The sequence below is a fragment of the Pseudomyxococcus flavus genome (assembly GCF_050038885.1).
Classification (GTDB): Bacteria; Myxococcota; Myxococcia; order Myxococcales; family Myxococcaceae; genus Myxococcus; species Myxococcus flavus.
Window position 1 is genome coordinate 7,751,926 of sequence record NZ_CP143624.1, and the last position, 56,611, is coordinate 7,808,536.

Below are 56,611 nucleotides of genomic sequence, written 5' to 3' on the forward strand. Positions count from 1 at the left end.
ACCGGTGGAGCCGATGGCGGCGTACACCGCCGCGCGCTCGTCGGGCGTCTTCTTGTCGAAGCCCGGCTCCCGGAGCAGGCGCATCAGGTCCACGTAGGCCTTGTCGCGGTCGAACTCCGGCAGCAGCTTCGCCGCCAGCATGCGCACCTGGGAGATGGGGTCCGTGAGCGCGTCCACGATGATGCGCCGGGCCTCGCCCGTGCGGCCCCGGCCGATGATGCCGAGCACCTCCAGCTTCACCACCAGGTTGGGGCTCTTCAGCACCTGGCCGAACATCTTCACCCGCTCCGGGTGGTTGCTCTTCTCCAGGATGTAGACCATGTCGCGCACTGTCTGCGGCCGGTCTGACATCAGCCGCGCGACGAAGGGCTCCGGCAGCTCCCGCGCGAAGCCCGCCAGCGCGTCACACAGCAGGATGCGGTTGTCGGCGACCTCGATGGTCTCCAGCACCGTGAGCAGCGGGATGATGGCGTCGCGGTCCAGCGCCTGGAGGTAGCGCGCCACGTCGGCGGGGTTCTTGGGGCGGGTGGACTTGAGCGACTCGCCCACGCGCATCAGGCGCTGTTCCTCGCCCATCTTGTGGAGGAAGTTGTCCAGCATGTGCGCCAGGTCGCCGTTGCCCTCGCGCTGCGACAGCGCGCGCAGCTTGAGGACGATCTGGTTGATGGTGCCGAAGTCGTCCTGGATGAGGAGCATGTCCAGGAGCTGCACGAAGATCTCCTCGAGCAGCGTCGCGTCGTCCACGCCGCCTTCCACCACCTGGAACACGGCGCTCACCAGCTTGGGGAACAGCCGCGCGTTCTCCTCCTCCATCACCTCGCGCTGGAGCTTCGCCTTCAGCTCGTCCGAGGCGTGCCGGCCGCCCACGACGAGGCCACGAATCTGCTCCACGCCGTCCAGCTTGGCGTCCAGGTCCTCCGCGGACACGCGCGCGAAGCGCAGGTAGTCATCCGAGTTCGTCTGCAGACGCGAGTAGAGGTAGCCCACCACCTTGTCCACCTCGACCTGGACTTCCTCCTCGCTGGCGTTCTCCATGGAGAAGCCTTCCACCACCACGTACTCGACGTGCTCCATGCTCGCGCGCCACAGCTGCGCCAGCACGTCCTCGGCGCCGCGCTCGGGCTCGGAGAGGGCGATGAGCGTGAAGGTGGTCAGCTCCTCCACCGTCAGGCCCGGGCGGAAGATGAGCTGCCGGATGCCGTCGCGGAAGAACTTGTAGGGAAGCGGGGTGTCCTCGGAGAACAGCGGCTCGCCGAGGAGGACGAAGTTCTGCTGCTCCACCTTCATCGAGAGCGGGCCGAACTTCTCGGTGTAGACGGCGACCGACTCGAGCGCCTTCCCCAGGAACTCCGGGAAGCGCGACTCGTTGTGGCGATACATGCCGATTTGCTTGATGCCCTTGAGCAGGTGGAAGGCGAAGTTCTTCGCCAGTTCGACCTTCTCGCGCGCCTCGGGCGAGAGCTGCGGCTCCGCGGTGGAGTCCTGAATGGCTTTAGCGGGGGGGGCCATGCTGTCACCCAAGCCTAACCTGATTTCGCGCGGCCACCCAGGAGGCGGTCCGAGGAAGTCTCATGGCTTGGGTGACGGCCCGGTGACGGGGGCCTGAGAATGGCGGGAAATTCCGGTTGTGTTACCGCATGCGTCATCCACCGGAGGGGGCGATGTCCATGGCGCGGTTGATGACGTGCTTGCTGCTGCTGTTGTCGCTGTCGGGGTGTTTCCGGATGAGCCTGCGCTCGGGTGCGCCTCGTGGCGGCGCCCCGGCGGAGCAGTCGGGGGTGAGCCTCGTTGCGGGGCTGACGACGTCCAACGTGGTGACACCCGAGTGTCAGCACGGCCTGTCGCGCGTGGACGTCTACTGGCCCTGGTGGGGCCCCGTCGCCTTCGTGGCGACCCTGGGCATCGTCGCACCGCTTCGCACCGAGTACGTGTGTGCCGAGGGGGTGCAGGCGGCACCGCTCCCGGACGAGGTGCCCGAGTCACATCCGGCGCTCTGAGGTTCGGACCCAGTGGGTGCGCGCCGCCTCCCCTCCCTGGAAATGATTGAGGCGGCGAGGATGGGCCTCGCCGCCTCGGGGTGTCTCAGGTGTGTTTCACCGGTGCCCCACGCCGGGGCCGGGGCTCACGCCTCCTTCTGCGGCGGCGGGGACATGGCGGCGCTCTGACCCTTGAGGGCGGAGCGCAGCAGGAACAGCGTCAGGCCGGCGAAGAAGAGCAGACCCCAGAGGTTGGACCACAGCGGGTGCGCGTGCTCGCTCTCTCCCACGGTATTCAGGAAGGCGCCCAGGCCCCCCTGGTTGCCCAGCAGGGCAGGGAGGTTGAGCGCGCGGGTGCCGGCGCCGTCCGTGGCGATCTCCAGGAAGGCGATGAGCACGCCCGCGATGGAGCCACCGGCGATGAAGCCGGACGAGAGCAGGGTGCCGGGCGAGAAGTCGGACTCGGCGCCGCGGACGCGGTCCACGATGTAGCGCACGATGCCGCCCACGAAGAGCGGCGCGCTGCTGCTGATGGGCAGGTAGACACCCACCGCGAAGGGCAGGGACGACACGCCGCACAGCTCCAGCATCAGGGCGATGAACACGCCCAGCAGCACCAGGTCCCACGGCAGCTTCTGGGTGAGGATGCCGTCGATGATGAGCGCGAAGAGCTGCGCCTTCGGCGCCGCGTAGCGGGTCAGCGGCTGGCCCTCATAGGCACTGACGCGCCCGCCGATGCCCGGGTCCACCACGTACTGGATGGCGCCCGCCTCGTCGACCAGGTACAGGCCGGCGGGCACCGGGGTGTCCGCGCCGCGCACGTAGCCTTCCTTGTAGGTGCGCTGCGGGCCCTCCGAGACGGCGCCCAGGTCGGCGATCTTCGCGGGCGCGCCCGTGGGCAGGTTGAGCGTCACCGCGCCCAGCTCCTGTGGGGACACGTCCCGCCAGCTGCGCAGCTCCAGCGCGCCGCCCTGCGTGTTCAGCTCGTAGCCCTGCGCCCACACGGCCTTGCGCAGCGCCGCCTCGTCCAGACCGCGCGAGGCCAGCGCCTCGGCGGAGACGGTCCAGGGGAAGGTGTGCTGGACGCGCGTCTCGCTGGTGAGCTCGGTCACCGCCACGCCGGGGTGGGGCTCGGGGATGGTGGCGGTGGCGCCGCGGTTGAGCGTCACCAGGACGAGGCCAATGAACATCGCGCTGGTGAGCACGCCGACGAAGAGCGCCACCTGCTGGCGCCGGGGCGTGCCGCCCACCAGGAAGGCCGTCTTGAGGTCCTGCGCGGTGGTGCCGCCATTGGACGCGGCGATGCCGACGATGGCCGCCGTGGTGAGGGCCATGAAGCGGTCCTGGGACGACGTCCAGCCGGCGAGCAGGTACACGAGGCAGGTGATGAGCAGCGTGGCCACGACCATGCCGGAGATGGGGTTGGACGAGCTGCCAATCTCACCGGTGATGCGCGCGCTCACCGTCACGAAGAAGAAGCCGAAGATGACGATGAGGACGGCGGAGATGAAGTTCACCTCCAGCGGCGGCGCCAGCCAGATGGCCAGCACCAGGGCCGCGCTGCCGCCCAGCACCACTGTGATGGGCAGGTCCTGCTCGGTGCGGAGCAGCTGCGGCATGGCGCCCTGGCCGCGCGACGCCCGGAGCGTCTCCAGGCTGCGCTTGAAGGCACCGACGATGGTGGGCAGCGAGCGGATGAGACTGATGAGGCCGCCCGTCGCCACCGCGCCCGCGCCGATGTAGAGCACGTAGGCGTTGCGAATCTCGTCCGGTGACATGTCCCGGATGAGCTGGCCGTTGTGCATCAGCAGGGGCGTGTCCATCCCACCGCCGAAGAAGGAGATGGCGGGGATGAGGATGAGGTAGCTGAGCACGCCGCCCGCGAAGGTGATGGCCGCCACGCGGGGGCCGATGATGTAGCCCACGCCCAGCAGCTCCGGGCTCACCTCGGTGGAGACGGTGGCGCTCTTGAGGCCCTTCAGCGGGGTGCTGAGCACCTCGCGGAACAGCTTCATGCCGGAGTAGGCGAGCTTGTAGATGCCGCCCACCAGGAAGCCGGTGATGACGGTGCGGGCGTTGGTGCCGCCCTGCTCGCCGACGATGAGCACGTCCGCGCTGGCGGTGCCTTCGGGGTAGGGGAGCTTCCCGTGCTCCTGGACGATGAGGCCCTGGCGCAGCGGAATCATCATCAGGACGCCGAGCACGCCGCCCAGCGCCGCCGTGAGGAAGGCGTGCGTGAGGCTGATGTCGTAGCCCAGCAGGAGCAGCGCGGGCAGCGCGGCCGCTACACCGAAGGCGAGCGACTCACCGGCCGAGCCCGTCGTCTGGACGATGGTGTTCTCCAGGATGCTGGAGTTGCCCAGGGCCCGGAAGATGGCGATGGAGAGCACCGCCACCGGGATGGACGCCGACACCGTGAGGCCCACCTTGATGGCCAGGTACACGGACGAGGCGGCGAAGACGATGCCCAGCAGCGAGCCGAGCACCAGCGCCCGCATCGTCATCTCCGCCGGAGACTTGTCGGGGGGAACGTAGGGGGTATGGGCGACCTGCGAGTGGGTCTGCGCGACCGGGACGCGATCCTCGGAGATCGGCGGCGAACCGTGGGCCAAGCGGGGGCTCCTTCAAAGGGAAACCCGCCCCTTCTAGCAGGGCCCCGGCTGGCCGTGAAACAACGCCCTCAAATGACAAGCGCCTCCGCCGGTAGGGAAGAGGCGCTCGACAGGAAGGCCAGCCCCGGATTGCCAGGGCAGGCGGCTGGCCTGGGGGCGGCTTACTGCTGGACGGCGGCGGCCTCGGGGTCCACCTCCGCCATCAGCGCGGCCAGCTCGGACTTCAGCTTGTCCTTGGCGCGAATCTCCAGCTGCCGGGCGCGCTCGCGCGAGAAGCCGAAGTGCTCGCCCAGCTCCTTGAGCGTCATGGGGCGCTCGTTCATGACGCGCTGCTCGATGATGAAGCGCTCACGAGGGTCCAGGCGCATCAGCGCGGTGCGGACGCGGGCGTTGATGAGGCCCGCCTCCTCCTTGTCCGCGAACTCGTCGTCCTGCGACGCGGCGGCGCTCACCACGAAGTCCACGTGGCTGTTGCCGCCGTCCTCGCCCATGGGCGCGTCCAGCGACAGGTCCCGGCCGCCCATGCGCTGCTCCATCTCCCGGACCTCGCCCGGCTTCACGTGGAGCCGGCGGGCGATGTCATCCACGTTCACCGCCACGTCGCCGCTGCCAAACTTCTCCAGCTCGCGGCGCGTGCGGGCCAGGCTGAAGAACAGCTTCCGCTGCGCCTGCGTGGTCCCCAGCTTCACCAGCGACCAGCTCTTCAGGATGTAGTTCTGGATGTACGCGCGAATCCACCAGACGGCGTAGGAGATGAGGCGGATGCCCTTGTCCGGGTCGAACTTCTGCACCGCCTTCATCAGGCCGATGTTCCCCTCCTGGATGAGGTCGGACATCTTGATGCCGTAGGAGCGGTACTCGTAGGCGACCTTCACCACGAAGCGCAGGTTCGCCGTCACCATGCGGTGCCCGGCTGCCAGGTCACCCTTCAAGTAGCGGCGCGCCAGCTCCTGCTCCTCCTCCACCTTGAGGAGGGCGTAGTGGTTGATCTCCGAGAGGTACATCGCCAGGGAGCCGGAGTTGGACGACTGCTCGGTGGAAGCCTGCATGGATGGTTTCTCCGACGGTGGGCCTCGCGGGGAGGCCGAAGAATGGATGGTTTCGTCTGACGACGTGACGAGGGGAGCAAGAGCAACGGAAGTGCCAATCTGCCCCACAGGACCATTCCCAATGTCTGCGAGGGGTTGGCGCGCTCCCGCCGCGTGCACAGGGCCGAAAGTCTGTAACCGTTACGTTGAACCGGTATGAATCGCCCAATGCGCTAGCTGTAGGAGATTCAGAACTGTTGGCATTCGTGCCTCCTGCCTGTGCGTCAGCGCGAGCCCGCTCGGAGAGCGGGGCAGCGAAAGGCCGCGTACCCGATGAATGAGCATGGCGGCCCTCGGAGCGGCGCACGTCCAACGACGTGGCCGACCCGCCGGAAAAGGCGTAACGCCGCTTCGGCTGGATGACATACGCCGGCCGCTGGACGGCACGCCGGGCAGGCGGACCGTCAGGCGTCAGGGGGCATGTCTGGGCTTCAGGACGCGCGTGCCTGGGGCGGTCGCGTGCCCTCGCTGGCGAGACGCTGGGCCTCCCTGGCGACAGCGCTCCTCAACGTCGACAGATGCTGCTGGGCCTCGCCCTGCTGCAAGGGGCGGCCTCCGAAGCGGGCTTCCAGGTACCGACGGGTGAGCGGCGCCAGGGCCGGGGTCAGCGGGTGCCCCTCGCGCGCCAGGCGGGCGTCCAGATCCTCGAGGGTCTCGCCTTCGGCGCGGGTGACGCGAGCGGACGCGAGCAGGGCCTCCACGGCGTCGGCGAAGCGCGTGGCCTCCAGGGGGCGCTCTCTCGACAGGAACTGCGCCAGCATGCGCCAGGCGGCATACGCCGCCGCGGCGGCCAGGACCGCGGCGCCCCAGGCCCGGGGCGGAGGCCCGCGGCGGGGCGCTTCAGCCTGCTCCGGCGCCGGCCGCGAGCTGCTCATGAGGGCCCGGGCGACCATCAGCTGGTCGCGGAAGTTGTAGTCGAGGACGACGTCGCGCCATTGCGACTCCACGACCTCGTAGAAGTTGATGAGCTGCTCCAGCAGCCGGGGCGACTGGCTCGCGCGGTGGGCCGGCGGCGTCGCGTCCACGGTGACGAAGCCGCGCCCCGGGACGAGCACGTGCGTCCAGGCGTGCGCGTCACCGGCGCGGACCACGTAGCCGCCCGTGACGCGCTCGCCTCCGAAAAAGCCGGTGGCCAGCCGCGCGCGCATGCCCTGGGTGCGCAGCATCAGCGTGAGCGCGGTGGCGAAGTGCTCGCAGTGGCCCTGCTTGCGCTGGAAGAGGAAGTCGGCGACGGGGTCCGGCACCTCGCCGCCCAGCTCCAGCGTGTAGCTGTACTCGCGCTGCAGCCACGCGGACAGCTTCTGCGCGGCGGCCAGCGGGTCGCGCTCGCCATTCAGCACGCGCGCGGCCGTCTGCGCCACGCGGACGTCGAGCCCCTCCGGCAGCGACAGCAGGGCGTCCTGTTCCTCGGGAGGAAGGTCCCGGAGGTCATCGCCGCTGGCGGCTGTCGGCAGGCTGTACGCCTCGTAGGAGTAGGAGATGCCCGGGTTCTGGAAGCGCACCTCGCCACCGCCCAGCTCGAAGATGGGCGTGCGCCGGGGGCCCAGCTGGGTGTTGGCCACCGCGTTGCCCAGCCGGGAGGGCGTCTCCAGCGCCACCAGCGTGCGGGCGCCGTAGGCCGGCATCAGCTCCATCTGCTGGTGCACCAGGTTGTCCTGCCCAGGCCGCAGCGTCGTCATGAACTCGGGCTTGCGGCTGGCCTTGCGCGCGTTGGTCCACTCCTGGCCGTCGAAGACGTCATAGGTGCGGCCCACCCAGTACGCGTCGAGCGCTTCCTTCTCCGGGTCCGGAGACAGGGTGGCCCGCAGCACGATGCGCGGGTTGTCCTTGATGGTGCCCGCGCCGCCCAGCCGCACGGTGTCGGAGAAGCCGGCGGTCGCCACGCCCAGGCCGGGCGCGGCGCTGGGGCCGATCATGTTCCAGTTGAGGCGGGGGAAGAAGATGAAGAACGCCACCGCGCCCACCACGGCGAAGCCCACGCCCTTGGCCAGGGGGCCCATCACCGAGCGCACCGGCACCGGCTCGCCTTCGGGGACGGCGGACTCCACCACGCCCAGCGCCAGGGAGATGCTGGCCAGCACGCCGAACACGACGAGGAACAGGCCGTAGACGAGCTCACCGGAGAGGGCGGCGCCACCCGCCACCATCAGCAGACCGGACAGGAGGACCTGCCCGTCGGTGGCCGCGTCCGGCGTGGAGAGCAGGCGCTGCGCGGAGATGAGGCCCGCGAAGGTACACGCCGCCACCACCAGGTTGAGCGAGCCCGCGAGCACGTTGGTACCCAGCGTCAGCGCCACCGCCAGCAGCAGCACCGCGGTGAGCTTGACCCGGTTGGAGAACGGGCGCTTGCCCGCCAGCGCGAGCACCAGGGCCACGGCATAGAGGCCCAGGGCCCAGGCGGGAAGCTGGCCGGACACCGCCATGGAGGCGAAGGCGAAGCCAGCCCCCAGGTCCCGCAGCACCAGGCGCAGCCGCGTGCCCTTCCTCATGCCGCCTCCTCGTGACCGCGCGGGCGCTCATGGCCCAGCCACGCGAGCGCCCGGAGCAGGCGCCGCTCCTGCGCCGTGCCCGCCGCGGGACGGATGCGCTCCTCGGGCGTGTCCAGTCCCACCTCGTGGCCTTCCTCGATGAGCCGGTGGGCCAGCGCGGCCACGTCCTCGCAGCGGCGCTCCAGCGCCTGCGCGTCGAGCCCGTCCGCGATGGTCAGCACGAAGGTGCGCCGCTCCTCGCGCTCCCGCTCGACCCGCAGCAGCTTCCCGGCCGAGGCGCTCTTGCGCCAGTGGATGCGCCGCGCGTCCTCGCCCGGGGCCAGCTCGCGCAGGCCGGCGACGTCACCGTTGCCGTCGTTGCGGCGGGGGTTGCCCGCGTCGCCCACGGGGCCCTGCTCCGGGGCGCCCGGGTCCTGGCAGGCGTAGGTCCGCCGCGGGTAGATGAGCAGCGTGCTCTCCAGGGGAAAGGTCCGCGTCTTGGCGAACAGCCCCAGCGGCCAGGTGGTGGTGACGCGCACGCCCGTGAGCCGCACCGGCCCGCGCTGGGGCGCCGTGAGGTCCGCGCGCACCACGTGGTCCACGCCCTCGGGCAGGTAGCCCACGCCGCCCGCGCCGGTGAGGGGCGCGTCCGCTTCGGACAGGGTGAGCGCGAAGGCATGGCCCTGGCTGCGGGAGATGGCCCAGCGGAAGGTGAAGGGCTCCTGGGCGAAGGCCGCGTCGGCGCCCACGCGCCGTACGGTCAGGTGCCGCAGGCAGCGCTCGGACAGCACGCCCGACACCACCACCATGCTCAGCAGCAGGCCGAGCAGCAGGTAGAGGAGGTTGTTGCCGGTGTTGAGGGCCCCCAGGCCCACGCCGAACGTCACCACCAGGTAGGTGCGGCCGATGCGCGTCACCTTGAGGGTGCGCGGGGGGCGGAGCCGCGAGCGAACCCGGGCCCACCAGGGCGTGCGCCGGGGCATCACCGGGGCGCCGGAACCTTTCGGGCAATCTCTTCCAGCAGGTGGGCCGCCTCGTCTCGCGCCGACACACCCTGCACGGCGCTGCGGAGCAGGACGCGGTGGGACCAGCAGGGGACGAGCACCGCGCGCACGTCGCCGGGCGTGACGAAGTCCCGCGCGTCCCAGAGCGCGTTGGCGCGGGCGGCGGCGCCCAGCGCCAGCACCGCGCGGGTGGAGGCGCCGCGGTCCAGGTCACCATGGGCGCGCGTGGCCGTGGCCAGCCGCACGATGTAGTCCGCCACCGAGGCGTCCAGCCGCAGCGCCGCGGCGAAGGCGCGCAGCGAGGCCAGCTCCTCGGGGCCGGACACCGTCTCCACCGCGTCGAGCGGCGGCGTGCCGTCGCGGCTGACCAGCAGCCCCGCCTCGACCTCGGGCGTCGGGTGGCCCAGCGACATGCGCACCATGAAGCGGTCGAGCTGCGAGTCCGGGAGCGGGTACGTCCCGGAGAAGTCCACCGGGTTCTGCGTGGCCACCACCGTGAAGGGGGCGGGCAGGGCGTGGGTGGCGCCGTCCAGCGAGACTTGGCCCTGGGCCATGGCCTCCAGCAGCGCGGACTGGGTGCGCGGCGGCGCGCGGTTCAGCTCGTCCGCCAGCACGAGCTGCCGGAAGAGGGGACCGGGGCGGAACTGGAAGGTGGCCGTCTGCGCGTGGAAGACCTGGGCGCCCAGGACGTCGGCGGGCATCAGGTCCGCGGTGAACTGGACGCGCGCGAAGCTCAGGCCGCAGGCCTTGGCCAGGGCCTCGGCGAGCGTCGTCTTGCCCACGCCGGGGACGTCCTCGAGCAGCACGTGGCCGCCGGCCACGATGGACGTCACGACGAGCTGGAGCTGGGATTGTTTTCCCTGAACCGCGCGGCCCAGTTCAGTGGCGATGCGTTCCATCGCCGAGCGCGCGTTGACGGGGGAGGGCACCGGGGAGAGGGCGCGGGCTGGCTGGTTCATCTGCCGCCACTGTAGCCCACTCCCTCGGTTGCCAACATGCTTCGCATCCGGGCTTTCGCCTCGGACGCTCCCTCCAGGGGCGGCGGAGCGCCTAGGCCTGGAAGATGTCCTCGGGCGTGTAGTACGCGGGGCGCGTAGACGTCCCTGTCCCCACACCGAAGTACCGGAACATCCGCTCGTGGTGGGTGGCCAGGCCGCGGAGCTGCACGGGGCGCTCCACCAGCCCGCGCGTGAGGACGCCCACGGCGCTGTCCTTGAACTCTCGCAGGTGGGTGAAGTCCAGGACGACCTCGCGTCCGGTCAGCGCGCTGAGGGAGGTCCGCACCTCTTCCGCCGTCTTGCCGTCCAGCGTGCCTTCCAGCCGCAGCGTCACCGAACCTGCGGACTCTTCACGGTGGATCTGTAGCCCCGCCATTGCTGTGTTCTCCAAGTTGGCGAGGAGCCTGTGCCGGACCGGCGTCGCTCCGGTCCCTCCACGGACGACCCGTGGGGTGCTCCCGCCCGGCGCACAGTGCACATGCTTCGCTGGTTTGGTTACCCCCCTGAGGCAACTTTCTCGCGAATGTCAGGCAACGGTCGCAGGGCCTGTTGCACAGCGCTCAGCTCTTCTGGCCGCCGCCCTTCTGCGCTTCACGCAGCGTGAGCTGCTTCTGCTGCTCGGCCTTCAGCTTGCGGAATTCCTTCACCACCTTGGCGGGGTAGCCGGCCATGAACTTCGTCCGGGACTCCTTCTTGGCCAGGATGCGCCGGGCCAGGCCGGGGCCGGCGTTGTAGGCGACCAGGGCCTTCTCCACCGTGCCGAAGCGCCTGATGAGGTCCGCCAGGTACGCGGTCCCCAGCTCCACGTTGGTCTCCGAGTCGAAGAGGTTGCTGCTGCGGCCCAGGCGGATGCCGGCCTTGTCCGCCAGCCAGGTGCCCGTGTCCGGCATCACCTGCATCAGGCCCATGGCCCCCACGTGGGACACCGCGTAGTTGTTGAACGAGCTCTCGCAGCGGATGACGGCCACCACCAGCAGCGGGTCCAGGTTGTTGCGCGCCGCCTCGCGGACGATGGCCACCGCCAGGCGCCGCTGCTGCCGGGGGGGAAGGCCGGACGCCTTCACCATCTCCGTGATGCCCAGGGCCTCGGCCTCGGCGTAGTGCGTCTCGTCCTCGTAGAGCTCCAGCCGGGCCAGGGTGGCCTTCAGCTCCGCGTCGCGCTCCGCCAGCAGGGCGCGCAGCTCCGTCACCTCCGGCCCCTCACCCTGGGCGCCTTCGGGCACCTGCACCGGAAATGCGAGCGCCGCCGTCCCCGTCAACCAGCCCGCTGCCATCGCCACCGCCCAACCCCTCATCCCACCCCTCCCGGCGCCGCCATGCTGCTCGCGCCCTTGGAACCCGTGCGGCCGATGCGGATGCACCGACCTGCCGACGGAGCAGCGCCTAAGCAGCTCGCGTGCCAGGACTCGCACGCGGCGTGCCCCTCCTTATGAGCGCCGCCGAATTTGCCCTTCCTGGGGCCCCGGTTTCCCCGGGCGGCCTGAAAAAATGCCCGGGTGGAGACGTGGCGTTCCCAACGGGAGGCTGTGAAAAGCACCGGGTTGCTCGTCCGGGTGCCTGTTCCTAGCTTTGGCCGCGCCAGGCTGTGGTGCGTGGAGGTGCGGCGTGTACTGGACGATGGGAATCATCCTGTTGGTGTTGTGGGGGCTGGGGCTGACCACCGGCTCCACCGAGGGATACTGGGTCCACCTGCTGCTGTTGTTCGCCATGGTGGCGCTCCTGTTGGCGGTGGTGTCCCGCGGCCGCCGGGCGGCCTCCGCGTGAAGCGCGAGGCGCCGGACATGACCCGGGTGGAGCTGCCCCGGGACGCCGCCGGCTTCACGCGGCGCGAGTGCCCCGAGTGCCAGCGGGCCTTCAAGACGCGGCCCGGCCCGCTGGACGCGCGCGCCGTGCTGCACAAGCTTCAGGGCTTCTTCCCGTTCGAGAACGCGCACGAGTGCGTGGAGGGCGTTCCCGTCTGGGGCTGCCCGTACTGCGGCTACCGCGCGGAGGCGGACGCCTTCCTCACCCCCGCGCAGCAGACGCACCTGGAGTCGGTGGCGCGCGGCTGGGCCAACCATGTCCGCTATGAGCAGCTCGCCCACGTGGCGCGCACGCTGTCCGTCAACCCGAGCCCCACCTTCGTCGCGGTGGAGCCCGAGGCGCTGCCGGGCCCCATGGCGCCGGAGCCGGACGAGCTGCTGCGCGTCCTGCCCATGCTGTGCTGTGGGGAAGAGGTGAAGGTGCTCTGGGACTGGGAGCAGACGCTCCACTGCTTCTCCTGCGGCGCGCGGCATGACCCGATGAGCGGTCGCCAGCAGGTGGAGCTCCGCTTCATTCCGGAGTGACGCCCGGAGTGGACGCGGGCCGGCGCTGACGGCAGGCTGGAGGGGACATGACGCGTGTTTCCCCTCGGGCCGTGCTCGCGAGCCTGCTGCTGGCCGCGAGCGCCGCCTCCGCGCACGACGCCGACATCATCTATGTCGAGGCACAACGCGCCGCGCCGGAGTCCTCCGAGCTGCGCGAGGTGATGACGCTGACGCCGGAGACGCTGGCCCGCCTCCTGTCCATGGACGGGACGGGGGTGTCCCTGAACACACGGGACGCGCTGGCCGGCCGGCTCGACGCCATTGCCGCCGGTGTATGGGACGCGGCGCCGCTCACCGCGGGGGGCCAGCCGTGCACGCGGACCGCCCACACCGCGCTGCCGAGGCAGTCCTTCGTGGAGCTGACCGCCACCTTCACCTGCCCACCGGGGCCGCTGCGTCAGCGCTTCGCCGTCCTGGCGCGGCTGCCGCCCGAGTACCGGGTGATCCTGGGAAGCGTGCGGGAAGGGGAGCTCCCCGGCGCGATGTTCGCGGACGCCGCGCGGCCGGAGGTGGCGATGCCGGAAGGTGGCCAGCGCACCTCGCTGCTCGGGCGCTTCGCGGGGTGGGTGGGCCTGGGCATGCGCCACATCTTCGAGGGCGTGGACCACCTGGCCTTCCTGCTGGCCGTGCTGCTGGTGGGGGGCGGCCTCAAGCGGGTGTTGCTGCTGGTGACGTCCTTCACGGTGGCGCACTCGCTGACGCTGGGGGCCGCCGCCCTGGGCTGGGTGGTGCTCGACGGGGCCTGGAGCCGCTGGGTGGAGGCCGCCATCGCCGCCTCCATCATCTATGTCGCGGTGGAGAACCTGGTGCGGCGCGAGCACCGGCACCGGGTGCTCGTCACCTTCCTGTTCGGGTTGATCCACGGCTTCGGCTTCGCGGGCGTGCTGGCCGGCTATGGCCTGGGAGAGTCCGTGGCCACGGCGCTCCTGGGCTTCAACGTCGGCGTGGAGCTGGGGCAGGCGGTGGTGGTGGCGGTGCTGCTGCCCGTCCTCCGCATGGTCCAAAGGCGTCCGGCTTTGCACACGAGGGCCGTGAGGGCATTGTCCATCGGAATCCTCGCGGCTGGTGGGTTCTGGATGTTCGAGCGCGCTCTCGGTTGAATCCCACGCGGGGCGTCCCTACGTTGGCGGCTTGAAGGTAGGGAACAGGGGGACGTCGATGGGTGCGAGGCATACCCGGCTGGCCGCGGCGCTGGCTGCCGCGTGGGAGGCGGAGGTCGTCTCCGCCCGGCGGATGACAGCGCTGGCGGAGCGAATCGCGGATGCGCGGGTCAGGGCGCGGTTGATGGTCCTGGCCGCATTCTGCCGGGCCCATGCGTCGCGGCTGCTCGCACGGCTGGCCGCGCTGGGCCGCGGGCCGCTCCCGGTTCCACCCGAGGACATCGAGCTGGACCCGGATACGCTGCTGGAGCTGCGCCGCGAGGGCGCCTTCGCCCGGGCGTCCGCCGCCCGCTACGAGACGACGGCCGAGCTGGCCCGTCAGCAGGCGGACCTGTCCTCCGCGTGGGTCTGTGAGCTCAACCGCACCGAGGAGCAGGACCGCTCCCGGGAGCTGCTGGCCCTGGCGGAGGGCGCGCTGGGCCCCGTGGTGCACGGCGACACGCCGGCCAGCGCCGCGCCCGGCGATTCCTGAGGGAATGACACGGGTGGCTCGCTCTGTCGGTGACAGTGCCGGCGTGTTGGGCGTAGAAATCCGTCCATGCCGAAGGAGAGCTACAACGACCTCATCTTCCAGCTGGGCGACCTGGCGCGAGACAGACTCCCTGGCAAGCCCAACTGCCCCCGTTCCATGGACCGCGTCTACCGCGCCGAAGAGGCGGTGGTGGCTCGCCGGGACGAACTGGCGGCGCTCGAGCAGGAGATGAACGACGAGGACGCTGCGTATTCGGACTATCTCGCCGAGCTGGAAGCGGAGCGCGCCCGGCAGGGAGCCATCGTCAAGAAGTGGAAGAAGGCGGTGGACGCCATCGACGGCAAGGTGAAGGACCTGCGCAAGACGCTCGCGTCGCGCAAGGCGGACCTGCGCTACGCCGAGGACGGCCTGGGCAAGCTGGAGCAGAAGATCAGCGACATGGAGCTGACGGGCGAGTCACCCGCCAAGCTCGAGGTGGCCCGGACCAACCTCAAGAAGAACCGGCTCCAGCAGATGCGGCTCGGCCGCGAGCTCGAGGACCTGGAGGCCCGCCTGGCCACCGCGCTCACCCCCGAGCCCGGCCAGCCCGGCGCGGCGGGCATCCTGGCGCACAAGCGCATGCTGGAGATGGAGGACGAGGCGGAGGAGCGCAAGCTGGACCACGAGCACCGCATGGCGGAGCTCGACCAGGCGATCGCCGCCAAGGAGCAGCAGGTCCAGGCCGCGGAGGATTATCTGGATCAAGCACTGTTCCTTCTCGGCGAAGACGTGTATGCACAGCGCATCAACGATGCGCAGCTCGCACCGTTCTACCCGCGCTTGGATCGCGCGCAGTGAGAGGACCCCCCGCCCGTAGTGCTTGACGGCGGGGACCTGTCTGCTACATTGCGCCGCTTCCTGGGGACCGCGGGGACGCGTGAAGTCCAGGTCATTGAACTTATTGGGTTTTTCCGCGCCACCAGCGCGCTGGCAGTGAGGACGACGTGAAGGGTCTGATTGGCAAGAAGATCGGCATGACCCAGGTGTTCAACGATGAGGGCAACCTCGTCCCGGTCACGGTGATCGACGTGGGCACGTGCCAGGTCGTTGGCAAGCGCACCCCGGAGAAGGACAAGTACTCCGCGGTGACCATTGGCTTTGGTGAGATCCGCGAGAAGATTCTCAACCAGGCCGAGCGCGGCTTCTTCAAGAAGGCCAACGCGCCTTACCGCCGCCACCTGAAGGAGTTCCGCGTCACGCCGGAGGAGGCCGCCTCCTTCAACGTGGGCGACGCCGTCAAGGCGGACATGTTCAGCAAGGGCGAGCTGGTGGACGTCACCGGCGTCACCAAGGGCCGCGGGTTCTCCGGCGTCATGCGCCGCTGGAACTTCAAGGGCTCGCAGACCAAGACGCACGGTACGCACGAGTACCAGCGTCACCCGGGCGCCATCGGTCAGCGTAAGACGCCGGGCCGCGTGTACCCGAACAAGAAGATGCCCGGTCACTACGGCGTGGAGCAGGTCACCACCCAGAACCTGACCGTCGTCGACGTGGACGTGGAGAAGGGCCTGGTGCTCGTGAAGGGCGCCGTCGCCGGCCACAAGGACAGCGTCGTCTACATCCGCCCCAGCATCAAGGTGGCCATGCGCGCGCAGCACAAGGCCGCGCGCGGCGCGTAGTCTGCTTCTGAGCGTCTGACGCTCGAGACGCCCCGCTTCCGGGCCCGGTCTTCCGGGCATCGGGCGGGGCGTTTGCTTTTGCGGGGCAGGGCGCGTGGGGTTTCCGCGGGTGGGCAGGTGCTTGCCCCGCGTGACGACCCGGCTGCCCGCTGCATCTCATCCCGTGCCATGGCATGCCCCGGAAACGTTGACCGGTGGGCGTCCGGTGGGGACGACCGTGAAAAGAATTCCGACTCCAGGCCATCTCGGCTTGTCGGTCGTGGAAGGCGTGCGCACATCCAGGCCCCACAGAGGAGCCTGAGCGTCGGGTGACGCGGGCTCCGTGGCTCGGGGAGTCCAGGCACTCCCGCTCATGGCGGCCCACCCCACGGGCCGGGCAGGATTATGATCGCACGCACGCTCTGCGTCTTTGCTTCGTTGGCAGTGTCGCTGGCGGCGCCAGTCGCCTCGGCGCAGGACGAGGAGAACGTCCTCGACAACGTCGTGGTCCGCAACCGGCTGTACGAGCCGGGCGGGCAGTTGGAGGTGTCCCTCGGTGTGGGGCTGCCGCTGCAGTCCCGGCTGACGGCGCACTACGTCTTCAACGTCGGCGTGGCCTACAACCTCTTCGACACCTTCGCCGTGGAGGCGCGCGCAGGCTACGCGGCCAGCCGGCACACGGGCCTGGCGCGCTCCATCTCCGAGAGCTTCCTCAATCGCGAGGACAAGCGCGTCACCGACGAGCTGGCGGACCTCTGGGAGATGAACCTCCACGGGGTGGCCGGTGTCCGCTGGGCGCCTGTCTACGGCAAGCTCAGCCTGCTGTCGGATCTGCCCGCCCACTTCCAGGCCTATGTCTGGGCGGGCGGCGGCCTGGGCTCGTTCCAGCGCAACTCCGTCATCCAGTGCACGCAGGTGGTGAACCGCGAGCTGGGCATCTGTGACAACCGCACGTCGGTGGATGATCGCGGCTCGGCCACCCAGGACTACTGGGTGAGGGAGACGCGGGTGGCGCCGGTGGTGTCCGCGGCGGTGGGCTTCCGCTTCTTCATCCTGGACAAGCACGGCCTGCGCCTGGAGCTGCGCGACTGGGTCTTCCAGGACAAGTACCGCGTCAACCTGGTGCGCGACGCATGGGAGGCGGGGGAGGCGACGGGGGAGCCCGCGCGCAGCCCCGGCCTCACGCACCTGGTGCAGTTCGACCTTGGCTACACCTTCTCCTTCTAGGTCCACCTGACTATGCGACCGTTCCTGTCCCTCGCGCTCCTTGTCGCCACGGCCACGCAGGCCGCGCCGCGCGTCCCGGCCCCGGCCTTCGCGCTGGCCCAGGTGCAGCAGGTGCCCGCGCCCGGTGCGGAGACGTCCGTGCCGCCCGAGCCCACCCCACAGCCCCAGTCGCTTCCCGAGGCCCCCAGCGGGCCCGCGTCCCGGCCGGAGCCCCTGGTGCCCGAGTCCCCGAGCACCGACGCCGCGCCCGGTCGCGGTGCGCCGGAGCCGCCCCCGGCGGCGGAAGGCACACCGGGTGATGGACCCGCGACGCTGGACGAAGCCGAGGCGGACGCCGAGCCCGCGCCCGACACCGAGCCCCCGGCGAGCGGTGTCGCAGGCCAGGAAGCGCCGCCCGCGCCCGATGACGCGCCGGTGCTCGCGTCCGACCTGTTGGGCTCGGAGGCGCCACGCACCACAAACGCCCGGCAGCAGCGGCTGGTGAACGGCGCGCCGCTCTACAACCCGAACGTCTCGGTGCACATCGTCCAGAAGAAGCGCTTCGCGGACGAGGGCCGGCACGAGCTGACGCTGTACCCGGCGACGGTGCAGGTGAACGGCAAGTACACCAACCACGCGGGCACGGCGGCGCACTACACCTACCACCTGCAGGAGAACTTCGCGCTCCAGGTGATGGGCCAGTACAACTGGTACTCGAACGAGAGCGACTTCAACCTGGAGCTCATCGACAAGGTGCGTGAGCAGGCGCAGGCGGCCTCGTCGCTGCTGCTCGTCTGGGGCGCGCACGCGGGCGTCGAGGTCACGCCGCTCTACGGCAAGTTCGCCTTCCTCAACAACTCGCTCGCGCAGTTCAGCATCGTGCTCAGCGGCGGCGCGGGCATCGGCTCCACGCGCCACCTCATCCGCCCGGCGGTGACGAACGACGTGAACGGCGAGACGTTCAACGTGCCGGCGCGCTTCGGCGACACGGGCACCAAGTTCCTGGGCTCGGTGGGTGGCGGCTTCCGCCTCCAGTTCGGTGAGTCGTATGCGCTGCGCGTGGAGGTCCGCGACCTCATCTACACCGCGCGCGTGGACCGGGTGGACGGCTGCAACCTGGGAGACTTCGAGGCGCTGGAGGCGGCCCGCACCACGAACCAGGACTTCTCCACCCTGAACCTGAGCGGCAGCTGCCGCTACGAGAAGTTCGACGGCGTGGACCCCAAGACGAAGAAGAACTACCGCGAGGACATCATCCTGGCCCGTGACCTGGTGGCCGAGCCGTCGTCGAGCGTCCTCAACAACGTCAGCTTCTACGCCGGCTTCTCTGTCCTCTTCTGACGCGCAGGAAGGCCCGAACCGCCATGAAACGACTGCTCAGCCTCTTCGTCGCCCTGGCGCCGCTCGCGGTGCTCGCCCAGTCTGATTCGGGGAGCTACAACCGCGCGCTGGCCGCCTTCAACGCGGGCGACATGGACACCGCCGCGCCGCTCTTCTTCGAGCTCTCCGAGCGCGCCTCCGACCCGGAGGTGAAGGGCAAGGCGGAGTACTTCCTCGGCCAGGCCCTGGCGAAGAAGGGCCTGCCCGTCGCCGCCTTCATCGCCTACGCGGACATCGTCAACGCCGGGCCCTCACACCCCTCGTACCTCAAGGCGGTGGAGGGGCTGGTGGACATGCAGCAGCAGCTGGACGAGCACAACCTCATCCCCAGCATCCTCAACCAGGCCTACACGGACGGAGTGAGTGACCGCTGGGTGACGCTGCCCAAGGAGGTGCTCGCGCGCATCAACTACCTGGTGGGCACGGTGAGCCAGCGCAAGAGCCGCTTCGAGGAGGCCCGCTCGCTGCTGGAGGCGGTGCCCCAGGACAGCCGCGTCTACGCGAAGGCCCGCTACCTGCTCGGCGTCGTGCTGTCGGACCCGCGCTTCCCGGGACGGCCGGGGGAGTCGGACGCGCTCGACAAGGAGGCGCTGGGTGCGTTCAACGCGGTGCTGGCCGCGAAGGAGGGCCAGCTCGACCTGAAGTCCACGCAGCACCTGGCGTTCATCGCCCTGGGCCGCCTGCACTACCGGCGCGGCGAGTACGCGGAGGCCTCCGCGGCGTACGAGCGGGTGCCTCGCTACTCGCGCTACTGGGACCAGGCCCTCTTCGAGAATGGCTTCGCGCGCTTCCAGAATGAGGACTTTGGCGGCGCGCTCGGCAGCCTCCAGGCGCTGCACGCGCCGCAGTTCGCCGGGGCCTTCCAGCCCGAGTCCTGGATCCTGAAGGCCACCGTCTACTACTACTCGTGTCTCTACGACGAGGTGAAGACGACCCTGGCGGCCTTCGACGAGCTCTATGGCCCCATGGAGAAGCAGCTCGAGCCCTTCGCCGGCGAGGACCTGCCGCTGGTGCAGGCCTACAACCTGGTGGCGGCGGAGAACCGCCGGCTGCCGCGGCCCGTGTACCTGTGGCTGCGCAACAACGAGCGCATCCGCGAGGTGATGCGGATGCTGGAGCGCGTGGACACGGAGAAGCGGGAGCTGTTTGCTGGCCGCTGGCGTGGCACGCCGCTGGCCGCGCAGACCACCGCGTCACTGGAGGACGTGCGCGGCACCTTGCTGCAGGTGGGGGGCACCCTGGCACAGAGCCGCATCCGTGAAGCATCGGACAACCTGCGGACCTTCTCGGACCAGGCGGAAATCATCCGCGTGCAGACGGCATTGGATGAGAAGGATTTGCTGCAGGCGGGAGTGGATCAGAAAGCGTTGCTGACGCGGCAGTCGCTGTATCGCCCGAAGATGCCGGGCGCGGCCTGGAACTACTGGAAGTTCCAGGGTGAGTTCTGGCGCGATGAGATTGGTTATTACCAATACACGCTGAAGCGTGGCTGTCCGGCGAAGACGGCGGAACAACAGCCGTGAGCACACGGGCGGCACTGTCGCCCGGCGTCGCACCTTCGAGGGGCCGCTTCCGCGTGATGTATCGCGGATGCGGCCCCTTCGTCTTGGCCACTTCTCAATCCAGAAGTGCGCATCTACTTTTCGTCGTCCCTCGTCAGCGTGGGTGTTGGATTGCCCGCATGCCGGGTCGGCTTCACGGCAGGAGCTCGCATGAAGGTGGTGCTTCGTTTCGGTGCGCTGGCGGTGGGCGCGGTGCTCATCACTGGCGGGGTGGGAGAGGCGGCGGAAACGCGGGCTCGCGGGGCGGGGAAGAAGCCCGCCTCGGCGTCCGCGTCGAAGACCTCCGGGGCCAAGGCCGCGGGCAAGAAGAAGTCCGCGAAGGCCCGGGCCGCGCGCAAGGCGGAGGAGAAGGCGCCCCCGCCTGGCGTCGCGCCCGAGGACGTGCGCCAGGGCCCCGCGCGGGTACAGCCCGCCACGGCGAAGTTCGCGGAGACGCCGCGCATCCCCGACGCGAAGCGGGATGCGCTGGCGGACAAGAAGCGCGACGAGGCCATCGAGGCCTTCAAGCGGCTCATCCCCAAGCTGCGCGACGGCAACCCGCAGAAGGCGGAGATGATGTACCGGCTGTCGGAGCTCTACTGGGAGAAGTCCAAGTACCTCTACCAGCTGGAGATGGCGCGCTTCCTGGCCGCGGAGAAGCAATACGACGCGGCCATCGCGCGGGGCGAGAAGGTGGATGCCCCGAAGCAGGACCACCGCGACAGTGAGCGCTACCGCTCCGAGACGATGGCCATCTACGAGGAGCTCCTCCGCGCCTACCCGGAGTACCCGCAGCGCGACGAGGTCCTCTTCTCCATGGGCTACAACTACTACGAGCTGGGACGCCGCGAGGAGGCGGTGGCCCGCTACGAGGAGCTGATTCGCGACTTCCCCAAGTCGCAGTTCGTGCCGGACGCGTACATCCAGCTCGGCAACCACTACTTCGAGAACAACAAGCTCATCCCCGCCAAGCAGAACTACGAGAAGGCGCGGGACTCGGGCGTGCCCAAGATCTACGCCTACGCCGTCTACAAGCTGTCCTGGTGTGACTACAACACTGGCGACTACGAGCAGGGCCTGAAGAAGCTGCACGAGGTGGTGGACTACGCCTCCAAGAGCCCCGAGCTGGGCGACCTGCGGACCGAGGCGCTCAATGACCTGACCGTCTTCTACGTCCAGCTCGACCAGCCCAGACAGGCCATCGCCTACTTCAAGGAGAAGGCGCCGGCGCAGCGCGTGGGCCGGCTGCTGGCCAAGACGGCCGCGGGCCTGGTGGACGCGGGCCACTTCGACAGCGCCATCCTCACCTACCGCACGCTCGTGGACGATGAACCCATGGGCGCCAACGCGCCGGAGTACCAGCAGGCCATCGTCCGCGCGCTCGAAGGGCTCCGCCAGCGTCAGCAGGTCCGCAAGGAGATGAAGCGGATGGTGGACCTCTACAGCCCGGGCGGCGACTGGTGGCGGGCGAACGAGGGCAAGACGACCGTCCTGCGCAACGCCTTCAACGTCACCGAAGAGGCCATGCGCGTGATGGTGACCGAGTACCACCAGGAGGCGCAGAAGACGCGCCAGGTGGAGACCTACCGGCTCGCGCGCGACATCTACAAGCAGTACGTGAATGCGTTCGCCTCCAACGCGAACCCGGACTTCGTGGCGGACTCGGCCTTCAACCTCCGCTTCTTCTACGCGGAAATCCTCTGGGCGCTGGAGGAGTGGGAGGCCGCGGCGGCGGAGTACGACGCCGTGGTGGCGTTCAAGATTCCGGACCGCGACACGGCGCGCGAGGTCTCCAACGAGTCCTACCGCAAGAGCGCCGCGTACAACGCCATCCTCGCCTACGACAAGCTGGTGAAGATCGAGCGCGGCCAGCTCGCCAAGAGCGACCTGCGCGACGGCCAGAAGGTCGACGAGAAGAAGGACAAGGGCGACGTCGCCAAGCAGAAGATCGTCAAGCGCGACGCGAAGGACCGCCAGGAGGAGTCGCTCACCCGGTTCGAGGACCGGCTGGTCGCCGCGTGTGACACCTACGTGAAGCTCTACCCGAACTCGCCGGATGAGATCGACCTGCGCTACCAGGCGGCCGTCATCCTCTACGACCGCAGCCACTTCGTGGACGCGGCCCGGCGCTTCGGGGAGATCATCGAGAAGTTCCCCGAGGAGCGACGCTCGCGTGACGCGGCCGACCTCACCATGTACGTGCTGGAGAGCCGCGAGGAGTGGCTCGAGCTCAACACGCTGTCGCGCAAGTTCCTGCAGAACAAGAAGCTGTCCAAGCCAGGAACGGACTTCGCCGCGCGAGTGGCCCGCGTCGTCGAAGGCAGCCAGTACAAGTGGGTGGACGAAATCGTCTACAAGAAGGAGAAGAACCCGAAGAAGGCCGCCGAGGAGTTCCTCCGCTTCGTCTCCGAGTTCCCCAAGTCGGAGAACGCGGACCGCGCGCTCACCTATGCGATGATCATCGCGCAGGAGGCGGACGAAATCGACAAGGGCCTGGCGGCCGGCGAGCGCTTCCTCAAGGAGTACCCGCGCAGCCCCTTCGAGCTGAAGGCGCGCTACTCGCTGGCGGGCCTCTACGAGAAGGTCGCGGAGTACAAGAAGGCCGCCGTGATGGCGGAGTCCTTCATCGCCGCCTACGACGCCGCCGTGAAGGCGCAGGACGCCGAGAAGAAGCGGACCGCGTCCAAGAAGGCCACGGCCAGGGCGGAGTCGGCACCGGGCGCGGAGGATGCGGAGTCCCGGCGTGAGCGGCTGGCCGCCGAGCGCAAGGCGCTGGTGGACGAGGCCGGCGCCTGGGTGGCGGATGCGCAGTTCAACGCGGGAGTCTGGTGGGAAGGCGCGGGCGAGCCGCAGAAGGCCGTGGCCGCGTACAACGCCTACGTGTCCCGCTTCAAGGACCGAAAGGACGTGCCACAGGTGGCCTTCGCCGCGGCGCTCGTCTGGGAGAAGGAGAAGCGCTGGAGCGAGGCGGCCCGGGCCTTTGGCAAGTTCGCGGAGACCTACGGGCGTGACTCGCGCTCCAGCTCCGCGCAGGTGTACCTGGCGCGCTACCACGAGCTGCTCGCGTACGAGCAGCTGAAGAACACGCGCGAGCAGGAGCGCGTGCAAGCCGAGCTGGTGCGCGCCTGGAACCGCCTGCCGGAGAGCGCGCGCAAGGACACGGCGGTGCTCAATGCCTACGGCCACGCGCGCTTCCTGGCGCTGGAGCCCGCGTGGAAGCGCTACACCGGCATCCGCTTCTCGCGGGTGAGCACCATCCGCCGGGACCTGGCCGCGAAGCAGAAGGAGATCCAGCGGCTGGAGAAGGAGTACCTCGCGGTGCTCTCCACCGGCTCGGGTGACTGGGGCATCGCGGCCCTCACGCGCGTGGGCCTGGCCTACGCGGACTTCGCTCGCAACATCATGGACTCGCCGGACCCGTCCGGGCTCGACGAGGAGCAGCTCGCCATGTACCGCAGCGAGCTGGAGAACCTGGCGCTCCCGCTGGAGGACAAGGCGGCCGAGGCCCTGGAGAAGGCCCTGGAGAAGGCCTACGAGCTGGGCGTCTACAGCTCCTGGACCCTGACCGCGCAGGACCAGGTGAACCGCCTGCGTCCGGGCGCCTACGCGCAGGTCCGGCCGGTCAGCTACCGCGGCAGCGACACGCTCGTCCGCTCGGACCTGGTGCGCGTGCTCGAGGGCGCCACGGCCACGACGCCGGTGCCGCCGTCGGAGAAGCCGGAAGCACCCGGGGAACCGGCGGGACAGCCGCAGCCGTCGGATGACGCGGCGCAGGAGCACACCGCCGCGCGTGGGGAGGTGCTGCGATGAAGCCGTTTCGCATCGATTCGATTCAGGTGGGGTCGGGGAAGGCGCAGATGAACTGGTTCCGTTCGCTCCTCGTCGGCTCGCTGGCCTTCACGGCGGCGTGCGCGTCGGGGCCGCAGAAGAAGCCGGCCGCCATGCCGGAGGTGCCGCCGTCCGCGGCTCAGCAGGTCGCGCCCGTGCAGAAGCCCGTCGCGCCTCCCGAGGACAAGCCTGGCAGCGCGGAGGAGTCCTTCGCGGCCGCGCTCCGGGCTTACGAGGCCGGAGATCTGGACGCCGCGCGCAAGGGCTTCGAGGCGGTGGTGGACGTGGTGCCGCAGAGCCTCAACGCGCAGTTCAACCTGGGCGTCATCGCGGAACGGCAGGGCCGGCCGGACGACGCTCGCGTGGCCTACGAGAAGGTGCTGCTGCTGGACCCAGCGCACGTGCCCGCGGTCGTCAACCTGGGCGTCATGTACCGGGAGCAGGGCCGGGTGGACGAGGCCATCGCGCTGTTCGAGCGCGCGCTGAAGACGCCGGGGCGCGAGTACGACGCGTCGCTGCTCAACAGCCTGTCCATCACCTACCGCGTGGCGGGAAAGCTGGATGAGTCCGAGGCCGCCGCCCGCCGTGTCCTGGTTCGCAACAAGGACAACCCGGGGGCGTACAAGAACCTGGCGCACGTGGCCTACGCGCGAGAGAAGTACCGCCTGGCGGAGCTGCTGGCCGGCACAGCGCGCAAGCACGCGCAGAACGACCCGTCCATCTACAACCTGCTGGGCATGGTCTACCTGAAGCTGGAAGACCGCGCGCGGGCGCTGGTCCAGTTCCAGAAGGCGGTGTCCCTGGATGCGAAGTTCACGCCGGGCTACCTCAACCTGGGCGCGCTGGCGCTGAGCTACCGGGACTACGCGGGCGCGGAGCGCTCCTTCGGCAAGGCCGTGGAGCTGGAGCCGGGCTCTCCGGAGGCGACGCTGTACCTCGCCTGGGCGTTGGATGGGCAGAAGGGGCGTGACCCGAAGAAGGGCCTCGCCGCGGGTGAGGCGTTCGAGAAGGTGCTGGCCACGCGGGCGGACCTCCCCGAGGCCGTCTGCGGCGCGGGCTGGGCGTATGCGTCGGACCGCTCCGGCTGGGAGAAGGCGATTGCGTTCCTCGACCGCTGCAAGGCGTTCGAGACGACGTCGGATACCGACAAGCAGATGATCACCGCCAAGGTCCAGGGCCTGCAGAACATGCTCAAGGCGCCCGCGCCTGCTCCCGCCACGGCGGAAGGTGAGGGGGCAGCGCCGGACGAGGCCATCGGTGGCGGTGGTGCTCAGCCTACGGAGGGGGGCGAAGGCACGCCGCCCGCGCAGGGCACGGACGTGGCTCCCGCCGGAGATGCGACGGGTGGCGCCGGCATGCCGCCGGCGGAAGGCACCGGCATGGCGCCCGAAGCAGACGCCACGGGCGGTGCTGGCAGACAGCCCGAGGCAGGCTCAGACGTGGCGCCTGAAGGCGGTGCCACGGGTGGTGCTGGCCGACAGCCCACGCAGGGCTCTGGCACGGCGCCCGAAGGAGACGCCACGGGCGGTGCTGGCAGGCAGCCCGCGGAAGGCTCGGACGTGGCGCCCGGGAGCGATGCGAAGGGTAGTGATGGCACGCAGCCGGCTGAGGGCTCGGACGTGACGCATGAAGGAGACGCCACGGGCGGCGCTGGCACGCAGCCGGCGGAAGGTCCCAACGTGGGAGGTGGCGTCACCGGTGGTGCAGGCGCGCAGCAGGGAGACGCCACCGGCGGCTCTGGCGCTCAGGGCAAGGGCGAATAATCCGCGGGCAATTCCGTGAGGGCACGGTGTTCAGCCCAAGCCAGGGGACTCGGGCGTGCCGAACGGTGATGCCGGGAAGCAATGCCATCGCTCGATGCAAGGCGTCGTCTCTCCGCAGTACCAACGCGGCCCGGAGTGCGCGTGGCGTCCTGGTCAACAGAAGTGCAGATGCGTCAGGACGTCATGAACGCAACGCGAGACAACGCAGCCTGTGACGTGGCTGCGTTCTCGACGAGCTCCCCTGCATCCACCACACCCAGCGGTGTGAAGAATCGATCAGCCACTGTGCCCCTTCTCGGCGCGGTGGGCATGGGCTCGGTTGAAGTGTTGCCTGTCGCCTCACCCCGGTAGGCAGGCTGGAGTTCTGGCAGCAGGGGACGGAACTTTTTTCTCCTCTCCAGCCTGCTGCACCCGGATGAGCAGGCGAGCTCCTCTGGAATCAGGGACTTGAAGTTGGATCGCGCTGTGCAAAGGACCGGCGGGAACCTGTTGGTGGGCCCGCTGTCTCACCCGATGAAGCGATTGGGAGGCTGGGTATGAGGCGACTGGTATCGGCGATGTGGCTGGGCCTGTGGGTGGCACCAGCGGTGGCGGTGGCGCAGGAGTCGAAGGACACGGTGAAGATCATCCAGGAAGAGGACCGCACCGTCTTCCGCAAGAAGACAGTCATCGACTTCACGGATGTCGCGGTGGAAGGCGAGCTCACGAAGCCGGAGGGCTCCTACGTGCTCCACCGGAAGAAGACGGACTTCCAAAGCCTCATCAAGGTCCGGGACAACTTCGATCCAGAGTTGCAGAAGTCAGTCGACAACCTCTAGCGGCAGCGGGCGGCGGCAGTCGTTCTCAGGGCGGAAGGGAAGAGGGAAAATCCTCATGGCGGCGGCGAAGAACAACGGCTTGACGCTTCGGATCACCGGGCCGGATGGCTCCACGGCGGAAGCCGTGTCGGAGGCCGAGAGCGTCATTGTGGGGTCGGGCGCTCAGGCGGCGGTGAAGATTCAGGACCCGAGGGTCTCGAACCTTCATGTGATGCTCAAGGTGGACAAGGATGGCTCGGTCACGGCCATCGACCTGGGCAGTGAAGGCGGCACGGAGGTGCGAGGGCAACGGCTGGTCCTCCCCACCGCGCTCAATCCCGGGGACGTGTTGAAGGTAGGTGGCAGCCAGGTGGAGGTGCTCTTCGGCCCCACCGCGACCGAACGGCCGCAGCCCGCGGGGGCGCGTGTGACGGGTCCGGCGTTCCAGGGCCACCTGCCGCCGGCGGCGCCCACGGGCGCGGCCCCGCGAGCGGACGTGCCGAACCTGGTTCCGGCGCCGCCGTCCATCCGGGCACCCTCGCGCCCCGTGTCCGCGGCGCTGGGCAACCGCGTCGAGCGTGTCGCGTCTCCCGGGGCGATTCCGATGGAGCCTCCCGCGGCGCCCCGGCCGATTCCGCCGGGCCTCCAGACCCGGACGACGCCGTCCACGGCTCGCACGCCCGTGTCCGCGGCGAACACCGCCGCGGCGACGCGCCGCACGGTGGCGCCGCACCTCCAGGAGCCCCTGCCTCCGGAGGCGATGCCCACGCCCGAGGCGCGCGTCCTCCAGGTCGCGCTGCTGTGGGGCGACACCATGCTGGAGGTCCAGCACTTCAAGGACGGCGTGCCCGTCACCATTGGCGAGGCGAAGAAGAACTTCTTCAACGTCTTCGCGCCGTCGGTGGGCAAGAGCCACGTGCTGGCCGTCAGCCGCAAGGAGGCGCTGGAGGTGCGCGTCCCGGCGGGGGCGCGCGCCTTCGTCACCAACCAGGGCAACGTGCGGACCAAGGACGCGCTGCGGGCCGCGGGCGCGCTCTCCGGCCAGGCCAGTGAGGACGCCGAGCAGCGCTTCACCCTGGGCCTGCATGACCGGGTCGAGGTGTCGCTGGGCACGGTCTCCTTCGTGGCGCGCTACGTGAAACCGTCCCCGGTCATCACGGCCGCGTCGCTGAAGGACTCCGACTTCACGTTCTTCAAGATTACGTCCATCTGCATGCTGGCGGGCCTGGCGGTGGTGCTGGCCATGGTGCTGACGCCGCGCCAGGAGCTGCCGCAGAGCGCGGACATCTTCGAGTCCCAGCAGCGCGTGGCGAAGTTCCTCATCACCCCGGAGAAGAAGCTGGAGGCGAAGAAGCTCCAGCTCTCCGCGCCGGAAGAGGGCGCGAAGGCGAAGGACGAGGAAGGCAAGTTCGGCAAGGAGGACGCGAAGCAGCAGGAGGCTGCGCCCTCCAAGCCCGGCACGCCGGTGGTGGACAAGAGCAAGAAGGAGAAGGACCGGCAGGCGGTGGGCAAGGCCGGTCTGCTCGGCGCGTTCAAGGGGCTGAAGGGCGGGGCCTCGGACGTGTTCGGTCCCGGCGGTTTCGGCACGGGCCTCAACAACGCGCTGGGTGGCCTGAAGGGCGGCGCGGCCATGGGTGACGCGCAGGGCGTGGGCGGCCTGGGCACGCGTGGCACGGGCAAGGGTGGTGGCGGTACCGCGCTGGGCATCGGCGGCCTGGGCACGCAGGGCACGGGGCGCGGCACGGGCGGCTCGGGTGGCATCGACCTGGGCGGCCGTGGCAAGTCCATCACCAAGGTCATCCCCGGCAAGACGACGGTGGTCGGCGGTCTCGACAAGGATGTCATCGCCAAGGTCATCCGGCGCCACCAGGGGGAGATCAAGTACTGCTACGAGTCCGAGCTGAACAAGGACCCGAGCCTCGCCGGCAAGGTGGCGGTGGCCTTCGTCATCGACCCCACGGGCGCGGTGTCCGACGCGAGTGTCTCCGAGACGACGCTGAACAACGCCGCGGCGGAGCGCTGCATGCTGTCCCGGATCCGCCGCTGGAAGTTCCCGGAGCCCAAGGGCGGCGGCGTGGTGTCGGTGACGTACCCCTGGCTCTTCTCGCCCGCGGGCGCGGGCGGGTGAGCCCCGGTAGCGGTCCCTGAAGCACCCGAGTGGCGTGGACGGAACGGTCCACGCCACTTTCGTTTTCCCCCCCACTGCCGGTTCCGCGGGGGCGTCATTAACGTCTGCGCCGCTCCCGCGTTGAGCCGGGAGGGCATGCCTGTCGGGAGGACCCGTGAAGAAGTCTCCGTTGATTGCCGCGCTCGCGCTGCTGTCGTCTCCGGTTCTTGCGGCCACGCCCCCGGAGGGGGTGGAGTTCCAGCCGCGCCGCGGCTTCTTCACCGAGACGGATATCGGCGTGTTCTTCACCCTGGGCGGGGAGAACGTCTATTCCAATGCCCAGACGTACCTTCAGCTCGGCGTGGGGTACGACCTCACGGAGAAGCTGTCGCTGGGCGCGCACTTCGGGCTCGGCTCGTCCGCGCAGAACTGCTTCGCGGGCTACCTGCCCGGCACGGAGACGTGCGCGCTGTCGGACAACTTCACCATGGCCTTCTTCAATGCGTCGGTGGCCTACCACGTGCGCGTCATGGACCGCCTCTTCCTCACGCCGAAGGTGGTGGCTGGCTATACGCGGCTGGATCCGGCGCCCGTGGACCCCGACGAGGGTGACCCGGGCCGCGCCATCAGCGCGCCCAACGCGGGCCTGGGCTTCGGCGTGGAGTACGCCACGGGCATGGACCACTTCTCCGTCGGCGCGGACCTGGTGGGCCGCTACATCATCGGGCCCAACATCACCTCCTTCGCCATCTTCCCGAAGGTGAAGTACACGTTCTGACGGTGGAAACACGAAGGGCCCGCCCCCGACGTAGTGGGAACGGGCCCTCGTGGATCCCAGCGGCGCCGGACGCGCCGCGAAGGGCTACTGGCCTTCGGCTGCGCGCTCCTCGCGCTTGCGGTCACGCTCGGCGCGGTAGCGCTCGCCCACCGCCAGCGCCTTCTTGCGCATGCGGATGGACTTGGGCGTCACCTCGACCAGCTCGTCGTCGGCGATCCACTCGAGCGCCTTCTCCAGGCTCATCTCCCGCGGCGGGGTGAGGATGACGTTCTCGTCGCGGCCGGCGGCGCGGATGTTGGTGAGCTTCTTCTCACGGCAGCAGTTCACGTTCAGCTCGGACGCGTGCGAGTGCTCGCCGATGATCATGCCCTCGTACACCGTGGTGCCGGCGCCCACGAAGAGCGTGCCGCGCTCCTGGATGCTGAAGAGCGCGTAGGGCACGGTGTCGCCCAGGCGGTCGGAGACGATGGCGCCGTTCTGCCGCTTGGGGATGTAGCCGAACCACGGCTCGTAGCCGTCGAACTGGCTGCTCATGATGCCCTCGCCACGGGTGATGGTGAGGAACTCCGAGCGGAAGCCGATGAGGCCGCGCGCGGGGATGCGGAACTGGAGGCGGGTGCGGCCCGAGCCGAGGGTGGCCATGTCCACCATGCGGCCCTTGCGGGGCCCCAGGCGCTCCGTCACCGAGCCGACGCTGTTCTCCGGCACGTCGCAGAACAGCAGCTCCATGGGCTCGTGGAGCTGGCCGTCGATCTCCTTGGTGATGGGCTCCGGGTTGGAGGCGGTCAGCTCATAGCCCTCGCGGCGCATGTTCTCGATGATGACGGCCAGGGCGAGCTCGCCGCGGCCCACCACGCGGAACGCGTCCGGCGTGTCGGTGTCCTCCACGCGGACACCCACGTTGCGGTAGGCCTCGCGGTAGAGGCGCTCACGCAGGTTGCGGGAGGTGACGAACTTGCCCTCCTTGCCCGCGAGCGGCCCGTCATTGACCTTGAAGATCATCATCATCGTGGGCTCGTCCACGGTGATGCGGGGCAGCGGCACCGGCTTCTCCACGTCGGAGATGGTGTCGCCGATGGAGATCTCCTCGATGCCGGCGATGGAGACGATTTCACCCGGACCGGCGTCCGGAATCTCCACGCGCTTCAGGCCGGAGAAGCCGTACAGCTTGACGATCTTGCCCTGCTGGATCTTGCCTCCCTCGCGGCAGACGGAGACGGGCATGTTGGAGGTGATGCGGCCGGCCTGCACGCGACCCACGGCCAGACGGCCGACGTAGTCGTCGTAGTCCAGGTTGGCGACCAGGAGCTGCAGCGACGTCTCGTCCGACTTCGGCGGCGGCGGGATGTGGTTGATGATGGCGTCGTACAGGGGCTCCAGCGTCTTGCCGGGCACGTCCAGGTCGAGCGACGCCTGACCCTGGCGGGCGATGGTGTAGAGGACGGGCATCTCCAGCTGGTGCTCGTCCGCGCCCAGGTCGATGTAGAGCGAGTACACCAGGTCCAGCACCTCCTTCGCGCGGGCGTCCTGGCGGTCGATCTTGTTGATGACCAGCACCGTCTTCAGGCCCATGGCCAGGGCCTTGCTGAGCACGAAGCGCGTCTGGGGCAGGGGACCCTCGGCGGCGTCCACCAGCAGGATGACGCCATCGACGAGGCGCAGACCACGCTCCACCTCACCACCGAAGTCGGCGTGACCCGGGGTATCGATGATGTTGATCTGCATGCCCTTGTAGTTGACCGCGGTGTTCTTCGCGAGAATGGTGATGCCCTTCTCGCGCTCGAGGTCGTTCGAGTCCATCACCCGTTCGGCGACGTGCTCGTTGGTACGGAAGGTGCCCGCCTGGCGAAGCAGGTGATCGACGAGCGTGGTCTTGCCATGGTCGACGTGGGCGACGATGGCGACGTTACGGATGTTTTCGCGAGGAATCATACGAACCGAACTGTGATGGAAGGTGGGGAACGCCCGAGGAGGCCGGGGCTTCCGAACCCCACCGGAACCCGGGAGGCGGGCGCTTATATGCCGCGAGTGCGTCCCCTGCAATGCAGCCGGAAGTCCAGCGTCCGGGCGGGCGAGATTTCACCGCGAGGTCATGGAGAAGCCCCGCCTCTGCCATCCATGAACACGGCCGGGGCGCGCGTTCCTTCCGGCAGGTCGCCTACACGGCCCTAGAGAGGCGGAGGCGGACTCACCGAGGGTGTGGGCTCGGGCGAAGGAGAGACGGTACGCACGTTCAGTCGCTCGCGGAGGAAGCGCTCGACGCGGGCCTCCACCAGCCCGGGCGCTTCAAGTGGGGCGGTGTGGGTGCCATCGGGGATGAGCTCCAGCTCGGCGCCGGGAATCCGGTCCGCCATCTCCTCGGAGATCCAACCCGGGGTGAACTTGTCCTTCCCGCCGGCCACCACCAGGGTGGGCACGCTCACATGGGGCAGGTGGTCCCAGGCGTTGTGCTCGGCCATGGAGTCCAGCGTACGCACGAAGACGACGGGGTCCATGCGGGCCAGGTGGTCGAAGTAGGGGGCCAGGTCGTTGCGGGCGATGCGCTCGCGGTTCATCTCCAGGGTGATGGCGAGCTGCACGGCCAGCTCCGTGCGCAGCAGCGTACGAATGATGCGGGCGGACGGGCCCGGGTAGTGCTCCACCACGCGGCGGATGAGGGGGAAGGCGCGCTTGAGCGCGGTGGAGTCGTGGAAGGTGTCCAGCGGGTTGCCGTAGCTGCCGCACATGAGGACGAGCCCGCAGACGCGGCTGGCGTAGCGGCGCTGGAACTCCAGCGCCACCTGGACGCCCATGGAGTGCCCGAAGAGGACGACGCGCTCCAGGCCGGTGGCGTCCAGCACCCGGCGCAGGTCGTCGCAGGTGTACAGCATGCCGATGCGGGTGCGGTCCTGCGGAACGGTGGAGCGCCCATGGCCGCGGTAGTGCCAGCGGAGCACGCGGTGGCGCCGCGTCAGGTAGGGCGCCAGGTACTTCCAGGCGAAGCCATCACAGCCCAGGCCGTCGCAGAGCACCATGCCGGGCAGGCCGTCCCCCTGGACCTGGTAGTACAGCTCCGCGCCATCCGGGACGCGCAGGCGGTCCTGGTGGAAGTACCGCGCGCTGGGGCTCATGCCTCGCCCATCTCCGCCTCGTCGTCGGGCAGGCCCTTGTCCAGGCCGTAGCGGGAGATCTTCAGGATGAGGTTGGAGCGGCTGATGCCCAGCTCCCGCGCCAGCCGGCTCTTGTTGTAGCGCGTGCGCATCAGTCCCTGCTGGATCATCTCTCGCTCCAGGGCCTCCACCGCCTCGTGCAGCTTGCCGTGGGCGCGGGGCGAGATGAAGGGGCCTCCGCCAGGAACCACCGCATCGCGGATGCGGCTGGAGATGAGCTCCGCGGGAATGGACTCCAGCTCGCCCCCCAGCACGAGCAACCGCTCGATTTCGTTCTCCAGCTCGCGGATGTTTCCGGGCCACGCGTAGGCGCTCAGGATGGCCAGGGCCTCCGGGTCCAGGCCCCGGGCGCGCTGGCCCTCGCGGTGGTGCTTGCGCAGGAAATGGTCGATGAGGACGGGCATGTCGTCCCGGCGCTCGCGCAGGGGCGGCAGCTGCACGCGGATGACGTTGATGCGGTAGTAGAGGTCCTCGCGGAACTCGCCGCGCTTGACGAGCTCGCCCAGGTCCTTGTGGGTGGCGGCGATGACGCGGACGTTGACCTCCTTGAGCTGGGTGCCGCCCACGGGCAGGAAGGTGCCCTCCTGGAGCACGCGCAGCAGCTTCACCTGGAGCGCGGCGGACATGTCGCCCACCTCGTCCAGGAAGAAGGTGCCGCCGTCGGCGACCTCGAAGAGGCCCTTCTTGTCCCGCAGCGCGCCGGTGAAGGCGCCGCGCGTGTGGCCGAAGAGGGCGCTCTCCAGCAGGTTGTCGTTGAAGGCGGAGCAGTTCTGCACCACGAAGGGCTGCTGCGCGCGCGGGCCGCTGTGGTGGATGGCGCGCGCCACCAGCTCCTTGCCGGTGCCGGACTCGCCGTTGATGAGGACGGTGGAGTCGGAGTTGGCCACCTTCTCCATCAACCGGAACACCTCCATCATGGGGCCGGAGCGCCCGATGATCTTCTCGAAGCGGTAGCGGTCGTTCAGCTCGCCGGGCAGCGCGGGCGCGTGCGTCTCCTGCTCGGCGGCCACTGCCTCGTGGTTGGCGATCTCGCTCGCCGCGCGCTCGAGGAGATCGGACAGCTTGCTCAGGTCGGCGCCGTCGAGCACCGGCACCTGATCGGACAGCGTGTCGAGGTCCGCGTGCGGCGGAGCGAACTGGCGCACCTTCGACTTGAGCACCTCCGCCTCGCGCGCGTCGAGCGGCTGGCGGGCGAAGCCCTCGACGAAGAGGAAGCCCTCGTACTCGTTGGCGATGTAGAGTGGCGCGCCCACGATGGTGAAGTTGAGGTGGCAGTCATGGACGAGCGAGCGACGCACCTTCTTGTTCGCCTTGAACTTCTCGTTCAGCACCCGGATGGACTGGCCACAGCGGCGCAGGCCCTCCTTGGACGTCAGGGCGAGCCGGCACATCGCGTTGGGGGGAGGGGTGATGTCGCCGTGCTGCCACGCATGCACCACGCCGTGCCGGTCCGCGAACGCGAGCTCCATCTGCCACCACTTGCGGATGACATCCCTGAGCATGATGATGGTGTGCAGGTTCAGATGCTTCCCGTAGTCCATCCCCACCTCCGTCGCGTCTCCCCACGCTCCGGAGCAGGGGACACCGGGCCTGGCGCCTGCCAGATTCCCGGCCTCTCATACCTCATGAATGGGCATTATCCGCACCCCTCTCTCCCGTGACTACCTCTCCCTACACCCGCGGTGAATCCGGGCATGGCCACGCGCATGACCACGGCGACGGCCATGGCCACCACCACCATCATCACGGCCACGGGCATGGGCATGGGCACGGGCACGGTCCCCGGAAGGGCGGGCTGGCGGAGGAGCGGAAGAAGGACAAGCATCGGCTCGTCTTCGCCCTGGTCCTGACGGCCACCATCGCGCTGGCGGAGGCGGTGGGCGGCTGGCTGACGAACTCGCTGGCCCTGCTCTCCGACGCGGGCCACATGCTGACGGACGTGTCCGCGCTGGCGCTGAGCCTGGTGGCGCTGTGGTTCGCGGGCAAGCCGGCGGACGTGAAGAAGACCTACGGCTACTACCGGATGGAGATCCTCAGCGCGCTGCTCAACGGCGTGCTGCTGATGGGCATCACCGGCTTCATCCTCTTCGAGGCGTGGGAGCGCGTCCGCTCGCCGACGGAGGTGAAGCTGGGGCCCATGGCCATCGTGGCGTCGGTGGGCCTCGTGGCCAACCTGGGCGCGCTGGCCTTCCTCCACCGCTCCCACTCCATGAACGTGCGCGGGGCGTTCCTCCACGTGCTGGGGGACACGCTCTCCTCGGTGGGGGTGCTCGTGGGCGCGGGCATCATGGCGTACACGGGCTGGTACGTCGTGGACCCCATCATCTCGGTGGTCATCTCCATCGTCATCGTGGTGGGCGCGGTGCGGCTCGTGCGCGACGCGGTGGACGTGCTGATGGAGGCGGTGCCGGCGCACGTGGACCTGGCGCAAATCAAGGAGCTGATGCTGCGCGCCCAGGGCGTGACGGCGGTGCATGACCTGCACGTGTGGACCATCTCCAGCGGCGTGTACGCGCTGTCCGCGCACCTGGTGGTGCAGGACCCCATGGTCTGCAACAACGACGCGATCCTCTCCGCGGTGAAGCACGACCTGTTCGACCGCTTCGGCATCGACCACACCACGATTCAAATCGAGAGCGAGACCTACGCCCACCTGGGCGAGGTCCACTGACGCCTCCGGGCCCGGGGCCCTGCCAGGGGCACCGCGGCCTGCCCGGACGCGTACCTGGGTGGACGCTCCCGGCAGCTTCGCCTTGCCTCGGGTGGCGTGGGCGGACGATTCTCCGCGCTCCATGAACCTGCTGGACAAGGTCCTGACGTTACGGCCGGGGAACACGGTGGCCCGGGTAGGCGCCGGCTCTCGCGTGCCGCTGCTCAACCCCAGGGAGCTGCTGCGTGCCCTGGAGCGGGCGCCCGCGGCACTGCCGTGTCTGCCCGTGCAGGCGAAGAGCGCCCTGCCGGGGCTGCTGCGCGCGGCGCGGGCGGAGGACGCCGTGCTGGGGCTGGCCTGCCCGCATCCCCTGTCGGACCGGGGGGCGCCCGAGCGCTTCGTGCTGGCCGCGCACCAGGCGGCGGCGGAGGCCGAGCATGCGCGGCCCTTGTTCCTCCAGGCAGGACCCATCCGGGTGGCCCGCGCGGACGCGGACACACTGGACGCGCTGCGGGACGGCATCTACCGCGTGGTGGACGCGGGCTTCGCGCTGGTGTCGCTGGACCTGTCCCGGGTGGACTCCTACGCCGCGGTGGAGGCCGTGAACGCGCTGGTGGCCCCGGTGACGGAGCGTGAGCTGGCGCTGGAGCTGACGGCGCCGGCTCCCTCCGGCGACTGGGCGGACGCGTACCGGACGCTGCTGGAGGGCTTGCGGCAGTGGCACGTGCCGGTGGACTTCATCCGCGTGCCGGAGGCCGCGCTCGGCGAGGGTGAGCCGGACGTGGCCCGGCTGCGCACGCTGGTGGACCTGGCCACGGAGTACGGCACCCGGCTGTCGGTGGGCGAGGCGGGGGCGCTGATGCCCGACGTGCTCCCCACCTATGTGGCCTCTGGCGTGCGCAAGGTGGACTGCGTGGGGGGCTTCGAGCGGCTGGCGCTCGACGCCTGGCCCGCGGAGGTCCGCGCGGGCGTGGAGGAGAAGGCCGCGGCCGCCGGGTTGCCCGCGGGCCAGCTGCTGAGCGTGCTGGAGGAGCAGCTGCCTCCGCTGGACGACGCCGCACGGGAGAAGCTGGAGGCCCTGTCCTTCATGGAGGCCACCGACGTGCTGGCCGCCCTTGGCGCCACCCGCACGGGCCAGACGTCGCTGCGCTTCCTGGCGGAGAAGCGCGGTGACTGAGGCCCAAGCGGTGTAGAAGGGGCCCCATGCGAATCGTCGCTGGCACCGCGAAGGGCCGCGCCCTGGCCGGCCCCAAGGCCACGTCACGGCACATCCGTCCCACGGCCGACCGCGTCCGGGAGACGCTCTTCAATGTGCTGGGCCAGTTCCTGGACGGCCAGCGCGTGCTGGACCTGTACGCCGGCACGGGCGCGCTGGGGCTGGAGGCCGTGTCGCGCGGCGCCGGGCAGGCGGTGCTGGTGGACCAGGACCGCGAGGCGCTCGCCCTCTGCCGTCAGAACGCAGCGTCGGTGGGGCTGGCCGGGCAGGTGGAGATTCTCGCCGCGCCGGTGACGCGGGCGCTGGAGACGCTGAAGCGGCGAGGGGAGCGCTTCGAGCTCGTCTTCGCGGATCCGCCCTACGCCGCGCGCGTGGTGGAGGCGGTGCTCGACGGCCTCGTGGCGGCGGGACTCCTGGCGCCCTCCGCCATGGTGGTGGTGGAGCACGATAAACGTGAGGCGGCACCGGAGTCGCATGCCGGGCTTAACCTGGAAGACCAGCGCCGCTTCGGGGACACGCTGGTGAGCTTCTATCGCGCGCCGTGAGCAGTCCTTGACCGGCTCTCAGGGGCATCCGAGACTTCCAGGCGCATGCCGGTCGCCATCTATCCTGGTTCCTTTGATCCGCTCACCAACGGGCACCTGAGCCTGATTCAGCGCAGCCTGAAGATGTTCGATCGGCTCATCGTCGCCATCGCGGTGAACCCGAAGAAGACGCCGCTCTTCTCCGAGGACGAGCGCCGCTCGCTGATTCGCGAGGCCGTGCAGGACGACCGTGTGGAGGTGGACGCCTTCCACGGCCTGCTGGTGGACTACGTGCGCAGCCGCAACGTGGGAGTCATCGTCCGCGGGCTGCGGGCGGTGTCGGACTTCGAATACGAGTTCCAGCTCGCGAACATGAACCGGAAGCTGGCGCCCGACGTGGAGACCGTCTTCATGATGACGGGGGAGGACTACTTCTACATCTCCTCCAACCTCGTCCGGGAGGTGGCCTCCTTCGGCGGAGACGTCACCGGGCTGGTGCCTCCCAACGTGCACGAAGGTTTGAAGGCGAAGTTCGCTGGAAGGAAGTAGCGGGCAGGCCTCTTGTTCGGCGTGGTGCTCCGCGTTAGGCAGGGGACATGAAACTCGCTCGCCGGCTCCAGGCCATCAAGCCGTCTCCGACGCTCGCTCTCAACTCGCGCGCCAAGGCGCTCGCCGCCAAGGGTGTGGACGTGGTGGTGCTGGCCGCGGGAGAGCCCGACTTCGACACTCCGGAGTACGTGAAGCAGGCCGCGGTGGACGCGCTGCGGGCGGGCTTCACCAAGTACACCGCCACCAACGGCATCCTCGAGCTGCGCGAGGCCATCTGCGCCAAGCTCGAGCGGGACAACAACCTGCGGTACACGCCGGACCAGGTGCTCGTCACGTCGGGTGGCAAGCAGGCGCTCTACAACTTCTGCCAGGCAGCGCTGGAGGAGGGGGACGAGGTCATCGTCTTCGCGCCCTTCTGGGTCAGCTACCCGGACATGGTGCGGCTGGCGGGCGCCACGCCCGTCATCGTCTCCACGCGGGAAGAGGACGGCTTCGCGCCGGACCCGGACGCCATCCGCCGCGCGCTGACGCCGCGCACGCGCGCCGTCATCATCAACAGCCCCGGCAACCCGACGGGCGCCGTCTACTCGCGCGCCGCGCTGGAGCGCATCGCCGAGGTGCTGCGTCCCCACGACTGCCTCATCGTCACCGACGACATCTACGAGAAGCTGCTCTACACGGACGAGCGCCTGGGCATCAGCGACGTGGCGCCGGACCTGGTGCCGCGGCTCGTCGTGGTGAACGGCATGAGCAAGGCGTACTCCATGACGGGCTGGCGCATGGGGTACGTCGCCGGGCCCAAGCCGCTGGTGTCCGCCATGCAGATGGTGCAGGACCAGTCCACCTCCAACGCCTCGTCCATTGGCCAGAAGGCCGCGCTGGCGGCGCTCCAGGGGCCGCCGGACACCCTCGCCGCCATGGTGAAGGAGTACCGCGAGCGCCGTGACTTCTTCGTCGCGGGGCTCAACGCGCTGGACGGCGTGCGCTGCCGGATGCCCGAGGGCGCCTTCTACGCCTTCGCGGACGTGCGCGGCCTGCTGGGGCGCTCCTACAAGGGCAAGCCGGTGACGTCCGCGATGCAGCTGTCCGAGATTCTCCTGGACGACTTCCGCGTCGCCGCGGTGCCGGGCGAGCCCTTCGGCGCGGAGGGCTACATCCGCATGAGCTTCGTCACCTCGCGCGAGGTGCTGCAGAAGGGCCTGACCCGCCTGGGCGAGCTGGTCAAGGCCCTGAGCTGACGCGCATCAGTCCGTGTACGCGAAGGCGCGGTACTCTTCGCGATACAGGCGGTACACGAGGACGGCGGGGCGGCCGGAGAGGTTGCCCACCGCGGTCCAGACTTCCTTCGGATTGCGCAGGTCCAGCCCCAGCCGCGCGGGGGCCTTGCCGTACTTCTTCTCCATGGCCTCCAGCGGCATCACCTCGATGTCGTAGAGGGTGACGAGGTCCGTGCGCTTCAGGCGGAGCTGCTTCACCCAGGCGGACACGAGCTCCTCGGGGGTGGCGTAGCGCTCCGACTCCAGGCTGAAGGGGTAGAGCAGCTCATTGGACGCCGAGCGCACGTCCCCGGTCAGCAGGCTCTCGAAGAGGAAGCGGGCGTCCGCCTGGATGTCGCGGCGGATCTGCTCCTCGGGCGAGAGGGGCGGCGTCTCCGGAACGGGCTCGCGCTTCAGGTCCAGGATTCCAGGTGGGAGCCCCGGTGGCGGTGAGCCAGCAGGGGGTGGTGTGGGCGCGGCCGCCTGGGTGGGGGCGGAAGCCGCCGATGGCTTCTGGGGCGCTGGCGCGGCGACCTTGGCAGCCGCGGGAACGGCCATGGCACCGGCTTGCCCGGAGGGCACCTCGGCGACGGCGGGCTTCGCTGACGGCCCGGTCTTCCCGGCGGGAGAGGGGTGCACGGCCGCCGCAGGCCTGGCGGCAGGGGCTCCCGCCGTGCCAGCGGTCGTCTCGGCCGCGGCGGGCTGCGCGGAAGTGGCGGTCCTGGCGGCAGGGGCCTCGGCCTTGCCGGAGGGTGCCTCGCCCGCGGCGGGCTGCGCGGAAGCGGCGGTCTTCGCGGCAGGGGCCTCGGGCTTGCTGGAGGACGCGGGCTGCTCGGCGGTATCAGCGGCGCCCGCGGCCTTTGCGGGGGAAGCGGTCTGTTCGGTGGTGGCGGCGGACGCCCCAGGCTTGGCCGCGGGCGCCTCCGCCGCGGCGGGTGTGGGCGCCGCGGGCGCGGCGCCTTCGGGCGCGGGTGCGGCGGCATCCTGGGCGAGGGCAGGAGAAGCGAGCGAAACGAGCAGTGCCAGGGACCAGTGGCGCATGGGACCTCCGTGGGCGGCGGAGCCTACCAGAGGACCGTGCCCAGGCACGTGCGTGCATGCCGAGCAGGCGGCCTCAACACAGTCCTCGCATGTGGGGGCGGACGTTGGTATGGGGGCGCCCCGATGCCCAAGCGTACCGATATCCGCAAGGTTCTGGTGATTGGCTCGGGTCCGATTGTCATCGGGCAGGCCGTCGAGTTCGACTACTCCGGTACACAAGCCATCAAGGCGCTCCGGGACGAAGGCGTGGAGGTGGTGCTGCTCAACAGCAACCCCGCCACCGTGATGACGGACCCTGAGTTCGCGCATCGCACCTACATCGAGCCGATTACCGTGGAGGCGGCGGAGCGCATCCTCGCCTCGGAGCGGCCGGACTCGCTGCTGCCCACCATGGGAGGCCAGACGGCGCTCAACCTCGCCAAGGCGCTGGCGGAGCAGGGCATCCTGGAGAAGTACGGGGTGCGCCTCATCGGCGCGTCGCTGGAGGCCATCAACAAGGCCGAGGACCGTCAGCTCTTCAAGGCGGCCATGCAGAAGATTGGCGTGGCGCTGCCCAAGAGCGGGTACGCGACGACGCTGGATCAGGCCATGAAGCTTGTGGAGGACATCGGCTTCCCGGCCATCATCCGGCCGTCCTTCACGCTGGGCGGCACGGGCGGCGGCATCGCGTACAACCGCGAGGAGTTCGAGACCATCTGCCGCGCGGGCCTCAAGGCCAGCCCCACCACCACCATCCTGGTGGAGGAGAGCGTGCTGGGCTGGAAGGAGTACGAGCTCGAGGTGGTCCGCGACACGGCGGACAACGTCATCATCGTCTGCTCCATCGAGAACCTGGACCCCATGGGCGTGCACACCGGTGACTCCATCACCGTGGCGCCCGCGCAGACGCTGACGGACCGCGAGTACCAGCGGATGCGGCAGGCGTCGCTGGCCATCATCCGGGAGATTGGCGTCGACACGGGCGGCTCCAACATCCAGTTCGGCATCAACCCGAAGGACGGCCGCATGGTCGTCATCGAGATGAACCCCCGCGTGTCGCGCTCCAGCGCGCTGGCGTCGAAGGCGACGGGCTACCCCATCGCGAAGATCGCCGCGAAGCTGGCGCTGGGCTACACGCTGGACGAGCTGCGCAACGACATCACCCGCGACACGCCGGCCTCGTTCGAGCCGACGCTGGACTACGTGGTGGTGAAGGTGCCGCGCTTCAACTTCGAGAAGTTCCCGCACGCGGACCGGACGCTGACCACCAGCATGCGCTCGGTGGGCGAGGTGATGGCCATTGGCCGCACCTTCCCCGAGGCGTACATGAAGGCGCTGCGCTCCATGGAGCTGGGCCGCGTGGGCCTGGAGTCGCCCGAGCTGCCCACGGAGAAGGAGGAGCGGGAGAAGGTGCTGCGCGAGGCGCTGCGCATCCCGCGTCCCGAGCGCCCCTGGTACGTGGCCCAGGCCTTCCGCGAGGGCCTGACGGTGGAGGACGTGCACGCGCTGTCCGCCATCGACCCCTGGTTCCTGCGCTACATCCAGATGCTGGTGAACGAGGCGCAGTCGCTCCAGGAGTACGGCCGCCTGGACCAGCTCCCGGACGAGGTGCTCCGGCAGGCCAAGGCCCACGGCTTCTCCGACAAGTACCTGGGCAAGCTCCTGGGCTACCCGGAGGACGAGGTGCGGGCGCACCGGCACGCGCGCAACATCCGGCCCGTCTTCAAGCGGGTGGACACCTGCGCCGCGGAGTTCGAGGCGTACACGCCGTACCTGTACTCCACCTACGAGGAGGAGGACGAGGCGCCCCCCACGGACCGGCAGAAGGTGCTCATCCTGGGCAGCGGCCCCATCCGCATCGGCCAGGGCATCGAGTTCGACTACGCGTGCGTCCACGCCGCCTTCGCGCTGCGCGAGGCCGGGTTCGAGACGGTGATGGTCAACTGCAACCCGGAGACGGTGTCCACGGACTACGACACGTCGGACCGCCTCTACTTCGAGCCGCTGACCATCGAGGACGTGCTCGAGGTGTCGCAGCGCGAGAAGCCGGTGGGCGCCATCGTCCAGTTCGGCGGCCAGACACCGCTGCGCATCTCCGTGCCGCTGGAGAAGGCGGGCCTGCCCATCCTGGGCACGCCGCCGGACGCCATCGACCGCGCGGAGGACCGCGAGCGCTTCTCCAAGCTCATCGAGAAGCTGGGCCTGAAGCAGCCGGAGAACGGCGTCGCGCGCAGCCACGCGGAGGCCTTCAAGGTGGCCGAGCGCATCGGCTATCCCGTCATGGTGCGGCCCTCCTACGTGCTGGGCGGCCGGGCCATGGAGACCGTCTACGACGTGGCCAGCCTGGAGCGCTACATGCGCGAGGCGGTCAGCGCGTCGCCCGAGCACCCGGTGCTCATCGACCGCTTCCTGAAGGACGCCATCGAGGTGGACCTGGACCTGGTGGCGGACCGCACGGGCGCGGTGATGATTGGCGGCGTGCTGGAGCACATCCAGGAGGCGGGCGTGCACTCGGGTGACGCCGCGGCCACGCTGCCGCCGCACTCGCTGTCGCCGGACCTGGTGGAGCGGATGAAGGACCAGGCCATCGCCCTGGCGCGCGAGCTGGGCGTGGTGGGCCTGATGAACGTGCAGTTCGCCATCCAGGGGAAGACCATCTACATCCTGGAGGTGAACCCGCGCGCGAGCCGCACGGTGCCCTTCATCTCCAAGGCCACCGGCGTGGCGATGGCGAAGATTGCCGCGCTGTGCATGGTGGGCAAGACGCTCCAGGAGCTGGGCGCCACGCAGGAGCCGGAGTTCAAGCACGTGGCGGTGAAGGAGAGCGTGTTCCCCTTCGCGCGCTTCGCGGGCGTGGACGTCATCCTGGGCCCGGAGATGAAGTCCACGGGCGAGGTGATGGGCCTGGCGAACGACTACGCGTCGGCCTTCGCCAAGAGCCAGCTCGCCGCGGGCGTGAAGCTGCCCAAGAGCGGCAAGGTGTTCATCTCCGTCAAGGACGAGGACAAGCCGGCGGTGGTGGATCTGGCCCGGCGCCTGCGCAGCATGGGCTATTCGCTCGTCGCCACCAGCGGCACCCACGCCTACCTGGCGACGAAGGGCATCGAGACGCAGGTGGTGCAGAAGGTGAAGGAGGGCCGCCCGAACATCGTCGACAAGATTGTCGACGGCGAAATCGTGCTGGTCATCAACACCACCTTCGGCAAGCAGGAGATCGCGGACAGCTTCTCCATCCGCCGCGAGTCGCTGATGCACTCGGTGCCGTACTACACGACGGTGCAGGCGGCGCGCATGGCGGTGGGCGCGCTGGAGGCGCTCAAGCGCACGGAGCTGGAGGTGAAGCCGCTCCAGGAGCACCTGGGCATCAGCGCGGCGCCCGTGGGCGCCCGGCGCTGACGGTCCGCCCTGTCTGAAGCACGCGGCCCCGCTCCTCCTGGGAGTGGGGCCGTCTGCGTTTCAGGGGCCTACGCAGAGACCGAGGTGTCTTGCACGAAGTCGCGCCAGTTGCGCATGTAGTTCACGAAGACGTCGGACAGGCCCTCGGCATGGAGCGTGGAGGGGGACAGCGGCGGCACCTGGAGCGCGTCGCCTCGCTGGACGCGCCGGGGCCAGTCGTGGTTCGCGATGGCCGCGCGGCCCACGGCGACGGCATCCGCGCCGCGCGCAAGCTGGGCGTCCGCCTCCTCGCGCGTCCGCACCTCGCCCGCGACGACGATGCGCATGTCTGGGCCCACGGCCTGTCGGAAGAGCGGTGTCGCGTGCTGGTCCGGCCGCTTCTGGGTGTTGAGGGCCGCCTTCCACAGGGACAGGTGGAGGATGTCCACGCCCTCGCTCTTGAGCATCCGGGCGACCTCCAGCGATTCGTCCAGGTCGATGCCCCGGGCCTGCCTCGCGTCCTCCGGTGACAGCCGTACGGCGAGCACCAGCGAGGGGGCCGCGCGCCGCACCGCGCGGACCGTCTCCTGGAGCAGGCGCCAGCGGTTCTCCAGCGAGCCGCCCCAGCGGTCCTTGCGGCGGTTGAAGACGTTGCTCAGGAACTGTGAGAGCAGGTAGCCGTGCGCGCCGTGGAGCTCCACGGCGTCGAAGCCGGCTTCGGCACAGCGGCGCGCTGCATTCGCGAAGGCGGCGATGGTTCCCTCGATGTCGGCCTCGGTGCCTTCGCGGCAGTGGAGCCCTTCACCGTCGTAGGCGCTCGCGCTCCACACCTCGCGCTGGCTGACTTCGGCGTTGGCGCGCAGCCCGCCATGGAACAACTGAGCGGACAGCAGGGCGCCCCCTTCGTGGATGCGCGCGGCGAGGCGCTTCAGGCCCGGCAGCATCGCGTCGTCGTGCACGCCCAGCTCGCCCGGCCAGGTCTTTCCGTCCTGCGAGACGTACGCGGCGCACGTCTCCACCATGCCGAACCCGCCGTCGGCGCGCATCGCCAGGAAGCGCAGCTCCGCGTCGGAGAGCGTGCCATCCGGATGACTCTGGGTGTTCGTCAGAGGCGCAAGCCAGATGCGGTTGGGCGCGATGATGTTCTTTCTCAGCTCGAGGGGGGCGAACAGGTCCGTCATGTCGGCATCTCGCTTTCGTCATGTGGGGGCGCCTTGGCCGCCGGACATGGGGCGCAGCGTATAACCTGTGACTTCCGGTGCCGCATGACCCGCGCCGAAAGCAGCGGCCGAGGGGAAAGGGCGGCTGGACGCCCGCGGACCCTGGCGGCTACCGTGCGCGCCGCACCGTTCCCTCCCATCCCGCGTCTACCCCCGTGACCGAGGAGAACCCCTCATGCCGTCCCAGGCCGCCCCCGACTTCGACATCTCCTCCGTGGACGTGGAGGGCTTTCTCCGCGAGCTGAAGGCGCTGCGCGAGCAGGTGGACGCCTCGCTGGGAGAGGCGGACGCCGCACACCTGCGGAAGATCGAACGCTGGGGCCGCACGGCGACGCTGCTGGGGGCGGCCACCTGCTGGATTGCACCGAACCCATTCAGCGCCGCGGCGCTCAGTGTGGGGCGGTCCACGCGCTGGCTCCTGATGCACCATGTGGGGCACCGGGGCTATGACCGCGTCCCCGGTCTTCCCGCGTCTCGAATGGGCAAGGGCTTCGCCAAGGGGCGGCGCCGCTACCTGGACTGGCTGGACTGGATGCTGCCGGAGGCCTGGGTGTTCGAGCACAACGTGCTCCACCACTCGCACACCGGCGAGGACGCGGATCCGGACCTCCTGGAGCGCAACGCGGAGGGCACGCTGCGCAACCCGGAGCGGCCCCTGGCGATTCGGTACGCCCAGCTCGCGCTCCTCGCGCTCACGTGGCGGGCCAGCTACTACGCGCCGGAGACGCTGAGCTCGCTGCGCCGCAAGGGTCGGCGCAAGGGTGGGGCGCTGACGCGCGAGGAGCTGAAGGAGCTGCTGCTGCGCTGCTACCTCCCGTACTCGGCGGTGCAGTTCGGCCTGTTCCCCGCGCTCTACCTGGTGCTGGGCCCCTGGGCTTCGTTCAGCGCGTTCTGCAACTCGGTGATGGCCGACGTCCTCACCAGCCTGCACACGTTCCTGGTGGTCGGGCCCAACCACACGGGCGAGGACCTCTACCGCTTCGACTCGAAGCCGGAGAGCCGGGGCGAGCGCTACGTGCAGCAGGTGATTGGCAGCGCGAACTACCGGACGGGCGGCGACCTGAACGACTTCGCCCACCTGTGGCTGAACTATCAAATCGAGCACCACATCTGGCCGGACCTGCCCATGCTGAAGTACCGGGAGGTCCAGCCGAAGGTGCGCGAGCTCTGCGAGAAGTACGGCGTCCCGTACGTGCAGGAGAGCGTCTGGACGCGCGCGAAGAAGATGGTGGATGTCGTGGTGGGCAAGGCCTCCATGCGGAGGCTCGCCCCGAAGCGCCGGGCCGTGGAGGCCGTTGAGCCCCCCGTGGCTGCCGCGCCCGCGGCGTGAAGCTCAGCGCGTCGACGATTCGACGAAGGCCGCGAGGTTCGCCAGGGTCGAGGTCAGACCGGCGATGTGGTCTTCCTGGCGGACGCCCTCGGGCACGTTCTCACAGATGACCGAGACCTCGGTGCCCCCGGGCGTCGGGGCCAGCTTCCAGGTCATGGTCATCGTGCCCGCGAAGGCCGGGTCGTCCGACTCGAACTCGAACCGCTGCACGACGCGTTCGTTCGGGACCAGCTCCACGAACCGACCGTTGACGACGTCCTCGTTGGCCGACGTCTTCCCGGGCGCCGTGTGCTCTGGGCGCTCGTACGTCAGCGTCATCCGATACGTCCCGCCCGCTCGTGGCTCGAACACGTGCATGTGGCCCTTCATCCCCTCGGGGGGAAGCCAGGAGGCCACCGCCGCGGCGTCCACGAACGCGCGATAGAGCGTGTCCACGGGTGCCGCGATGACTCGCGAAGCAGCGTCGATTCTCTTTCCGGAGCCAGATGGACTCGTCATGGGGGCTGTTCCTCGGTGGTCTCGCTAGGCGCGCCGCTGGCGCGCGGACGCGGTGGTGCGCTCCAGCGTCTTCTGGGGCGGGACCTGCTCGGCATCGCGACGAACGGCCTCCACGTCCACCACGCGGACGCCGTCCGGAGGAACGGGCGGGCCCAGCGTCACCACGAGCACGCGATAGGATTCCTCCAGCCGTTTGTGCAGCTTGGTGAAGACCTGCTGCGCGGTGCCGGGCATGTCCTCGGTGTAGGTGAAGTACCAGCGCAGCTCTTCCAGGCGGCCGTAGAAGTGGTCCACCACGGCTTGTTCCTGTTCGGGCAGATGGATGAGCTGGTCGAACGCGCCGTCCGCATAGCGAGAGGCGATGGCCTCCAGCAGGGGCTCGCGGCTGCGCAGGCGCGAGAAGAGGGCGAACATCTCATCCCGGCGCGCATCGAGCCGGCGCATGATGCCCGCGGCGTCCATCGCGAGCAGGTTTCGGACGCGGGAGGCCATTTCATCGGCCTTCTTGCGACGAGCCATGGGGCCTCAGCGTAGCATCAGTGGACCGCAGCAGGCGGCCTGGCACACGAGCCGCGGGTTGCGGAAGCCGATGACCTCGATGTCGCCGGTGGACTCCTCGAAGCGGCCGGCCAGGTGGCCCGCGGCGCTCGCGACGGCGACCGTGCAATGCCCGACGTGATGACTCACCGCGACACGGTATTCCCCGTGGCCGGAACGGTGGCCACGTCGGGTAGGCTCGGGCAAGCGAGGCCACCATGAAAGACGATCCCGACGGCGGATGTTCGACGGTGCAGGGCATGCTTCGGAGGCCGGGCCGATGAGGACGGCACATCCGGTGTCGCTGCCCGAAGGACTCCGGCGGCTCGTGGCGGAGACGTGGGCCTCTCGCCGCCAGGAGGAACTGGACGCGGCGCTGCGCTTCGCCCGCCTCGCGGACGCGCTCGAGAAGCTGGGCGCCCCCGAGTCCCTGGTCGGGCTGGCGCGTCGCGCGGCGGAGGACGAACGCCGCCACGCAGGCATGTGCGAGCTGATGGCGCGCACCTACGGTCAGGAGGTGCTGTCTCCTGTCCCGGTGTCCGCACGAGAGACGGCGCCACCGGAGCTGAGCTTCCCGGAACAGGTGCTGTACGAAGTGGTCGCCGCGTGCTGCATCTCGGAGACGGAGAGCACGGCGGGCCTGACGTCGGTCCTGGCGGTGGAGGGGCCCCCGCGGGTGCGCGCGGTGCTCCGGGACATCCTCCGGGACGAGGTCGCCCACAGTCGGCTCGGGTGGGCGTACCTCGCTCACGCGTCCAGGGAGGGCTCGGTGGCGTTCCTGGCACCGCTGGTGCCCGCGATGCTGGAGCAGAGCGTGTCCCCCAGGCTCTTCGCCAAGGATGCGCCCGAGGCCGAAAGTCCCATCCTCCTGGCGCACGGCGTCCTTCCGCATGCGCGCAAGGTCGAGGTCTTCGTTCAAGCCCTGCGGGACGTCGTGTTCCCGGGCCTGGAACGCTGCGGAGTGGACACGTCGCATGGCCGCCAGTGGGCGGAGCACCAGCGCGTGTCCGGAGCGGCGTGAGCCCTGCTACGGTGCCGGCATGGTGCTCAAGATTGTCCAGGCAGGGGAGCCGGTGCTGCGGCGCAAGGCGCGCGACCTGACGCCAGAGGAGATTGCCAGCCCGGAGACGCAGCGGCTCATCGAGATGATGCGCGACACGATGCGGGACGCGCCGGGCGTCGGGCTGGCGGCGCCGCAGGTGGGCGTCGGCCTGCGCCTGGTGGTGGTGGAGGACCGGGCGGAGTACCAGGCGGGACTCACCGCCAAGGAGCTGGCGGCACGCGAGCGGGCGCCCGTGCCATTTCACGTCCTCATCAACCCGAAGCTGGTGGTGGAGGACGCAACGCCCGCGGAGTTCCACGAAGGCTGTCTGAGCGTGAGCGGCTTCGCGGCCCTGGTCGCTCGTGCCCGCGGCGTGCGCGTGGAAGCCCTCAACGAGCAGGGCCAGCCCGTGACGGTGCATGCGCGGGGGTGGTATGCGCGCATCCTCCAGCACGAGCTGGACCACCTGGACGGCACGCTCTACGTGGACCGGATGGAGTCGCGGAGCTTCACCACCGCGGAGAACCACCGTCGACACCATACGGGCAAGACCACCGCGGAGCTCCGCGCCGAGCTGGGGTTGCCCGAGAAGAACGGGTAGGGCGCGGGCGCACCGCGCCTCAGCGGTCGCGGCCGTGCGCCGCCGCCTGGAGTTGCGCGGTGTCGACGCGGACGAAGATGGAGTCACCCACCGCGGTCAGCGTCTCCCCGGCATAGACCTCGCAGATGACGCGGCTCTTGCGGCCGACCTCGCCCTCCACATGCGCGCGGAGGGTGAGCGGGACGCCCATGGGCGTGGGCTTGATGAACTTCACGCCGAGGCTGCCCGTGACGCACTCGATGGGTGGCTGACTCCCCGGCGCGCGGCCTTCGGCTCGGTAGTGGTAGGCCATGGCCGTCCAGTTCGAGTGACAGTCCACGAGCATGGCAATCAGGCCGCCGTAGACCAGCTCCGGCCAGCCGCTGTACTGGGGCTCGGGCGTGTGGCGGGCCATGACGTGGACACCGTCTTCATGCCAGTAGCTCTTGATGTGCAGTCCGTGCGGGTTCTTGCCGCCGCAGCCGTAGCAGATGCCTTCCGGCGCGACGATTTCCTGGAGAGATGCGGTTTCCATGAGGGGACCCTGCCTGGAGTGAAGATGCGACGCGCGCATCCTGGCGCAGCGAGGAGGATTCGTCTCGCCCGACGTGCTTCGGCGTGAATCCTCCGCGTGGGACACTGGCTCTCACAGGATGATGACTTCCGACCTCCTCGCTCCGCTGCTTGGCGGTGCGCTCATCGGCTTGAGCGCCTCGCTGCTTCTCCTGTCCCATGGACGCATTGCCGGCATCAGCGGCGTGGTGGGCTCGCTCTTGATGCCTGTGAGAGGGGACGTCTCGTGGCGCCTCCAGTTCTCCGCGGGCCTCCTGGCTGGGGGGCTGCTGCTGGCATGGCTGCTTCCCCAGGCGTTCTCGGCGCCGGCGCCCTTGAGCCTGGGCGGCGCGGCGATGCTGGCCGGGGCGGGGCTGATGGTGGGCGTGGGCTCACGACTGGGCAACGGCTGCACCAGCGGTCACGGCGTCTGCGGCATCAGCCGAGGCTCGCTCCGCTCCATCGTGGCCACCGTCACGTTCATGGCCACGGGCGTCCTCACCGTCTACCTGGTTCGCCACGTCTTCTAACGAGCTTCCACCATGGGTCCTTTCAGCGCGTTCGTCAGTGGTCTTCTCTTCGCCATCGGCCTGGGGCTCAGCGGCATGACCGACCCGGCCAACGTCCTGGGCTTCCTCGACATCGCTGGGGCCTGGGATTTTCGGCTCGCATTCGTGATGGGCGGAGCCATCGCCGTGCACGCCGCGTTGCGGCCGCTCATCCTCAAGCGGGCGCGGCCCTGGGCGGCCGCCGCGTTTCCAGCCGCCGCGGCCCGGCGCGTGGATGGGAAGCTCGTCGCGGGCGCGGCGGTGTTCGGAGTGGGCTGGGGGCTGGGCGGGTATTGCCCGGGGCCCGCGCTCACTTCGCTGGCCACGGGGGCCGTTCAGCTCCTGGTCTTCGTCCCCGCGATGTTCGCCGGCATGTACCTGGTCCAGGTGGTGCAGGCGCGCAAGCGCGAGAAGGTCGAGACGCTCGGCGGCGCCGCAGCGTCCTCACCGTAGGGCGTTGCTGAACCTCCGGCATGGGGCGGCATTTCCGGCGTCACCTGGGCTCACAGGTGGAATCCTCCGACCCGCTCTGTGGCTCTCACGAGTCAGGGCCTCATACCCCTGCGGCGAGGCGCCGCCGGAACACCCTGGAGACATTCGATGAAGACCGTGTTCGTCGTCGTTGCCCTGTTTCTCTCTGCGTGTGCGCACCAGCGGCCTGTTCGTGATGAGGCCCATCGGCTGGTGAATGCGGGTGCGCTGCTGGTGGACGTGCGTACGCCACAGGAGTTCGCCGCCAGTCACTTGCCGGGAGCCGTGAACATTCCGGTGGACGCCTTGCAGGAACGGCTCGGAGAGCTGGGGTCGCCGGAGCAGCCCGTGGTCGTCTATTGCGGAAGTGGTGCGCGAAGCAGTCGCGCCGAGCGCCTGCTGAAGGCGCGCGGCTTCCAGCAGGTCGTCAACCTGGGCCCGATGTCGGCGTGGGAGTGAGCGCGACCTGGTCGTCACGGTGCACGGAGCCGGCTGGCAGGTGGGTATCGCAGTTGTCGCGCCGAGGCGATCGTCACGAAACCGCACGCCGCGGGCGGGACCTCATGCCCGCCACCGGCCGACTTCATGGGGCTGCTCAGGAAGGTATCCTGCCGTTCCAGCGTTCTTCTCGATGGATTGGAACGTGAGGGAGGAGGCCCCGGAGTGAGCCCGTCGCGGACGGACAAGCAGTTGCTCGACGCAGCTCGAGAGGGGGACGCGCAGGCACTGGAGGAGGTGCTCGCTCGCCACGAGATGCAGGTGTACCGCTATGGCCTGCGGATGTGCGGCTCCGAGGACGAGGCGAAGGAGGTACTTCAGGAGACGCTCATTGCTGCGTTCCGAAACATCCACGCGTTCCGGGGCGAAGCTGGACTCTCCACGTGGCTCTTTCAGATTGCGCGCACCCATTGCTTCCGCCAGCGTCGGCGGCGCGTCGGGGCGCCCAGTGCATTCCAGCCTCTCGATGGCGCCGTGGCCGCCCAGGTGGCTGCGGAGGACGCCGCGCCGGACATGGCTTCGCATGCACGGCAGATGGGGGAAGTCCTCCAGGCCGCCATCCTCGCGCTGCCCGAGGCACAGCGTGAAGTGCTCATCCTCCGGGATGTCGAGGGCCTCACGGCCGAGGAGGCCGCGGAGGTGGTGGGGATCGAGGTGCGGGCACTCAAGAGCCGGCTCCACCGGGCGAGGCTCCAGCTTCGAGAGCACCTCGCCACGTTGATGGGGGACCACGCCGAGGGCGCACGCGCTGGATGCCAGGAGCTGGCGCGCGAGCTCTCCGCGTTCGCGGCGCGGGATGTGGACCAGGCGACGTGTGTCCGGCTGGAGGACCATCTGTCACGCTGCCCGCGCTGTGCCGAGGCCTGTGACGCGTTGAAGCGCACGGTGTCCCTCTGTCGCCGCATTCCCGGCGACGAGGTCCCCGCACCCGTGCGCTCCGCGGTGCGTCAGGCGCTGGTCCGAGCATTGGCGGCGTGACGCTCGACGAGCGCTCCGTGCCAGCTCGGGCTGCCCATTCGTTCGGAGCCGGTATACGAAACGCTGGCCGCACGAAAAATGGAGTCCTGACGATGATGACCGAAGTGAAAGCAGGGCCCTACACCGTTCGCGGCATATCCGTGGGGGGCGTCTACACGTCGCTCCAGGTGCCGGAGCTGGACGCAGTGCTCGATGTGGGGCTGCCCATCCGCTCCTTCTGCGGCACTGACCGCATCTTTCTCAGTCACGCGCATCCCGACCATGCCAGCGGACTGGGAGCGTTTCTCGGCATCCGCGGGCTCATCGGGAAGGCCACACCCCCGCGAGTCTTCCTGCCCGCTGAGATCGAGGCGAACGTCCAGGACGCGCTCGCCGCCATGTCCCGCCTTCACCACACCACCATGGCGGTGCACACCGTGCCGATGCGGCCGGGAGACGAGCAGCCGCTCGGGCGTGGCCTCTTCGTCCGCGCATTCCAGACGCACCATCCAGGGCCATCGCTCGGCTACCAGTTCTTCCGTCGTGTCACGAAGCTCCGTCCCGAGTATCAAGCACTCCCGCCCCAGGAGATCGCGACCCGGAGGCAGGCCGGAGAGGACCTCTTCAACGAGGTCGAGCGGCTGGAGCTGGCCTACGCCACCGACACCCTCTCCCGGGTTCTGGAGACGGAGCCGAGCCTCCTCGACTCCCGCGTCCTGATTCTCGAATGCACCTTCGTCGATGCGAGCCACACGACGGTGGAGGACGCGCAGGCGTGGGGCCACCTCCACCTGGACGAGCTCATCGCGCGGGCCGACCAGTTCCGGAACGAGACCCTCATCCTCATGCACTTCAGCCAGTCGGCCTCGCCCGAAGTCGTCCACGCCACGCTGCGAGCACGACTGCCGCCCGCGCTGTCCGAGCGCGTCCGCGTCTTCGCGCCCGAGACGGGCCGCTGGTTCGGCTGAGTCACGCGTCATGACGCCGTGCTCCGCGCACTCCACGTGAGAGTGCGTCCGCGTGCGGCGCGGCCGTGCATCGCAATCCACCTGGCAAGTCAACCCTCGGGAAGGGTTCAATCGACCGTACGGAATCGGGTAGAGAATTCTGCCGAGGGTGTTCGTGCGCTGCCGGCCATGGGGCGGCGCGTCGGGGGCATCCGAGCGAAGGGGGATGAAACCTGATGACCTTGTTCCGTACGAGCCTGACGTCCACGCGGTGGCTCCTATCCGCCGCCCTGGTCCTGATTGTCGCCTGCAAGCGAGAGCCCGCGGAGGCCCCCGCGGCGCCCAAGACGCCCGCAGCCGCTGCCGCGCCCGCGAACCCGGAGGACTCACCGTTCCCGGAAGCCGCGTTGGCGCCCACGGGTGCTGCCACCGAGTCCACCTCCGAGCGGCTGAAGGGACCTCCCTTCAAGGGAGACATGCCGGAGCTCCAGAAGCGCGGGGTGCTGAGAGTCCTGGTGGAGGGGACCGAAGAGGAGTTCCTCCCGCGCCAGGGCATGCCGAAGGCGCAGGACCGCGCCTTGCTGGAGCGCTTCGGGGCGAAGCACGGACTGACGGTGGAGTTCCTCACCGTCGATAGCTTCGACAAGCTCATTCCCCTGCTTCAGGAGGGCCACGGCGACGTCATCGCCGCGGACCTGGCCGTGACGAAGGAGCGAGAGAAGCAGGTGGCCTTCACGCGCCCGCTGACGCGGGTCAACGAGGTCGTCGTGGGTCGCCGAGGCGCGGAGAACCTGCCTCGGAAGGTGGAGGACCTCGCGGGCCGGACCGTTCACGTGCGTCCCAGCTCGACCTTCGCGGCATCGCTCCGGGCGCTCGACAAGAAGGCGCCGGGGCTCGTCATCGCCGATGCCCCTGAGTCCGTCGACCCCGAGCACCTGGTGTGGCAGGTCTCTCGTGGCGAGATTCCCCTGACGGTGGTGGACAGCCACCTGCTCGCGGCCATCGAGACGTACAACACGGACGTGGAGGGGCTGTTCCCCATCGCCACGGCGCGGCCCCTGGCGTGGGCGATGCGCCTGGAGAACCCGAAGCTCCGCACCGCGCTGAATACATTCCTCGTGGAGCACGCCCTCACCGAGTACCGCGAGCAGCGGTTCACGGGCGACCTGGACGGCATCCGCAAGCGTGGCGTGCTGCGCGTGCTCACGCGCAACAGCGCGGTCAGCTACTACCTGCACCGGGGCGACCAGGCTGGCTTCGATTACCACCTGGCGAACATGGTCGCGAAGGAGCTCAACGTCCGTCTGGAGGTCGTCGTTCCTCCGACCTTCGAGCAGCTCATCCCGTGGTTGCAGGAAGGGCGGGGCGACATGATCGCCGCCGCGATGACGGACACCGAGGCACGCCGGCAGCTGGTGGCCTTCAGTCGCCCCTACCTCTACACGGACGAGGTGCTGGTCCAGCGCGTCGGAGCTCCCAAGGTCGAATCGCTGGAGGCGTTGAAGGGGAAGACCATCCACGTGCCGACGGGCACCAGCCACCTGGCCACGTTGAACGCCTTGAAGGGCGTGCACGGCTTCAACGTCGTCGAGGAGCCCGAGGACCAGGAGATCAGCGCACTGCTGGACCGCCTGGCGCGCGGCGAGATTCCCTACACCGTCACCGACAGCCACATCCTCGCCGCGGAGCAGGTGTTCCGGGATGACGTCGAGGCCGCGTTCACCTTGCCGGGGCAGGGCGAGCCCGCGGGGAAGGACGGCCACTACGGCATCGCCTTCGCCGTCCGGAAGGAGAACGTGAAGCTGCGTGAGTTCCTCGATGGCTTCGTGAAGAAGACCTACCGTGGCGTCGAGTACAACATGACGCGCCGGCGTTATTTCGAGGGCCGCCGCAACCAGCCGCCTCCGACGAGCATCGCGACGGCTGAGGGACGTATCTCGCCGTATGACGACCTGGTGCAGTCGTACTCGGCGCGCTACGGCCTGGACTGGCGGCTGATGGTGGCGCAGATGTTCCAGGAGAGCCGCTTCGACCCGAAGGCGCGCAGCTTCGTAGGGGCGCAGGGGCTCTTCCAGGTGATGCCGGTGACGGGCAAGGAGCTGGGCTTCCAGAAGCTGGAGGACCCGGAGCAGGGCATCCACGCGGGGGTGAAGTACATGCACCAGATGCTGGGCCGCGTCGCCCCGGAGATTCCCTTCAAGCAGCGGCTGCGCTTCGCGTTGGCCTCCTACAACGCGGGGTTGGGCCACGTGCTGGACGCACGCCGGCTGGCCCAGGAGCAGGGGCTGGACCCGAACAAGTGGTTCGGCAACGTGGAGAAGGCGATGCTCATGCTGGAGAAGCCCCAGCACTTCCGGAGGGCCCGCCACGGGTACTGCCGGGGCTCCGAGCCCGTGAAGTACGTGTCGGAAATCCAGACGCGGTACGGCAACTACGTGGCGGTGGTGCAGCACTGACCTCACGCCATCGGGTTGCACGTGACTCACGACTCGCTGCGCCATTCCTGTTAAAGCGCGAGTCATGAGCACGGCAACGCCCCGACACGTCCTCGTCGCTGGAGCTGGAATCGGTGGACTCACGCTGGCCTGTGCGCTTCGGCGCGCGGGCCTCTCCGTCACCGTGTTCGAGCGCTCCGAGGCGTTGCGATGGGTCGGGGCGGGCCTCACGGTGCAGATGAACGCGACGGCCGCGCTGCGCCGCATCGGCCTGTGTGACGAGGTCGCGAAGGCAGGGGCGTGTCCCACGGACAGCGCCATCCTTCGGCCATCGGGCTCGGCGCTGACGCGGCTGCCGGTGTCCCGGCTTCAGGAGGAGCTGGGGCTGCCGCTGGTGTGCATCCACCGGGCACGGCTCCAGGCCATCCTGCTGGCTCACGCCGGGGAGGAGAACGTCCGCCTGGGCTGCACCGTGACGGCGTTCCATGATGACGGCAAGACGGTGACGGTGCGGCTGTCGGACGGAAGCTCCGTGACGGGCGACGCTCTGGTGGGGGCGGATGGACTGCGCTCGGTGGTGCGTGGGGCCCTGCTGGGCGACGCGCCGCTGCGCTACTCGGGCTACACGAGCTGGCGGGGTGTCTGCCCTGAAGTCCCCAGTGCGACGCCAGGCCTCGTCTCCGAGACGTGGGGCGCGGGGGCACGTTTCGGCGTGGTCCCCATCGGCTTCGGTCAGATGTACTGGTTCGCCACGCAGAACGCGCCGGCGGGTGGGCAGGATGCCCCCGGCGAGTCGCGAGCGCGGCTGCAGTCCATCTTCGGGGGCTGGCACGCGCCCATCGCGGACCTCATCGCCGCGACGGACGAGGCGAACATCATCCGCACGGACATCCACGACCGGCCGCCCGTGGGCCGCTGGAGCCGGGGCCGGGTGACGTTGCTGGGCGATGCCGCGCATCCGATGACGCCGAATCTGGGGCAGGGCGGATGTCAGGCCATCGAGGACGCGGTGGTGCTGGGCGAGTGCCTCGCCGGAGACAGCCCCGTGGAGGCGGCGCTGGCCGCCTACGAGGCGCGTCGCCGCGAGCGGGCCAATGCGTTCGTCACCCGTTCATGGAACGTGGGCCGCGTGGCCCAGTGGGAGAACGCGGCGGGCCGCTTCATGCGGAATACGCTCTTCCAGCTCGTCCCCAGCGGACTCGCCGCCCGGCAGCTCCGGGACCTCGTGCGCGACGCATCTTGAGTGCATCACCGCACGTCCAAGGTGGCCGGACCCAGCCCTGCCCATCGCGCTTCCAGGACGCTCAGCGAGGTGATGGAGGGGCCGGCTGCAGTTCCCGAAACACTCCTTCGAGCGTCTCTCTGGCGAACCGAACGAACGCGGCGACTGCTGGGCCGCGGCTCGCCAGGTCGTCCTGCGCCTCTCCCAGGTACGATGCCCGCGCACGCTGCATGAGCGCCCGGTGTTCATCCGGCAGGCGCTCGATGGCCCACTGAGCCGCGACGTCCTTGGGCGCGATTCCGCCCGTCGACAGGCTGAACCAGATGCGCGCCAGCGCGAGCACCACGTTCCTTTCGTCCCCCTTCCAATCCGCGGCTTCATTCCATTGGAGCACGGTGTCGTGGAGCGCTCTCGCCAGATCGCCCCGGGGCACGGGGGCGAAGAACTCGGAGGCGGGCGCGCCCAGCAGGGGGATGCTGTGTTGCCGTGCCTTGGTCAGCAGGATGGCCAAGTCGTGGTCCACGATGGCGGGCTGAACGTGGCCCGCTTCGAGCTCCGCGCGAAGCCATTCCCCGAACTGGAGCTCGCGCATCGGCGGGTATCGCCAGGGAACGACCGCATCCCGGACGACCACGGTCACTTCGAGAGGGCGGAGCGACTCGCGTGTCACCGGCCATGCCGAGACCGACAGCAGGTCCCTCATCAGCGCGCGTCGAACCGTGTCGGGCAGTGGGGCGCTGACGGTGACCAGGAGGTCGATGTCGCTCTGGGGTTTCAACCCGCCATCGACCGCGGAGCCGAACAGGTGGATGGATTGCAGCGAACCGGCAAGGTCACGCTCAAGCAACTCGCCGGCGCTCGAGACTTGCTGG

48 protein-coding genes and 1 pseudogene (2 of these 49 running past the window's edge) are annotated in these 56,611 nt (G+C 69.5%); 31 read left to right on the forward strand and 18 right to left on the reverse strand.

The features are described 5' to 3' along the window. On the reverse strand, positions 1-1,509 hold the 5' portion of the coding sequence (locus VZL07_RS32515) for a HEAT repeat domain-containing protein (RefSeq protein ID WP_426751833.1). The gene continues 258 nt to the left of window position 1, outside the view; 1,509 of the gene's 1,767 nt are visible here — the first part of the coding sequence; the start codon lies at positions 1,507-1,509; its stop codon lies beyond the left edge, outside the window. Positions 1,510-1,637: 128 nt separating this feature from the next. On the opposite strand from VZL07_RS32515, the gene VZL07_RS32520 reads away from it, so the two are divergent. Then, the gene (locus VZL07_RS32520; RefSeq protein WP_426751834.1) at positions 1,638-1,997 is read left to right on the forward strand and encodes a hypothetical protein; all 360 of its coding nucleotides are present in this window, start codon (positions 1,638-1,640) and stop codon (positions 1,995-1,997) included. Positions 1,998-2,122: 125 nt separating this feature from the next. Here VZL07_RS32520 and VZL07_RS32525 read toward each other — a convergent pair whose 3' ends face one another. The 7 genes from VZL07_RS32525 to VZL07_RS32555 form a co-directional block, all read right to left on the reverse strand. Further along, entirely contained in the window at positions 2,123-4,588 is a 2,466-nt protein-coding gene (locus VZL07_RS32525; protein ID WP_426751835.1) for an OPT family oligopeptide transporter, read from the reverse strand. A 161-nt stretch (positions 4,589-4,749) separates the two neighbouring features. After that, positions 4,750-5,637: an RNA polymerase factor sigma-32 gene (locus tag VZL07_RS32530; RefSeq protein WP_426751836.1), complete on the reverse strand. Its 888-nt coding sequence runs from the start codon at positions 5,635-5,637 to the stop codon at positions 4,750-4,752. 470 nt (positions 5,638-6,107) lie between these two features. Further along, on the reverse strand, positions 6,108-8,165 hold the full coding sequence (locus VZL07_RS32535) for a transglutaminase TgpA family protein (protein ID WP_426751837.1): 2,058 nt from the start codon (positions 8,163-8,165) through the stop codon (positions 6,108-6,110). Next, positions 8,162-9,127 (reverse strand): DUF58 domain-containing protein, encoded by a 966-nt coding sequence (locus tag VZL07_RS32540; protein WP_426751838.1) that lies wholly within the window; start codon positions 9,125-9,127, stop codon positions 8,162-8,164. Before VZL07_RS32540 ends, VZL07_RS32535 begins: the two co-directional genes overlap by 4 nt. Further along, positions 9,127-10,107 carry an AAA family ATPase gene (locus tag VZL07_RS32545; protein WP_426751839.1) on the reverse strand — a complete coding sequence of 327 codons (981 nt, stop codon included), beginning with the start codon at positions 10,105-10,107 and terminating at the stop codon, positions 9,127-9,129. Before VZL07_RS32545 ends, VZL07_RS32540 begins: the two co-directional genes overlap by 1 nt. Positions 10,108-10,198: 91 nt before the next feature. Then, a complete protein-coding gene (locus tag VZL07_RS32550) occupies positions 10,199-10,522 on the reverse strand; it encodes an STAS domain-containing protein (RefSeq protein WP_426751840.1) in 324 nt (107 codons plus the stop codon). Between the two features lie 184 nt (positions 10,523-10,706). Further along, positions 10,707-11,441 carry a lytic transglycosylase domain-containing protein gene (locus VZL07_RS32555; protein WP_426751841.1) on the reverse strand — a complete coding sequence of 245 codons (735 nt, stop codon included), beginning with the start codon at positions 11,439-11,441 and terminating at the stop codon, positions 10,707-10,709. Positions 11,442-11,751: 310 nt separating this feature from the next. Between VZL07_RS32555 and VZL07_RS32560 the strand changes: the two genes are divergently transcribed. From VZL07_RS32560 to cglE, 14 genes and pseudogenes are all read left to right on the forward strand, one after another. After that, on the forward strand, positions 11,752-11,910 hold the full coding sequence (locus VZL07_RS32560) for a lmo0937 family membrane protein (protein WP_426751842.1): 159 nt from the start codon (positions 11,752-11,754) through the stop codon (positions 11,908-11,910). Continuing rightward, complete coding sequence (locus tag VZL07_RS32565; RefSeq protein WP_426751843.1) at positions 11,907-12,473, forward strand: hypothetical protein; 567 nt, start codon at positions 11,907-11,909, stop codon at positions 12,471-12,473. The genes VZL07_RS32560 and VZL07_RS32565 overlap by 4 nt, the downstream gene beginning before the upstream one ends. 47 nt (positions 12,474-12,520) lie before the next feature. Continuing rightward, positions 12,521-13,594 (forward strand): HupE/UreJ family protein, encoded by a 1,074-nt coding sequence (locus VZL07_RS32570; RefSeq protein WP_426751844.1) that lies wholly within the window; start codon positions 12,521-12,523, stop codon positions 13,592-13,594. A 58-nt stretch (positions 13,595-13,652) separates the two neighbouring features. Next, positions 13,653-14,126, forward strand: coding sequence for a hypothetical protein (locus VZL07_RS32575; protein ID WP_426751845.1), 474 nt, complete (start codon positions 13,653-13,655; stop codon positions 14,124-14,126). A 66-nt stretch (positions 14,127-14,192) separates the two neighbouring features. Next, entirely contained in the window at positions 14,193-14,963 is a 771-nt protein-coding gene (locus tag VZL07_RS32580; protein WP_426751846.1) for a hypothetical protein, read from the forward strand. 146 nt (positions 14,964-15,109) lie between these two features. Beyond that, the gene (rplC, locus tag VZL07_RS32585; RefSeq protein ID WP_426751847.1) at positions 15,110-15,784 is read left to right on the forward strand and encodes a 50S ribosomal protein L3; all 675 of its coding nucleotides are present in this window, start codon (positions 15,110-15,112) and stop codon (positions 15,782-15,784) included. Between the two features lie 384 nt (positions 15,785-16,168). After that, positions 16,169-16,990 carry an outer membrane beta-barrel domain-containing protein gene (locus tag VZL07_RS32590; protein ID WP_426751848.1) on the forward strand — a complete coding sequence of 274 codons (822 nt, stop codon included), beginning with the start codon at positions 16,169-16,171 and terminating at the stop codon, positions 16,988-16,990. A 12-nt stretch (positions 16,991-17,002) separates the two neighbouring features. Next, the gene (locus VZL07_RS32595) at positions 17,003-18,310 is read left to right on the forward strand and encodes an outer membrane beta-barrel domain-containing protein (RefSeq protein ID WP_426751849.1); all 1,308 of its coding nucleotides are present in this window, start codon (positions 17,003-17,005) and stop codon (positions 18,308-18,310) included. A 23-nt stretch (positions 18,311-18,333) separates the two neighbouring features. Continuing rightward, a complete protein-coding gene (locus VZL07_RS32600) occupies positions 18,334-19,872 on the forward strand; it encodes a tetratricopeptide repeat protein (protein WP_426751850.1) in 1,539 nt (512 codons plus the stop codon). 189 nt (positions 19,873-20,061) lie between these two features. After that, the gene (locus tag VZL07_RS32605) at positions 20,062-23,700 is read left to right on the forward strand and encodes a tetratricopeptide repeat protein (RefSeq protein WP_426751851.1); all 3,639 of its coding nucleotides are present in this window, start codon (positions 20,062-20,064) and stop codon (positions 23,698-23,700) included. Next, positions 23,697-25,181 (forward strand): annotated as a pseudogene (locus VZL07_RS32610) (tetratricopeptide repeat protein); the annotation flags it as partial. The gene VZL07_RS32605 and the pseudogene VZL07_RS32610, both read left to right, overlap by 4 nt. Before the next feature lie 836 nt (positions 25,182-26,017). Further along, positions 26,018-26,299 carry a hypothetical protein gene (locus VZL07_RS32615; protein WP_426751852.1) on the forward strand — a complete coding sequence of 94 codons (282 nt, stop codon included), beginning with the start codon at positions 26,018-26,020 and terminating at the stop codon, positions 26,297-26,299. 55 nt (positions 26,300-26,354) lie between these two features. Further along, the gene (locus tag VZL07_RS32620; protein ID WP_426751853.1) at positions 26,355-28,406 is read left to right on the forward strand and encodes a TonB family protein; all 2,052 of its coding nucleotides are present in this window, start codon (positions 26,355-26,357) and stop codon (positions 28,404-28,406) included. A 154-nt stretch (positions 28,407-28,560) separates the two neighbouring features. After that, positions 28,561-29,163 (forward strand): adventurous gliding motility protein CglE, encoded by a 603-nt coding sequence (cglE, locus tag VZL07_RS32625; protein ID WP_426751854.1) that lies wholly within the window; start codon positions 28,561-28,563, stop codon positions 29,161-29,163. An 84-nt stretch (positions 29,164-29,247) separates the two neighbouring features. On the opposite strand, the gene typA is transcribed toward cglE, so the two are convergent. From typA to VZL07_RS32640, 3 genes are all read right to left on the reverse strand, one after another. Beyond that, positions 29,248-31,095 (reverse strand): translational GTPase TypA, encoded by a 1,848-nt coding sequence (gene typA, locus VZL07_RS32630; RefSeq protein WP_426751855.1) that lies wholly within the window; start codon positions 31,093-31,095, stop codon positions 29,248-29,250. Between the two features lie 236 nt (positions 31,096-31,331). After that, positions 31,332-32,273 carry an alpha/beta fold hydrolase gene (locus VZL07_RS32635; protein WP_426751856.1) on the reverse strand — a complete coding sequence of 314 codons (942 nt, stop codon included), beginning with the start codon at positions 32,271-32,273 and terminating at the stop codon, positions 31,332-31,334. Beyond that, positions 32,270-33,853 (reverse strand): sigma 54-interacting transcriptional regulator, encoded by a 1,584-nt coding sequence (locus tag VZL07_RS32640; RefSeq protein WP_426751857.1) that lies wholly within the window; start codon positions 33,851-33,853, stop codon positions 32,270-32,272. The genes VZL07_RS32635 and VZL07_RS32640 overlap by 4 nt, the downstream gene beginning before the upstream one ends. Before the next feature lie 116 nt (positions 33,854-33,969). On the opposite strand from VZL07_RS32640, the gene VZL07_RS32645 reads away from it, so the two are divergent. From VZL07_RS32645 to VZL07_RS32665, 5 genes are all read left to right on the forward strand, one after another. Beyond that, a complete protein-coding gene (locus tag VZL07_RS32645; RefSeq protein ID WP_426751858.1) occupies positions 33,970-34,983 on the forward strand; it encodes a cation diffusion facilitator family transporter in 1,014 nt (337 codons plus the stop codon). Positions 34,984-35,104: 121 nt separating this feature from the next. Continuing rightward, on the forward strand, positions 35,105-36,139 hold the full coding sequence (locus VZL07_RS32650; RefSeq protein WP_426751859.1) for a hypothetical protein: 1,035 nt from the start codon (positions 35,105-35,107) through the stop codon (positions 36,137-36,139). Positions 36,140-36,165: 26 nt separating this feature from the next. Further along, a complete protein-coding gene (rsmD, locus tag VZL07_RS32655; protein WP_426751860.1) occupies positions 36,166-36,723 on the forward strand; it encodes a 16S rRNA (guanine(966)-N(2))-methyltransferase RsmD in 558 nt (185 codons plus the stop codon). 45 nt (positions 36,724-36,768) lie between these two features. Next, on the forward strand, positions 36,769-37,251 hold the full coding sequence (gene coaD / locus VZL07_RS32660) for a pantetheine-phosphate adenylyltransferase (protein ID WP_426751861.1): 483 nt from the start codon (positions 36,769-36,771) through the stop codon (positions 37,249-37,251). 47 nt (positions 37,252-37,298) lie between these two features. Beyond that, complete coding sequence (locus VZL07_RS32665; RefSeq protein ID WP_426751862.1) at positions 37,299-38,489, forward strand: pyridoxal phosphate-dependent aminotransferase; 1,191 nt, start codon at positions 37,299-37,301, stop codon at positions 38,487-38,489. Between the two features lie 6 nt (positions 38,490-38,495). On the opposite strand, the gene VZL07_RS32670 is transcribed toward VZL07_RS32665, so the two are convergent. After that, positions 38,496-39,548 carry a hypothetical protein gene (locus VZL07_RS32670; protein WP_426751863.1) on the reverse strand — a complete coding sequence of 351 codons (1,053 nt, stop codon included), beginning with the start codon at positions 39,546-39,548 and terminating at the stop codon, positions 38,496-38,498. Between the two features lie 123 nt (positions 39,549-39,671). Here VZL07_RS32670 and carB point away from each other — a divergent pair, with 123 nt between their 5' ends. After that, positions 39,672-42,923, forward strand: coding sequence for a carbamoyl-phosphate synthase large subunit (gene carB, locus VZL07_RS32675; RefSeq protein WP_426751864.1), 3,252 nt, complete (start codon positions 39,672-39,674; stop codon positions 42,921-42,923). Positions 42,924-42,991: 68 nt separating this feature from the next. On the opposite strand, the gene VZL07_RS32680 is transcribed toward carB, so the two are convergent. Beyond that, on the reverse strand, positions 42,992-44,083 hold the full coding sequence (locus VZL07_RS32680; RefSeq protein ID WP_426751865.1) for an NADH:flavin oxidoreductase: 1,092 nt from the start codon (positions 44,081-44,083) through the stop codon (positions 42,992-42,994). 214 nt (positions 44,084-44,297) lie between these two features. On the opposite strand from VZL07_RS32680, the gene VZL07_RS32685 reads away from it, so the two are divergent. Then, a complete protein-coding gene (locus VZL07_RS32685; protein WP_426751866.1) occupies positions 44,298-45,452 on the forward strand; it encodes a fatty acid desaturase family protein in 1,155 nt (384 codons plus the stop codon). Between the two features lie 3 nt (positions 45,453-45,455). Here VZL07_RS32685 and VZL07_RS32690 read toward each other — a convergent pair whose 3' ends face one another. From VZL07_RS32690 to VZL07_RS32700, 3 genes are read right to left on the reverse strand one after another with little or no spacing between them, the layout of a single operon-like run. Beyond that, positions 45,456-45,950: an SRPBCC family protein gene (locus VZL07_RS32690; protein WP_426751867.1), complete on the reverse strand. Its 495-nt coding sequence runs from the start codon at positions 45,948-45,950 to the stop codon at positions 45,456-45,458. 24 nt (positions 45,951-45,974) lie between these two features. After that, positions 45,975-46,469 carry a hypothetical protein gene (locus VZL07_RS32695; protein WP_426751868.1) on the reverse strand — a complete coding sequence of 165 codons (495 nt, stop codon included), beginning with the start codon at positions 46,467-46,469 and terminating at the stop codon, positions 45,975-45,977. Between the two features lie 6 nt (positions 46,470-46,475). After that, entirely contained in the window at positions 46,476-46,637 is a 162-nt protein-coding gene (locus VZL07_RS32700) for a hypothetical protein (RefSeq protein WP_426751869.1), read from the reverse strand. Positions 46,638-46,767: 130 nt separating this feature from the next. Here VZL07_RS32700 and VZL07_RS32705 point away from each other — a divergent pair, with 130 nt between their 5' ends. Together VZL07_RS32705 and def are read left to right on the forward strand one after the other, a co-directional pair. After that, the gene (locus VZL07_RS32705) at positions 46,768-47,508 is read left to right on the forward strand and encodes a ferritin-like domain-containing protein (protein WP_426751870.1); all 741 of its coding nucleotides are present in this window, start codon (positions 46,768-46,770) and stop codon (positions 47,506-47,508) included. Between the two features lie 19 nt (positions 47,509-47,527). Next, positions 47,528-48,130 (forward strand): peptide deformylase, encoded by a 603-nt coding sequence (def, locus tag VZL07_RS32710; protein WP_426751871.1) that lies wholly within the window; start codon positions 47,528-47,530, stop codon positions 48,128-48,130. Positions 48,131-48,149: 19 nt separating this feature from the next. Here def and VZL07_RS32715 read toward each other — a convergent pair whose 3' ends face one another. Further along, positions 48,150-48,644 (reverse strand): PaaI family thioesterase, encoded by a 495-nt coding sequence (locus VZL07_RS32715; protein ID WP_426751872.1) that lies wholly within the window; start codon positions 48,642-48,644, stop codon positions 48,150-48,152. 73 nt (positions 48,645-48,717) lie between these two features. Here VZL07_RS32715 and VZL07_RS32720 point away from each other — a divergent pair, with 73 nt between their 5' ends. The 7 genes from VZL07_RS32720 (at position 48,718) to VZL07_RS32750 (ending at position 55,760) form a co-directional block, all read left to right on the forward strand. Then, positions 48,718-49,191 (forward strand): YeeE/YedE family protein, encoded by a 474-nt coding sequence (locus VZL07_RS32720; protein ID WP_426751873.1) that lies wholly within the window; start codon positions 48,718-48,720, stop codon positions 49,189-49,191. Positions 49,192-49,203: 12 nt separating this feature from the next. After that, the gene (locus VZL07_RS32725; RefSeq protein WP_426751874.1) at positions 49,204-49,662 is read left to right on the forward strand and encodes a DUF6691 family protein; all 459 of its coding nucleotides are present in this window, start codon (positions 49,204-49,206) and stop codon (positions 49,660-49,662) included. Positions 49,663-49,809: 147 nt separating this feature from the next. Further along, positions 49,810-50,139, forward strand: a complete 330-nt coding sequence (locus VZL07_RS32730) for a rhodanese-like domain-containing protein (RefSeq protein ID WP_426751875.1) — start codon at positions 49,810-49,812, stop codon at positions 50,137-50,139. A gap of 204 nt (positions 50,140-50,343) precedes the next feature. Next, on the forward strand, positions 50,344-51,156 hold the full coding sequence (locus VZL07_RS32735; protein WP_426751876.1) for a sigma-70 family RNA polymerase sigma factor: 813 nt from the start codon (positions 50,344-50,346) through the stop codon (positions 51,154-51,156). A gap of 92 nt (positions 51,157-51,248) precedes the next feature. Beyond that, entirely contained in the window at positions 51,249-52,103 is an 855-nt protein-coding gene (locus tag VZL07_RS32740; RefSeq protein WP_426751877.1) for an MBL fold metallo-hydrolase, read from the forward strand. 215 nt (positions 52,104-52,318) lie between these two features. Further along, positions 52,319-54,538: a transporter substrate-binding domain-containing protein gene (locus tag VZL07_RS32745; RefSeq protein WP_426751878.1), complete on the forward strand. Its 2,220-nt coding sequence runs from the start codon at positions 52,319-52,321 to the stop codon at positions 54,536-54,538. A gap of 64 nt (positions 54,539-54,602) precedes the next feature. Next, the gene (locus tag VZL07_RS32750) at positions 54,603-55,760 is read left to right on the forward strand and encodes an FAD-dependent monooxygenase (RefSeq protein ID WP_426751879.1); all 1,158 of its coding nucleotides are present in this window, start codon (positions 54,603-54,605) and stop codon (positions 55,758-55,760) included. 61 nt (positions 55,761-55,821) lie between these two features. Here VZL07_RS32750 and VZL07_RS32755 read toward each other — a convergent pair whose 3' ends face one another. Further along, positions 55,822-56,611, reverse strand: the 3' portion of a protein-coding gene (locus tag VZL07_RS32755; RefSeq protein WP_426751880.1) for an AadA family aminoglycoside 3''-O-nucleotidyltransferase. 29 nt of this gene lie beyond the right edge of the window; 790 of the gene's 819 nt are visible here — the last part of the coding sequence; its start codon lies off the right edge, out of view; it ends in the stop codon at positions 55,822-55,824.

What these genes read in the sequence shown, in the direction of transcription:
- VZL07_RS32695 (WP_426751868.1), bottom strand. Translation starts at nt 46,469, where the DNA reads ATGGCTCGTCGCAAGAAGGCCGATGAAATGGCCTCCCGCGTCCGAAAC.
- VZL07_RS32520 (WP_426751834.1), top strand. Translation starts at nt 1,638, where the DNA reads ATGCGTCATCCACCGGAGGGGGCGATGTCCATGGCGCGGTTGATGACG.
- VZL07_RS32665 (WP_426751862.1), top strand. Translation starts at nt 37,299, where the DNA reads ATGAAACTCGCTCGCCGGCTCCAGGCCATCAAGCCGTCTCCGACGCTC.
- VZL07_RS32650 (WP_426751859.1), top strand. Translation starts at nt 35,105, where the DNA reads ATGAACCTGCTGGACAAGGTCCTGACGTTACGGCCGGGGAACACGGTG.
- VZL07_RS32535 (WP_426751837.1), bottom strand. Translation starts at nt 8,165, where the DNA reads ATGAGGAAGGGCACGCGGCTGCGCCTGGTGCTGCGGGACCTGGGGGCT.
- VZL07_RS32685 (WP_426751866.1), top strand. Translation starts at nt 44,298, where the DNA reads ATGCCGTCCCAGGCCGCCCCCGACTTCGACATCTCCTCCGTGGACGTG.
- VZL07_RS32690 (WP_426751867.1), bottom strand. Translation starts at nt 45,950, where the DNA reads ATGACGAGTCCATCTGGCTCCGGAAAGAGAATCGACGCTGCTTCGCGA.
- VZL07_RS32750 (WP_426751879.1), top strand. Translation starts at nt 54,603, where the DNA reads ATGAGCACGGCAACGCCCCGACACGTCCTCGTCGCTGGAGCTGGAATC.
- VZL07_RS32595 (WP_426751849.1), top strand. Translation starts at nt 17,003, where the DNA reads ATGCGACCGTTCCTGTCCCTCGCGCTCCTTGTCGCCACGGCCACGCAG.
- rsmD (WP_426751860.1), top strand. Translation starts at nt 36,166, where the DNA reads ATGCGAATCGTCGCTGGCACCGCGAAGGGCCGCGCCCTGGCCGGCCCC.
- VZL07_RS32590 (WP_426751848.1), top strand. Translation starts at nt 16,169, where the DNA reads ATGATCGCACGCACGCTCTGCGTCTTTGCTTCGTTGGCAGTGTCGCTG.
- def (WP_426751871.1), top strand. Translation starts at nt 47,528, where the DNA reads ATGGTGCTCAAGATTGTCCAGGCAGGGGAGCCGGTGCTGCGGCGCAAG.
- VZL07_RS32550 (WP_426751840.1), bottom strand. Translation starts at nt 10,522, where the DNA reads ATGGCGGGGCTACAGATCCACCGTGAAGAGTCCGCAGGTTCGGTGACG.
- VZL07_RS32715 (WP_426751872.1), bottom strand. Translation starts at nt 48,644, where the DNA reads ATGGAAACCGCATCTCTCCAGGAAATCGTCGCGCCGGAAGGCATCTGC.
- VZL07_RS32725 (WP_426751874.1), top strand. Translation starts at nt 49,204, where the DNA reads ATGGGTCCTTTCAGCGCGTTCGTCAGTGGTCTTCTCTTCGCCATCGGC.
- VZL07_RS32730 (WP_426751875.1), top strand. Translation starts at nt 49,810, where the DNA reads ATGAAGACCGTGTTCGTCGTCGTTGCCCTGTTTCTCTCTGCGTGTGCG.
- VZL07_RS32555 (WP_426751841.1), bottom strand. Translation starts at nt 11,441, where the DNA reads ATGAGGGGTTGGGCGGTGGCGATGGCAGCGGGCTGGTTGACGGGGACG.
- typA (WP_426751855.1), bottom strand. Translation starts at nt 31,095, where the DNA reads ATGATTCCTCGCGAAAACATCCGTAACGTCGCCATCGTCGCCCACGTC.
- VZL07_RS32670 (WP_426751863.1), bottom strand. Translation starts at nt 39,548, where the DNA reads ATGCGCCACTGGTCCCTGGCACTGCTCGTTTCGCTCGCTTCTCCTGCC.
- VZL07_RS32580 (WP_426751846.1), top strand. Translation starts at nt 14,193, where the DNA reads ATGCCGAAGGAGAGCTACAACGACCTCATCTTCCAGCTGGGCGACCTG.
- VZL07_RS32600 (WP_426751850.1), top strand. Translation starts at nt 18,334, where the DNA reads ATGAAACGACTGCTCAGCCTCTTCGTCGCCCTGGCGCCGCTCGCGGTG.
- VZL07_RS32540 (WP_426751838.1), bottom strand. Translation starts at nt 9,127, where the DNA reads ATGCCCCGGCGCACGCCCTGGTGGGCCCGGGTTCGCTCGCGGCTCCGC.
- VZL07_RS32575 (WP_426751845.1), top strand. Translation starts at nt 13,653, where the DNA reads ATGGGTGCGAGGCATACCCGGCTGGCCGCGGCGCTGGCTGCCGCGTGG.
- coaD (WP_426751861.1), top strand. Translation starts at nt 36,769, where the DNA reads ATGCCGGTCGCCATCTATCCTGGTTCCTTTGATCCGCTCACCAACGGG.
- VZL07_RS32680 (WP_426751865.1), bottom strand. Translation starts at nt 44,083, where the DNA reads ATGACGGACCTGTTCGCCCCCCTCGAGCTGAGAAAGAACATCATCGCG.
- VZL07_RS32545 (WP_426751839.1), bottom strand. Translation starts at nt 10,107, where the DNA reads ATGAACCAGCCAGCCCGCGCCCTCTCCCCGGTGCCCTCCCCCGTCAAC.
- carB (WP_426751864.1), top strand. Translation starts at nt 39,672, where the DNA reads ATGCCCAAGCGTACCGATATCCGCAAGGTTCTGGTGATTGGCTCGGGT.
- VZL07_RS32640 (WP_426751857.1), bottom strand. Translation starts at nt 33,853, where the DNA reads ATGGACTACGGGAAGCATCTGAACCTGCACACCATCATCATGCTCAGG.
- VZL07_RS32705 (WP_426751870.1), top strand. Translation starts at nt 46,768, where the DNA reads ATGAGGACGGCACATCCGGTGTCGCTGCCCGAAGGACTCCGGCGGCTC.
- VZL07_RS32745 (WP_426751878.1), top strand. Translation starts at nt 52,319, where the DNA reads ATGACCTTGTTCCGTACGAGCCTGACGTCCACGCGGTGGCTCCTATCC.
- VZL07_RS32615 (WP_426751852.1), top strand. Translation starts at nt 26,018, where the DNA reads ATGAGGCGACTGGTATCGGCGATGTGGCTGGGCCTGTGGGTGGCACCA.
- VZL07_RS32620 (WP_426751853.1), top strand. Translation starts at nt 26,355, where the DNA reads ATGGCGGCGGCGAAGAACAACGGCTTGACGCTTCGGATCACCGGGCCG.
- VZL07_RS32530 (WP_426751836.1), bottom strand. Translation starts at nt 5,637, where the DNA reads ATGCAGGCTTCCACCGAGCAGTCGTCCAACTCCGGCTCCCTGGCGATG.
- VZL07_RS32605 (WP_426751851.1), top strand. Translation starts at nt 20,062, where the DNA reads ATGAAGGTGGTGCTTCGTTTCGGTGCGCTGGCGGTGGGCGCGGTGCTC.
- VZL07_RS32635 (WP_426751856.1), bottom strand. Translation starts at nt 32,273, where the DNA reads ATGAGCCCCAGCGCGCGGTACTTCCACCAGGACCGCCTGCGCGTCCCG.
- VZL07_RS32570 (WP_426751844.1), top strand. Translation starts at nt 12,521, where the DNA reads ATGACGCGTGTTTCCCCTCGGGCCGTGCTCGCGAGCCTGCTGCTGGCC.
- VZL07_RS32740 (WP_426751877.1), top strand. Translation starts at nt 51,249, where the DNA reads ATGATGACCGAAGTGAAAGCAGGGCCCTACACCGTTCGCGGCATATCC.